Origin of the sequence: Paenibacillus sp. FSL R10-2782 (assembly GCF_038592985.1) — a bacterium.
GTDB lineage: Bacteria > Bacillota > Bacilli > Paenibacillales > Paenibacillaceae > Paenibacillus > Paenibacillus terrae_C.
On the sequence record NZ_CP151951.1, the window covers coordinates 1,613,966 to 1,671,636 of the forward strand.

57 protein-coding genes and 1 tRNA gene (2 of these 58 running past the window's edge) are annotated in these 57,671 nt (G+C 48.1%); 52 read left to right on the plus strand and 6 right to left on the minus strand.

Annotated elements, in window-relative coordinates; genetic code table 11:
• The 13 genes from NST83_RS07465 to NST83_RS07525 form a co-directional block, all read left to right on the plus strand.
• Positions 1-547: the 3' portion of a sigma-70 family RNA polymerase sigma factor gene (locus NST83_RS07465; RefSeq protein WP_342417156.1), read on the plus strand. It extends 527 nt beyond the left edge of the window; 547 of the gene's 1,074 nt are visible here — the last part of the coding sequence; the start codon falls outside the window, past its left edge; its stop codon occupies positions 545-547.
• Between the two features lie 115 nt (positions 548-662).
• Positions 663-1,187: a hypothetical protein gene (locus NST83_RS07470; protein ID WP_342417157.1), complete on the plus strand. Its 525-nt coding sequence runs from the start codon at positions 663-665 to the stop codon at positions 1,185-1,187.
• Complete coding sequence (locus NST83_RS07475) at positions 1,184-1,558, plus strand: hypothetical protein (RefSeq protein WP_342417158.1); 375 nt, start codon at positions 1,184-1,186, stop codon at positions 1,556-1,558. The genes NST83_RS07470 and NST83_RS07475 overlap by 4 nt, the downstream gene beginning before the upstream one ends.
• 92 nt (positions 1,559-1,650) lie before the next feature.
• Entirely contained in the window at positions 1,651-2,139 is a 489-nt protein-coding gene (locus NST83_RS07480) for a hypothetical protein (RefSeq protein ID WP_342417159.1), read from the plus strand.
• Positions 2,139-3,320, plus strand: coding sequence for a DUF2800 domain-containing protein (locus NST83_RS07485; protein ID WP_342417160.1), 1,182 nt, complete (start codon positions 2,139-2,141; stop codon positions 3,318-3,320). The genes NST83_RS07480 and NST83_RS07485 overlap by 1 nt, the downstream gene beginning before the upstream one ends.
• A 3-nt stretch (positions 3,321-3,323) precedes the next feature.
• Complete coding sequence (locus NST83_RS07490; RefSeq protein ID WP_342417161.1) at positions 3,324-4,214, plus strand: DUF2815 family protein; 891 nt, start codon at positions 3,324-3,326, stop codon at positions 4,212-4,214.
• 52 nt (positions 4,215-4,266) lie between these two features.
• Positions 4,267-6,228: a DNA polymerase gene (locus NST83_RS07495; RefSeq protein ID WP_342417162.1), complete on the plus strand. Its 1,962-nt coding sequence runs from the start codon at positions 4,267-4,269 to the stop codon at positions 6,226-6,228.
• Between the two features lie 11 nt (positions 6,229-6,239).
• The gene (locus NST83_RS07500; RefSeq protein WP_342417163.1) at positions 6,240-7,619 is read left to right on the plus strand and encodes an AAA family ATPase; all 1,380 of its coding nucleotides are present in this window, start codon (positions 6,240-6,242) and stop codon (positions 7,617-7,619) included.
• 17 nt (positions 7,620-7,636) lie between these two features.
• A complete protein-coding gene (locus NST83_RS07505) occupies positions 7,637-10,030 on the plus strand; it encodes a virulence-associated E family protein (RefSeq protein WP_342417164.1) in 2,394 nt (797 codons plus the stop codon).
• A gap of 289 nt (positions 10,031-10,319) precedes the next feature.
• Entirely contained in the window at positions 10,320-10,592 is a 273-nt protein-coding gene (locus tag NST83_RS07510) for a VRR-NUC domain-containing protein (protein WP_342417165.1), read from the plus strand.
• On the plus strand, positions 10,574-11,962 hold the full coding sequence (locus tag NST83_RS07515; RefSeq protein WP_342417166.1) for a DEAD/DEAH box helicase: 1,389 nt from the start codon (positions 10,574-10,576) through the stop codon (positions 11,960-11,962). Before NST83_RS07510 ends, NST83_RS07515 begins: the two co-directional genes overlap by 19 nt.
• Positions 11,959-12,471, plus strand: a complete 513-nt coding sequence (locus NST83_RS07520; protein ID WP_342417167.1) for a hypothetical protein — start codon at positions 11,959-11,961, stop codon at positions 12,469-12,471. Before NST83_RS07515 ends, NST83_RS07520 begins: the two co-directional genes overlap by 4 nt.
• A gap of 169 nt (positions 12,472-12,640) precedes the next feature.
• Complete coding sequence (locus NST83_RS07525; protein WP_342417168.1) at positions 12,641-12,796, plus strand: BC1881 family protein; 156 nt, start codon at positions 12,641-12,643, stop codon at positions 12,794-12,796.
• On the opposite strand, the gene NST83_RS07530 is transcribed toward NST83_RS07525, so the two are convergent.
• Entirely contained in the window at positions 12,793-13,005 is a 213-nt protein-coding gene (locus tag NST83_RS07530; protein ID WP_342417169.1) for a KTSC domain-containing protein, read from the minus strand. The two genes, NST83_RS07525 and NST83_RS07530, sit on opposite strands and share 4 nt — an antisense overlap.
• 269 nt (positions 13,006-13,274) lie before the next feature.
• Here NST83_RS07530 and NST83_RS07535 point away from each other — a divergent pair, with 269 nt between their 5' ends.
• From NST83_RS07535 to NST83_RS07550, 4 genes are all read left to right on the plus strand, one after another.
• A complete protein-coding gene (locus NST83_RS07535) occupies positions 13,275-13,451 on the plus strand; it encodes a sporulation protein Cse60 (protein WP_342417170.1) in 177 nt (58 codons plus the stop codon).
• Positions 13,452-13,495: 44 nt separating this feature from the next.
• Positions 13,496-13,571, plus strand: a tRNA-Pro gene (locus tag NST83_RS07540).
• A gap of 74 nt (positions 13,572-13,645) precedes the next feature.
• Positions 13,646-13,894 (plus strand): hypothetical protein, encoded by a 249-nt coding sequence (locus NST83_RS07545; RefSeq protein ID WP_342417171.1) that lies wholly within the window; start codon positions 13,646-13,648, stop codon positions 13,892-13,894.
• Positions 13,895-13,904: 10 nt separating this feature from the next.
• A complete protein-coding gene (locus NST83_RS07550; RefSeq protein WP_342417172.1) occupies positions 13,905-14,261 on the plus strand; it encodes a hypothetical protein in 357 nt (118 codons plus the stop codon).
• A 96-nt stretch (positions 14,262-14,357) separates the two neighbouring features.
• Here the strand turns inward: NST83_RS07550 and NST83_RS07555 are convergent, their stop codons facing one another.
• Positions 14,358-14,549: a hypothetical protein gene (locus NST83_RS07555; protein WP_342417173.1), complete on the minus strand. Its 192-nt coding sequence runs from the start codon at positions 14,547-14,549 to the stop codon at positions 14,358-14,360.
• 486 nt (positions 14,550-15,035) lie between these two features.
• Between NST83_RS07555 and NST83_RS07560 the strand changes: the two genes are divergently transcribed.
• The 22 genes from NST83_RS07560 (at position 15,036) to NST83_RS07665 (ending at position 36,238) form a co-directional block, all read left to right on the plus strand.
• Positions 15,036-15,521 carry a transposase gene (locus NST83_RS07560; protein ID WP_342417174.1) on the plus strand — a complete coding sequence of 162 codons (486 nt, stop codon included), beginning with the start codon at positions 15,036-15,038 and terminating at the stop codon, positions 15,519-15,521.
• Positions 15,484-17,028 carry a phage terminase large subunit gene (gene terL, locus NST83_RS07565; protein WP_342417175.1) on the plus strand — a complete coding sequence of 515 codons (1,545 nt, stop codon included), beginning with the start codon at positions 15,484-15,486 and terminating at the stop codon, positions 17,026-17,028. Before NST83_RS07560 ends, terL begins: the two co-directional genes overlap by 38 nt.
• A gap of 222 nt (positions 17,029-17,250) precedes the next feature.
• Entirely contained in the window at positions 17,251-17,472 is a 222-nt protein-coding gene (locus tag NST83_RS07570; RefSeq protein WP_342417176.1) for a hypothetical protein, read from the plus strand.
• The gene (locus NST83_RS07575; RefSeq protein ID WP_342417177.1) at positions 17,469-19,544 is read left to right on the plus strand and encodes a hypothetical protein; all 2,076 of its coding nucleotides are present in this window, start codon (positions 17,469-17,471) and stop codon (positions 19,542-19,544) included. Before NST83_RS07570 ends, NST83_RS07575 begins: the two co-directional genes overlap by 4 nt.
• A 58-nt stretch (positions 19,545-19,602) precedes the next feature.
• A complete protein-coding gene (locus NST83_RS07580; protein ID WP_342417178.1) occupies positions 19,603-20,556 on the plus strand; it encodes a hypothetical protein in 954 nt (317 codons plus the stop codon).
• Between the two features lie 13 nt (positions 20,557-20,569).
• Positions 20,570-20,989 (plus strand): hypothetical protein, encoded by a 420-nt coding sequence (locus NST83_RS07585; protein ID WP_342417179.1) that lies wholly within the window; start codon positions 20,570-20,572, stop codon positions 20,987-20,989.
• Positions 20,990-21,010: 21 nt separating this feature from the next.
• Positions 21,011-21,970, plus strand: coding sequence for a Mu-like prophage major head subunit gpT family protein (locus NST83_RS07590; protein ID WP_342417180.1), 960 nt, complete (start codon positions 21,011-21,013; stop codon positions 21,968-21,970).
• A 34-nt stretch (positions 21,971-22,004) separates the two neighbouring features.
• On the plus strand, positions 22,005-22,157 hold the full coding sequence (locus NST83_RS07595) for a hypothetical protein (RefSeq protein ID WP_342417181.1): 153 nt from the start codon (positions 22,005-22,007) through the stop codon (positions 22,155-22,157).
• On the plus strand, positions 22,144-22,725 hold the full coding sequence (locus NST83_RS07600; protein WP_342417182.1) for a hypothetical protein: 582 nt from the start codon (positions 22,144-22,146) through the stop codon (positions 22,723-22,725). Before NST83_RS07595 ends, NST83_RS07600 begins: the two co-directional genes overlap by 14 nt.
• Before the next feature lies 1 nt (position 22,726).
• Positions 22,727-24,388: a pyocin knob domain-containing protein gene (locus NST83_RS07605; RefSeq protein ID WP_342417183.1), complete on the plus strand. Its 1,662-nt coding sequence runs from the start codon at positions 22,727-22,729 to the stop codon at positions 24,386-24,388.
• The gene (locus NST83_RS07610; RefSeq protein ID WP_342417184.1) at positions 24,389-24,769 is read left to right on the plus strand and encodes a hypothetical protein; all 381 of its coding nucleotides are present in this window, start codon (positions 24,389-24,391) and stop codon (positions 24,767-24,769) included. It begins immediately after the preceding gene.
• Positions 24,766-24,906: an XkdX family protein gene (locus tag NST83_RS07615; RefSeq protein WP_342417185.1), complete on the plus strand. Its 141-nt coding sequence runs from the start codon at positions 24,766-24,768 to the stop codon at positions 24,904-24,906. The genes NST83_RS07610 and NST83_RS07615 overlap by 4 nt, the downstream gene beginning before the upstream one ends.
• Positions 24,903-25,460: a hypothetical protein gene (locus NST83_RS07620; protein ID WP_342417186.1), complete on the plus strand. Its 558-nt coding sequence runs from the start codon at positions 24,903-24,905 to the stop codon at positions 25,458-25,460. The genes NST83_RS07615 and NST83_RS07620 overlap by 4 nt, the downstream gene beginning before the upstream one ends.
• Entirely contained in the window at positions 25,457-26,857 is a 1,401-nt protein-coding gene (locus NST83_RS07625) for a hypothetical protein (RefSeq protein ID WP_342417187.1), read from the plus strand. Before NST83_RS07620 ends, NST83_RS07625 begins: the two co-directional genes overlap by 4 nt.
• Positions 26,858-26,867: 10 nt before the next feature.
• Positions 26,868-27,743, plus strand: a complete 876-nt coding sequence (locus NST83_RS07630; RefSeq protein WP_342417188.1) for a hypothetical protein — start codon at positions 26,868-26,870, stop codon at positions 27,741-27,743.
• A gap of 45 nt (positions 27,744-27,788) precedes the next feature.
• Positions 27,789-28,334 carry a hypothetical protein gene (locus NST83_RS07635; RefSeq protein WP_342417189.1) on the plus strand — a complete coding sequence of 182 codons (546 nt, stop codon included), beginning with the start codon at positions 27,789-27,791 and terminating at the stop codon, positions 28,332-28,334.
• 61 nt (positions 28,335-28,395) lie between these two features.
• A complete protein-coding gene (locus NST83_RS07640; protein WP_342417190.1) occupies positions 28,396-29,985 on the plus strand; it encodes a hypothetical protein in 1,590 nt (529 codons plus the stop codon).
• A 95-nt stretch (positions 29,986-30,080) separates the two neighbouring features.
• Positions 30,081-30,365 (plus strand): transglycosylase SLT domain-containing protein, encoded by a 285-nt coding sequence (locus tag NST83_RS07645; protein ID WP_342417900.1) that lies wholly within the window; start codon positions 30,081-30,083, stop codon positions 30,363-30,365.
• Positions 30,366-30,374: 9 nt separating this feature from the next.
• Positions 30,375-34,955, plus strand: a complete 4,581-nt coding sequence (locus NST83_RS07650) for an LPD38 domain-containing protein (protein ID WP_342417191.1) — start codon at positions 30,375-30,377, stop codon at positions 34,953-34,955.
• Between the two features lie 86 nt (positions 34,956-35,041).
• On the plus strand, positions 35,042-35,344 hold the full coding sequence (locus NST83_RS07655) for a hemolysin XhlA family protein (RefSeq protein WP_258012323.1): 303 nt from the start codon (positions 35,042-35,044) through the stop codon (positions 35,342-35,344).
• A gap of 1 nt (position 35,345) precedes the next feature.
• Positions 35,346-35,621, plus strand: a complete 276-nt coding sequence (locus NST83_RS07660) for a phage holin family protein (RefSeq protein WP_342417192.1) — start codon at positions 35,346-35,348, stop codon at positions 35,619-35,621.
• Positions 35,621-36,238, plus strand: a complete 618-nt coding sequence (locus tag NST83_RS07665) for a glycoside hydrolase family protein (RefSeq protein WP_342417193.1) — start codon at positions 35,621-35,623, stop codon at positions 36,236-36,238. Before NST83_RS07660 ends, NST83_RS07665 begins: the two co-directional genes overlap by 1 nt.
• A 42-nt stretch (positions 36,239-36,280) precedes the next feature.
• Here NST83_RS07665 and NST83_RS07670 read toward each other — a convergent pair whose 3' ends face one another.
• Positions 36,281-37,318 carry an acyltransferase family protein gene (locus NST83_RS07670; protein ID WP_342416280.1) on the minus strand — a complete coding sequence of 346 codons (1,038 nt, stop codon included), beginning with the start codon at positions 37,316-37,318 and terminating at the stop codon, positions 36,281-36,283.
• A 220-nt stretch (positions 37,319-37,538) separates the two neighbouring features.
• The gene (locus NST83_RS07675) at positions 37,539-38,156 is read right to left on the minus strand and encodes a hypothetical protein (protein WP_342417194.1); all 618 of its coding nucleotides are present in this window, start codon (positions 38,154-38,156) and stop codon (positions 37,539-37,541) included.
• A gap of 981 nt (positions 38,157-39,137) precedes the next feature.
• Between NST83_RS07675 and NST83_RS07680 the strand changes: the two genes are divergently transcribed.
• The 5 genes from NST83_RS07680 to NST83_RS07700 all read left to right on the plus strand — a co-directional run bounded on the left by NST83_RS07680 (position 39,138) and on the right by NST83_RS07700 (position 48,593).
• Positions 39,138-40,178 carry a pectate lyase gene (locus tag NST83_RS07680; RefSeq protein WP_342417195.1) on the plus strand — a complete coding sequence of 347 codons (1,041 nt, stop codon included), beginning with the start codon at positions 39,138-39,140 and terminating at the stop codon, positions 40,176-40,178.
• Between the two features lie 375 nt (positions 40,179-40,553).
• Positions 40,554-42,392, plus strand: a complete 1,839-nt coding sequence (abc-f, locus tag NST83_RS07685; protein WP_342417196.1) for an ABC-F type ribosomal protection protein — start codon at positions 40,554-40,556, stop codon at positions 42,390-42,392.
• Positions 42,393-42,852: 460 nt separating this feature from the next.
• Positions 42,853-43,884 (plus strand): phenylalanine--tRNA ligase subunit alpha, encoded by a 1,032-nt coding sequence (gene pheS / locus NST83_RS07690; RefSeq protein WP_342417197.1) that lies wholly within the window; start codon positions 42,853-42,855, stop codon positions 43,882-43,884.
• Positions 43,885-43,912: 28 nt separating this feature from the next.
• Complete coding sequence (pheT, locus tag NST83_RS07695) at positions 43,913-46,360, plus strand: phenylalanine--tRNA ligase subunit beta (RefSeq protein ID WP_342417198.1); 2,448 nt, start codon at positions 43,913-43,915, stop codon at positions 46,358-46,360.
• 208 nt (positions 46,361-46,568) lie between these two features.
• On the plus strand, positions 46,569-48,593 hold the full coding sequence (locus NST83_RS07700; RefSeq protein WP_342417199.1) for a DNA repair protein: 2,025 nt from the start codon (positions 46,569-46,571) through the stop codon (positions 48,591-48,593).
• A gap of 150 nt (positions 48,594-48,743) precedes the next feature.
• Here NST83_RS07700 and NST83_RS07705 read toward each other — a convergent pair whose 3' ends face one another.
• The gene (locus tag NST83_RS07705; protein ID WP_137062194.1) at positions 48,744-49,103 is read right to left on the minus strand and encodes a phage holin family protein; all 360 of its coding nucleotides are present in this window, start codon (positions 49,101-49,103) and stop codon (positions 48,744-48,746) included.
• Between the two features lie 152 nt (positions 49,104-49,255).
• On the opposite strand from NST83_RS07705, the gene NST83_RS07710 reads away from it, so the two are divergent.
• From NST83_RS07710 to NST83_RS07725, 4 genes are all read left to right on the plus strand, one after another.
• Positions 49,256-51,625 (plus strand): endonuclease MutS2, encoded by a 2,370-nt coding sequence (locus tag NST83_RS07710; RefSeq protein ID WP_342417200.1) that lies wholly within the window; start codon positions 49,256-49,258, stop codon positions 51,623-51,625.
• Between the two features lie 59 nt (positions 51,626-51,684).
• Positions 51,685-52,098: a DUF350 domain-containing protein gene (locus NST83_RS07715; RefSeq protein ID WP_342417901.1), complete on the plus strand. Its 414-nt coding sequence runs from the start codon at positions 51,685-51,687 to the stop codon at positions 52,096-52,098.
• Between the two features lie 54 nt (positions 52,099-52,152).
• Positions 52,153-52,902: a hypothetical protein gene (locus tag NST83_RS07720; RefSeq protein ID WP_342417201.1), complete on the plus strand. Its 750-nt coding sequence runs from the start codon at positions 52,153-52,155 to the stop codon at positions 52,900-52,902.
• A gap of 115 nt (positions 52,903-53,017) precedes the next feature.
• Positions 53,018-54,271: an MFS transporter gene (locus NST83_RS07725; RefSeq protein WP_342417202.1), complete on the plus strand. Its 1,254-nt coding sequence runs from the start codon at positions 53,018-53,020 to the stop codon at positions 54,269-54,271.
• Positions 54,272-54,347: 76 nt separating this feature from the next.
• Here the strand turns inward: NST83_RS07725 and NST83_RS07730 are convergent, their stop codons facing one another.
• The gene (locus NST83_RS07730) at positions 54,348-55,586 is read right to left on the minus strand and encodes an FAD-dependent oxidoreductase (RefSeq protein ID WP_342417203.1); all 1,239 of its coding nucleotides are present in this window, start codon (positions 55,584-55,586) and stop codon (positions 54,348-54,350) included.
• 205 nt (positions 55,587-55,791) lie between these two features.
• Between NST83_RS07730 and NST83_RS07735 the strand changes: the two genes are divergently transcribed.
• The 4 genes from NST83_RS07735 to NST83_RS07750 all read left to right on the plus strand — a co-directional run.
• Positions 55,792-56,028, plus strand: a complete 237-nt coding sequence (locus NST83_RS07735; RefSeq protein WP_137062199.1) for a hypothetical protein — start codon at positions 55,792-55,794, stop codon at positions 56,026-56,028.
• 34 nt (positions 56,029-56,062) lie between these two features.
• Positions 56,063-56,449: a spore coat protein gene (locus NST83_RS07740; RefSeq protein WP_014280585.1), complete on the plus strand. Its 387-nt coding sequence runs from the start codon at positions 56,063-56,065 to the stop codon at positions 56,447-56,449.
• A gap of 145 nt (positions 56,450-56,594) precedes the next feature.
• Positions 56,595-57,095, plus strand: a complete 501-nt coding sequence (locus tag NST83_RS07745; protein WP_014280586.1) for an Lrp/AsnC family transcriptional regulator — start codon at positions 56,595-56,597, stop codon at positions 57,093-57,095.
• A gap of 12 nt (positions 57,096-57,107) precedes the next feature.
• Positions 57,108-57,671, plus strand: partial view of an aminotransferase class I/II-fold pyridoxal phosphate-dependent enzyme gene (locus NST83_RS07750; RefSeq protein ID WP_137062281.1) — the start only. It continues 648 nt past the right edge of the window; 564 of the gene's 1,212 nt are visible here — the first part of the coding sequence; the start codon lies at positions 57,108-57,110; its stop codon lies off the right edge, out of view.

Here is a 57,671-nt window from a genome sequence, read left to right on the forward strand (position 1 = left end):
TAATTCATTTGATAGTCGTGAACAGCTTTTAATTCGTCGGCGCATGGATGGCGCGACACTTCAAACCATCGCTACTGAAATTGGTATATCGAAACCCTATGCTTCTCAGCTCATGACTCGGATCGGTGAGCGTTTAAAAAAATACATGGAAAAGGGTGAGGGTGTGGCTGTATCAAGAAATGATGTTCGTCTGTCCATATTGGATGGTGTTGAGTGGTTCAGCAATATAGCTACCAGTAGTCCTTCTATTGGGATTAATAGTGCTGGTTTTTCAATAAATGGTCCCGCAGCAAAGGTGATGGGACTTTCTGCCGGAGATTATGTGCAGGTCGGTTTCAATGATAAAAAGGCTCTTCTCATTTTTAAGAAAGCAAAGTCGGGTATTCTGCTCTCCAAGACCGTTGGGAAAAGCGGCAGCATTAGTGTAAATCGTAAGCGCTTGGGATTTTGGTTAGAAAGTAAAGACATTGTTCACAAGCGATACGAGCCGCAAGTAGTTGAAGGTGAAGGGATCTATTACATCCAACTGGAACGGACCAAAAAATGAGGGACCCCTATTTTGACGATATTCCTTGGGAGTTTGTCACTGACGATTCCGGTACCGTAGTCGGTACTGTATATACGTTACTTTCAAGTCCTGATCCAAGGAGGGTTAAGCCGACATGGAACACTGGTTCTACATTACACCAGACGAATATGAAGAAGCTGCAAAAATCGGAATAAAGCCTGCCATGCTGGACCGTCGTGTACGGGAACAGGGTTGGCCGAAGGATCGGGCCATGACCACACCACCAAGAAAGCTTACGGATCGGAAGAGCTGGAAAGCTGAAGCTGAACGAAATGGGATTAGCTACGACACTTTCATGTCCCGTGTGAACCGGGGCTGGTCAATGGAGAAAGCAGCCACTAAGCCATTACCAACAGCGGAAGAAAGACGGCAACAGGCGTTACATGCGTCTGAACAAATTCGAGTATATCCCAAAACATATGTCCAACTTGCAGAGAAAAATGACATTCCTTATCCTACTTTCTTTCATCGGGTTAAATACTGCGGTTGGGATATGGAGCGGGCCGCAACGGAGCCATTATGGACAAGAGAGCAGATAGGCCGACTTGGGGCTCAGAGACTGCGTGAGCGTGAGGGCGATTGGGCAGCGCAAATTTTCGGGAAGCAGGGGAGCAGATGAGTAGAAAATTGATTGTCTCTAAATCACAGGCCGAAGCACTTGCTGCAATCATTTCTAACCAAGAGCAATTTGAAGCTATACAAGCTCATATGAGGACAGACGGATTAGGCTGGTCTCGGCTTGATCGGGCCGCTCTTAACGGTATGAATATTGAAAACCTTATTGGTGCCTTAGTGTTCGGTTACGAAGTTGAAAAGACACCTGAAGAAAAACTGCTTTACATGTATGAAAATCCTCTGATCAGGTACGCTGCTACAAATTCACTTACAACTGCGGCATACAAGCAGGGGATTGCGGACGCACTTAATGCAGTCGGCAAAGTAATTGAAGGAATTAATGCCATAACAGCAATCCCAGCCAAATGGAATTGATGTTATGGCATAGCTGAAAAAAATCAGTATAAAGCCATTCCTTACCTTTACAACAAAATAAACCATTTATACACATTAGGAGGACTTATATTATGCAAAATCTTATTCCGATTCAAATTACACTTCAAGCTGCTAATGCTTCCGACATCAAACATCTGGTGCATGATCTAGCTGGCACCATGTCTGGCCTGCCGAATACGGCTGTCCCTGCTGAGACAACGGTATCTACGGTTCAGCCTGCAACGCCATTCCAGCAATCGGCTCCAACTGCTGTACCAACAGCACCACCTACTCAGCAACAGCCCTACGACCAGCAACCGCATTATGGCCATCAGCCACAATACGGACAAGTACCAACACAACAACCGCCAACCGTGCCTATGGGTACCGTTCCTACATCAACGCCAGCTTATACTTTGGATCAACTAGGCGTAGCTGCACAGCCCGTCATGGACGCTGGAAAAGGTCCTGAGCTGGTCGGATGGCTTCAGCAACACGGGGCAGGAGGCCTTACTCAGCTTAACCCTAGCCTTTACGGGGAGTTTGCCACATTCCTGCGTAGCCTTGGGGGCCGTGTCTAATGACAGAGATTGCACATGCACAGAGGGCTCATGCCCTGCTGTCTGCCAGCGGGGCCCACCGTTGGTTGCACTGCACACCAAGCGCCAAGCTTGAGGCTACACTGCCCGATACCACAAGTGCAGCCGCTAGAATTGGCACGCTTGCTCATGAGATTGCGGAGCTGAAGCTACAAAAGGTGTTCAGTGGGTTACCAACACGGAAATACAACGCCGAACTGAAGAAGATGCAGAAGCATGAGCTGTATGAGTCGATTATGGATGAGCACACGAATGCCTATGTGGAGTACATCCAGTCAATTGTGCATGCATTCCCTTCCCCGCCCTTCGTGGCCATCGAGCGGAAGGTGGATCTGACGGACTTTGTCCCTGAAAGCTTTGGAACTTCGGACTGTATCATTATCGGCAGCGGAAAGCTGCATGTCATCGACTACAAGAACGGCCAGGGCGTGCCCGTTCCGGCTTTTGATAATCCACAAATGAAACTGTACGCGCTGGGTGCGCTCAAAGCATTTAGCTTGCTGTTCCCGATCCAAGAGGTACACGTTGCTATTGTGCAGCCGAAAGTGTGGGATCAGCCTTCGGAGTGGTCACTGCCTGTAGCGGATCTGCTGGCCTGGGGAGAGTCTATCAAGCCTATAGCGCAGGCAGCTTTTAGCGGTGAGGGTGAATATGCTCCAGGTGATCACTGCGGATTCTGCCGGGCAAAAGGAACTTGCAGAGCGCGCGTTGAGAAGTTGCTCGAAGCTGGGAGTAAAGCTCCGATGAAACCGCCATTGATTAGTTGGGAGGAAGCAGGGGAGGTACTCAGGAAAGCCGAGGGAATTGTGAGCTGGTATTCCGAACTCAAGAAACTGGCTCTGGCTGAAGCTCTAAAAGGCGGAAGTGTACCTGGCTGGAAGGCCGTAGAGGGCAGAGGCCGCCGTGACTATACGGATCTTGATGCGGCATTTGCCTATCTGAAGGAGAAGGGCATTGATGAAGCTATCCTGTACGAGCGACGACCACTGACGCCACCTCAATTGGAGAATGCTTTGACGAAAAAGGTTTACAAGGAACTGCTTGCCGAGTCAGGACACGTCATTACACGATCAGGCGCACCGACACTGGCTACCGAATCAGACAAGCGCCCAGCGGTCACGAATCAAGTGAAACCCGAAGACGTGTTCGGCAAGGAGGATTGATCCGTGAGTGATTTATTAGCGGATATGCTTGACGATCTGCTCTCAAAATGGGAGCCCGAGGATTATTCTGAACAATTTAATCAAAGGGGATATGACTATATGACAACCGAAACAGCAGTAACTACAGGTGAAGTAAGACTGAGCTTTGTGAATTTGTTTACGCCGCGTGCGAACCAGCCGGGGCAGGAGCCTAAATACAGCACGACTATTCTTATTCCAAAATCAGATGTAGCCACAATGCAACGAATCAATGCAGCAATTGAAGCGGCTACACAGAAGGGTGTGGCCGGGGTATGGGCCGGTGCTCGACCAGCGCAGCCGCGAACACCCATTCATGATGGTGATGGAGCGCGTCCTAACGGCGAGGCCTTTGGCCCGGAATGCCGTGGTCATTGGGTACTTACGGCCAGTAGTAAGCAACAACAGGCTGTGGTGGCTGCGGACATGAGCCCGATCATTGACCAAACTCGTGTATATTCTGGTGTCTATGGCCGCGTGAACATCAACTTCTTCGCCTACAGCAATAGCGGTAATAAGGGAATTGGTGCAGGTCTTGGGCCTGTTCAGATTTTGCGTGACGGTGATCCACTGGGCGGCAGAATCTCCGCAGAACAAGCCTTTGGTGGCAATGGAGGGGGCGTAGGATTTGCCCCTGCTCCTGCACCTCAAGGCTGGGAACAGGCTGCCCCACCACAACAAGGTTATGGCCAGCAACCCCAAGCTCCGCAGCAAGGTTATGGACAAGCACAGCAACCGTATGGACAAGCACCCCAGCAGCCTCAGTATGGGCAGCAGCCGCAACAAGGCTATCAACAACCTCCAGCGCAACCGCCGCAGCAAAATATTGACCCGATCACAGGCAAGCCTCTTGGTGGCAGTGTGTGGGGGATTTGATCCAGCATAGGGGCTCTTCGGAGCCCCTTATCTTTACCCGAAAGGAGAAGCTATGCGGCATCTATCTATAGATATCGAGACCTACAGCAGCGTGAACATTAAGAAAGCAGGGCTGTACAAGTATGTTCAATCCCCGGATTTTCAAATTCTTCTGTTCGCCTACTCATGGGACGGTGTGCCCGTCCAAATTGTTGATCTGGCCCAAGGAGAATCGTTGCCAATGGAAGTTATTCACGGCTTGTATGATCCTCAGGTCATCAAGCACGCATACAACGCCGCTTTCGAATGGTACTGCATCAATAGCGTAATGCAATCACCAATCGAGCAATGGCGCTGTACTCAGATCCATGGCCTGTATTGTGGCTTCCCTGCTGGGCTTGGCAAAGTGGGCGAGGCGTTAGGGCTGCCCCAAGATAAGAAGAAAATGGGTGTAGGTGGTGCTTTGATTCGAACGTTCTGTGTCCCAACGAAGCCGTCTAAATCAAATGGAGGACGTACCCGGACGCTGCCGCACCATGAGCCGGAGAAGTGGCAACTGTTCAAAGATTACTGCGTGGGTGATGTTGTAGCAGAAATGGAAATCCTTCGTAGACTATCCGTATTCCCTGTGCCGGATCAAGAGTGGCAGCTTTGGCAGCTTGACCAGCGCATCAACGTTCGCGGTATCGCTTGTGATCGTGAGCTTGTTGAGGGGGCCCTGGCTGTAGATAGCCAGATTACTGCGGCGTTGATGCAAGAAGCCATACAGCTCAGTGGGCTAGACAATCCGAAGTCTGTACAGCAACTCAAAAAATGGCTGTCGGAAGAGATCGGGGAGGAAATCGAGGACCTGCGCAAAGACACCGTTTCGGGCTTGATAAAGGAAGTAGAGGAAGGCAGGGCCAAGCGTGTGCTTCAGATTCGCCGGGAACTCAGTAAGACAAGCGTTAAGAAGTACCAGGCTATGCAGACAGTAGCCTGTGAGGATAACCGAGTGCGTGGGCTGCTTCAGTTCTACGGAGCGAATCGGACAGGGCGCTGGGCAGGCCGACTGGTCCAGGTGCATAACCTGACCAAGAACAAAATGGCTCTGGAGCTACTGAAGTTTGCAAGGCAGCTTGTCCGCGAGAAGCGGGTGGACATGCTCAAGTTTATGTACGGTAATGTGCCGGATACTCTCTCGCAGCTTATCCGAACCGCTTTTATCGCTCCAAGCGGGAAAATGCTTCATGTAGCGGACTTTAGCGCAATTGAGGCCCGAGTTATTGCCTGGCTGGCAGGCGAGCAGTGGAGGCAAGACGTGTTTGCCACGCATGGCAAGATATATGAAGCTTCAGCATCGGCTATGTTCGGTGTGCCGCTGGAAGACGTGAGCGGTGATCTGAGGCAAAAGGGCAAGGTGTCCGAGTTGGCGCTAGGGTATCAAGGCGCAGCTGGTGCCTTAATCAGCATGGGGGCTTTGGATATGGGCCTGAAAGAGTCAGAACTTCCGGAGATCGTGACTCGCTGGCGTAATGCAAATCGCCGGATTGTGGACCTTTGGTACAGTTTCGAACGGGCGGCAATTGAGGTCATGGAGACCGGACAGCCTGTGGGTGTTCGCGGCGTCATCTTCGCACGTGAGAGCCATCACGCTAACGGCTTGGACTTTTTCACGATCCAGCTACCGAGTGGTCGTAAGCTCTACTACGTAGCGCCGCGCTTGGCTCAAAACGACTTCGGCAAGCAGGCCCTGCATTACATGGGGCCGGACCAGAAAACAGGTAAATGGACGCTAATCAGTACCTATGGCGGGAAACTGGTGGAGAACGTTGTCCAGGCCATAGCGCGGGACTGCCTGGCGGTGGCTTTGGTGAAAGTTGAGTATGCCGGGTATGAAACTGTGCTGCATGTGCATGACGAAATCGGGATCGAGTCGGACCGGACGGAGGATCTGGAGAACGTACTGGCTTTGATGGCTGAGCCTGTGTCGTGGGCTCCGGGCCTTTCTTTGAAAGCAGCTGGGTTCACCACAGAATTCTATATGAAGGATTAGAGGTGGGCGTTGTGAAAGAGACTCAGCTCGTTGCTGCGACCTTAATAACGCTGTTGAAGAAAGAGGGCTTCACGATACAGCGCTATGACAGTGTGACGACCAGCAGCATTTATCTGAAGCTAGATTACGGTGTCTGCCATAGCATCCGAATCGGAGACCACAAAGGTAAACGGCAGTACAAATACCGCTATAACGTGGATATTGGCCGGAAGCAGATTAACCGACACAAGACTGCCGAGGGGTGGCCGCGCTGGTACTATCCAGAAACTGAACTGCGTGCGCTAGTTCGGGACATAGGCCGTGAGCGTCAACAGCATCAGAAATATGGCACTGAAAACTATTGGGCCTTGCTGGCGCAGCGTAAATTTGAAAACAGTGGCGCAAAGGGCTTCTGGAGAAACGCCTATCTTGTGAATGAGGCTAATATGGAGGGAATAGACGTGGACTATGAAATAAACCAAAAAGCGCGAGACGCGCTGAACCGACTTACTAGCTTGCCGGGTATGCAGGCTATCAAGGAGCAAGTAGATGAAATGGTCCACTTCTCGCGGATAGCCGCGCTACGGAAAAAGCACAGGTTGAAAACTCAAATTCAATCTAATCATATGATTTTCACAGGGAATCCGGGAACGGGTAAGACGACAGCTGCTCGTTTGATCGGCGAAGCCTTTGCAGAAATCGGTTTGCTTAAGCGCCAATCTGATGAAATTCCTTTCGTGGAGATTAATCAGTCTACTATTGTGGACTCGCTGGTTGGTGCTTCTGAAAAGAAGGTAGCTTCAAAATTCAAGGCGGCTCAAGGTGGCGTGCTGTTTATCGACGAAGCGTACGCCTTCATCGGAAAGTCAGAACACCGATCCGATGAAAAGGTTATAGCTACAATGGTGCAACACATTGAGGATATGCGTGATGAGGTGGTTGTTATTGCAGCTGGTTATCCAAAGAACATGCAGGAGTTTCTGTCTTTCAACCCTGGTTTGGCCTCTCGCTTTCCTACAACGATTCATTTTCCTGATTATGCTGTTCCTGAACTTGTCCGGATAGCGCAGCAGATGTTACTGGATCAGCAATATCAAGCCGGGGCTGATTACTTGGATGCTTTGGCAAGCGCGATGTGGGTCGAGAAGAGTAAGCCGAATTTTGGGAATGCTCGTACAGTACGGAACCACGTAGAGCGATCTATCCGCAAGCAAGCTATGCGAGTTTCGCAGCTTCCTAACCCTTCACGGAAGGATCTGGCTACGCTGACCGCGAGAGACCTGATTCACTCCGCGGACGGGCTCCGGGACGCCGAACAAGAGGCACTACAACGAATAATTAAAGATGCTCAATGGAGATTATTTGAATTGGATTTAAAGACGATTACCCATACCAACAAAGTGGGAGAGTAGATCAGGAGGCAAGCGTCATGCAATTTGACAGACAACTAACGATATCAAGCGCCGGCAATCGAGACAGCACGAACTGGCAGCCGCAGGTGATTTACTGGTCTGAACTGGTAGAGCGCTTACGGACGGCGGTTCGAGGGACGGAGACGCTGGCAGAGTACCTTCAGATGCCGAAGTCTAAACAGGATCAATTGAAAGATGTTGGGGGCTTTGTCGGGGGTCATCTGTCAGGCGGTCGCCGGAAGGCAAATGCTGTAACGGGCCGTGATGTGCTGACGCTTGATCTCGATAATATCCCTGCCGGTGGTACATCGGACATTTTGCGCCGTGTGGAAGCGCTAGGCTGTGCCTATGCAGTCTACTCCACACGGAAGCATGAAGAGGCCAAGCCACGGCTACGGGTCGTGGTTCCGCTGGACCGGACGGCCACGGCTGATGAATACGAGCCTCTTGCCCGGAAGTTGGCTGAGATTATCGGCATTTCATTCTGTGACCCTACCACGTTTCAAGCGAACCGGCTTATGTACTGGCCAAGCTGTAGTTCTGACAGCCAGTACGTGAACACCTACGGGGACAAACCCTTTCTGTCAGCGGATGGCACGCTGGGTATGTATGCAGACTGGCGAAATGTATCTTCCTGGCCGCAGGTGCCTGGCACGAATCAAACCCATGTCCGCCTGGCTGCCAAGCAGGGGGACCCTACCGATAAGCCTGGCATCGTGGGTGCATTTTGCCGGATCTACGATGTGCCGGCAGCCATTGAAGCCTTCTTACCGGGGATTTATATTCCGGTGGATGACGGCAGCGGACGACTAACCTATATAGGTGGCTCCACGACAGGAGGTGCCATCGTTTATGATGACGGTCAATTCTTGTATAGCCATCATGCTACAGACCCTACAGGTGGACGGCTGGTGAATGCCTTCGACCTGGTCCGGCTGCACAAGTTTGGCGATCAGGACGACGAAGCGAAGCCTGGAACGCCGACGAATAAGCTTCCAAGCTATACGGCCATGACGGATTTTGCTATGCGTCAGGATGCTGTGGGCTCATTGCTCATGCAGGAGCGGCACCAGAAAGCGGCTGCTGCTTTCACTGAAACGCCTTTAGCGCCTGATGGTGATGTGGATTGGATGAAGCGCTTGGAGTTCAACAGTAACGGCGTGTACCTGAAGACCGTCGATAACGTACTGATCGTACTGGAACATGACCCAGCACTGAAGGATAAGATTGCTTTTGATGAATTTGCTAATAGGGGGTTGGTGCTTGGGGCACTCCCTTGGGATTCGAGACAAGAGCGGCGCCCGTGGGCCAGTTCCGATGATGCGGGGATTTATCACTACGTTGAAAAGGTGTATGGCATTGCGGTAGACGCCAAAATTAATAACGCCCTGACCTTGATCAGCCATAAGCGCAGATTCAACGATGTAAGGCGATACTTGGAAGGCTTGTCTTGGGACGGTGTATCCCGGCTGGATACGCTTTTTACGGACTATCTGGGCGCAGAAGACAGCGTCTATACACGGGCAGTCTCGCGAAAATCCTTCACGGCTGCCGTAGCTAGAGCTATGGTGCCAGGCATCAAATGGGACTATATGCCAATTTTGGCCGGGCCGCAGGGTCTTGGAAAATCCACTTTTTTACGTCTAATGGGCAAGGACTGGTATTCCGACAGCTTGACCACCTTCGAGGGCAAGGACGCCATGGAGCTAATCCAGGGCATTTGGCTCAATGAAGTTGGGGAGCTGACGGGTATGAGTAAGTCGGAGAGCAACGCCGTGAAGCAGTTTCTTAGCCGAACGGAGGACATCTACCGGGAAGCCTACGGTAAACGTACAATGCCTTATCCGCGTCGATGCGTATTCTTCGGGACCACCAATGATAGCGAGTTCCTTAGGGATCGGACAGGAAATCGGCGCTTCTGGCCTATTGATGTAGGCGTGCTGAAACCTGTGAAGAGCGTGTTTCATGATCTGGAGGGTGAAGTAGATCAGATATACGCTGAAGCCTTCGTGCGCTGGCAACTGGGAGAGCCGCTATATTTATCGGGCGATGTTGAGGATATGGCAAAGCTGCACCAGGAGGCGCACAGAGAGAGCAACGCTAAAGAAGGATTCATCCAGGCTTTTGTAGATCGGCCTGTGCCCGAGGATTGGCTGAAGCGTGATATACCAACGAGACTTATTTACTGGTCCGGCGAGTTCGGGAAGCCCCATGAAGGCGAGGGAGGCCCCCGAGACCGCATATGTGCCGCAGAGGTTTGGTGTGAGTGCTTCCGATCGGACATTAAGTTTATGAAGCAAGCCGACACAAGAGAAATTAACGGGATACTATCAGGCATGGCTGGTTGGGAAGAGTATCGAGGGCGGTTCGGCCCATACGAGACCCAGCGAGGATTCCGCCGAAAAGTGTGATGACATGTTGACACTTAAATTGTTGACACCTAACCAACTGTCAACAACGCATGCGTGACAGATTTTCAAGTGTCAACATGACTGTCAACATGACTGTCAACAACCAAAACCTTTGCTATATATACATTTATTATACTTTGTTGACACTGTTGACAGTTATCTAGTTAAAGATAAAAAACAAATAGATTATAGAGATTATAGAAAATATATAACGCCTGGCGCACCTGATTTATAAAAAGTTACGCACGTACAGGTGCGCGCATATATCACACACAAGGAGTGCTGTCAAGTGCTTGAGAGTAAAATTGAAGCTTATCTACGCCAGAGGGTTAAAGACCTCGGAGGCATTGCCTATAAATTCACGTCACCGGGTAATTCAGGGGTGCCTGACAGATTGGTGCTACTACCTGGAAATCGAACAGTGTTTGTGGAGCTGAAGGCTCCAGGGAAAAAAACCACGAAGTTACAACTGGCTCAACACCGACGGATACAAGCGCTTGGGCATGACGTCCGAGTGATCGACAGCAGAGAGCAGGTGGATGCATGGCTACAGGAACTTTGATAGAGCGTAAGCGCTTTGTGCCCCATGATTATCAGAGGTACTGCATAAACAGAGTTCTGACGGATGACGCCCTTGGTCTTCTGCTGGATCTAGGGCTAGGGAAGACAGTAATAACCCTGACAGCCGTTAATGACCTAAAGTACAACCGGTTCACTGTCAGTAGGACGTTAGTCATCGCCCCGAAGAAAGTAGCTGAAGCTACATGGGGCAACGAGGCAGCCAAGTGGGAGCACTTAAAGCATCTGCGGATTATCACAGTGCTTGGGACAGCGCAGCAGCGAATTAGGGCGCTGAACACGCCCGGGGATATATGGGTCATCAACCGGGACAATGCAGCTTGGCTGGTGGATTATTACCGGAATGCCTGGCCGTTTGACATGGTGGTGCTGGATGAACTGTCGAGCTTCAAGAATCATCAAGCCAAGCGGTTCAAAGTGCTATCTTGGGTGAGACCCCATATCAAACGGATCGTCGGACTGACAGGAACACCGGCACCGAATGGACTGCTTGATCTTTGGGCTCAGATGTTTCTGCTGGATCGGGGGCAGCGGCTGGAAAAAAACATTACCGGATACCGTACGAAGTATTTCGAGAGGAACTATAACGGCCATGGATACACAGCCAAGCCTGGAGCCGATGACGTGATTCAGCGTAAGATTGCCGATCTATGCATCAGCATGAAGGCTGAGGATTATCTGGAATTACCTGATTGCGTGACCAACGTCATTCCCGTAGTGCTGGATGCCAAAGCGACCAAGCAATACAAGCAGATGGAAAAGGAGCTGCTGCTGGAGATCGAAGGGGCAGAGATTACAGCAACCAGTGCAGCCGTGCTATCAGGTAAGCTGCTACAGCTTTGCAATGGAGCCCTGTACGACGAAGCCCGTCAGGTACATGAGATTCATGACAACAAGATCGAAGCGTTCATGGAGTTGGTCGAACAGCTTAACGGAAAAGCAGCTTTGGTATTCTATAACTTCCAGCATGACCGTAATCGGATTCTGAAGGCATTGAGCAAGACCAGCCTGCGAGTCCGGGAGCTGAAGACGCCACAGGATCAACTGGACTGGAATGCAGGTAAGGTAGATATTTTGTTAGCGCACCCAGCCAGCGCAGCTTATGGGCTTAACCTGCAGGATGGGGGGAATCATGTTGTGTGGTTTGGATTGAACTGGAGTCTGGAGCTGTATCAGCAAGCGAATGGTCGTCTGCATCGCCAGGGCCAGAAACAGAAAGTCATCCTGCATCATTTGGTCGTGCAGGGGGGAGCTGACGAGGACGTCATGGCTGCGCTTGAGGGTAAAGCGGCTACACAGGACAAGTTACTGGAGGCGCTAAAAGCCAGAATTGAGAGGGTGAAAGGTTCATGAATAAACAGGAGATTGCACGTATTGCTGCTGAGACTGCACTAGAATTTTATAAAAAGGAGCAGGAACGGCAAAATAAACTTAAAAGAGATCGACGGCTGAGAAACACGAAGATGCTACTTCGCAATTATCGCAAATTTAAAATCCATTGTGGTTCTAATGTGCAAGAGCTTGAAGAGTTAAAGGACCCTGACTCTTTCGAGTATCTGGACACCGATGATCTGGCAATCGAAGCGATTATAAAAAATAAAGAGCGTACAGCAGCTATGGTGAGGTACATTGACCGGATGCTTGAAATCTATCAGATCCTGTCTGAAAAATCGAAGCCGGAAGATCTGAGACGATTCAAAATCATTTATGATTTATACATTGCAGACGATGAAAAAAACGTTGAAGAGCTTAGTGAATGTCACAAAATCAATAAAAGATCAATCTATCGGGACATTAACAAAGCCTGCGAAGCCTTATCCAGCTTGCTTTTTGGGGTGGATGGGATGAGATTGATCAGTTAAATAGTGTGTCACTAATTGACCATTTACGGAGTCATTTTGAAAATGCTAATATGGTAGTGTGCAAAAATTATAAATCGAGCTAATTATAAGGAGTCCTTCATTGTGAAGGGCTCTTTTTACGTTTCAATTTCGCTGAAAACGGGAAGACAAGAATCAAGGAGGGATAATCATGAGCCAAAGCACAAAGAACCTGAGCAAAGAGCTGTCCAAGCGTGAGGGTGTAGAGACGATTACCGTGGAGCCGTACCAGGAGATCAGAATCACAGTAGGCCAGCAAGAGAAGCTGTTCACTGGCCCAGCCGTGATCTTAGTCAATCAAGACTAGAGCTTGCGGTAGCTGTAGCCGCCCTTTTTGATATGAGCGTCGAAATACTTCCCATGCGAGCCTGCGGATAGGAGTCCAGTGTATTCGCTTTGTGGTACATTGGCATAAGCATATTCGCCGCCGTGGTTGAATCTGACGTAGAGCGTAGATGTGTTTTCATCATAGGCTACAGCGTCAAGATTCGAAGATGTTACAGGTACCCAGTTCACATAAACACATCCTTTCAGGGAGTGAGAGTTGATTGCGTTTTTAAGGGCGATACTCGGTCTCGTGACATTTTGGACACGGTGGAAGCGTGTCTGTGTGGTCATCGAGAGTTACACTAGTTCTGCAATTGGTACAGGTGTAAGTACCCTTGCCTGGTTTTTCTCCTGTTGTAGACATACTAAACACCTCCTTTCATCCTAGTTCTTTCGACACTGAAAGAGGAAATTCCTTCCTATGTGTCGAATTATTGTGTCGAAAGGAGGTGTTTGCTATGGTGAAGACGAAAGCTTTCTCACAGTACACGGAAAAAAAACTAGAAGAACAACTTAATGCATTTATCCGTAACATTCCTAGAAAAGCATTAATTGATGTTAAGTTTAGCACATCTGGTACCAACGATTCCGATTCTGGAGAGCTGTTTAATGCGTTAGTGATTTACGAAGATTAGACTAAAATTACCATCAGCATCCTTTGGGGTGCTTTTTCTATTGCACAGGTGTAGGGAAGCTTGGTCGTTCCCGCTGCCCTTGGAAGGCAGAGACCGCAGGTTCGAATCCTGCCACCTGTATTACATTGCAGAGAGCGGTGCCTAGGTGCTGCTCTTTTTGCTATGTACAAAAATAATGAAAAGGACGTGACGTATTGAGTTATGCATATTTGGACAAAGAGGGCATCTTGCATTTGCATCCAGAAAAACGTATTGCTGCACAAAACGGCAAGTACGTGGAAACTAATCTGGAGTATGACGAAAGCGGCTTTCCGATCGTCGAGGAACAAGGAGTAATCTATTACGCCAATGAGGGTACAGCTTACGTCAAGGGTAACAAAGCCAAGGGACAGAGCATTGCGGTACCAAACGTACTTAAGCAGCTTGCTGACCAACTCAAATAGGGGGATGGGCATGGAATTAGTAAAGCTAAAAAATGGACTACTTACCGAAAAGTATACTACCGTACATCATGAAAAGGATTATCGATACAACGCGCCACACTATTTTGAAGTGCAAGATTTGAATGGAGAGGTAGTTGGTAGCGTTCATTTCCAAGAGGGGCCGATCAAAGAGGTTGGAGTAAACGGAGTAGCCAATGAAGATTTAATTGGCATGGTTCTTGCCCGTCTTGAAGGATTCCAAAACAGTGAGTATCGTAGTCGGGATAACGCAGTTGCAATCACAAAGTTGGAAGAAGCGCTTCTATGGCTTCGGAAACGGACATTGGAACGTGAAGCCCGAGGCGTGGAAGGAACACATACCGTTTAAATGTAAAAGGTCGGGTGCATAACGCACCTTGCCTTATTTGACACATATAGGATTATGGCGGTTCGATTCCGCTGTGTGTTGAAAAAAAATAACCCATCACTTGGACGGGTTATTCAGTGTATTTATAATTTGATCGACTTTTTCCTTAATGTCGGGGTGATTAGCTGCATATTCCGTGAAGGCTTCTTGCAATAGTGTGCGTTGATCCTTTTCAGTAACAAATGACCAGGTACGCAACAAGGTAGTGAACTCTTCCGGGAATCGGAAAGACAAAGCGGCATTTGCCAAATTGATTACCTCCTATTCTTGATAGCTTGCGTTAAAGCAACCAACGATAAAACCAAGCCGGCCAACGAGATGACAAGTGTGAGAGTTTCCATGCTGGTGCCTCCTTTGTTAAAAAATAATTTACAACAGAGTTTGAAGAGGGTAAGATAAGCATAAGATTAATAGGGAGCAGAGAAGGGGATTACTCCCCAACCCTGCTGTTGACTTGAGCCTTCTTACGGTGCAACGTAAGGGGCTTTTTACTTTACCCGGCGGTTATTCTTCTTAGCAGTTTGAAAATTAAGCCAAGCTGCTGCGAGGTTAACCAAGCCAGTCAGTAGAAGTACAATTGCTGTCCCCATAATCTTAGGTTCTCCTTTCCGGAGTGCTTACCGCACCCTCTGAATATATAATAACACGACTATGTATTGCTGTCAATACGTTATTGAGGTCACAGGAAAATTCTTCTGCGGCTTTTTAATTTGCATTGAAAGGAGCTGAATTGTGATGGCAGGAGGACGGAAAAGTAAATATCAAACCCACGTTGAACCCAAGCTCCTGCTTATTGAAGCATGGGCGCGTGACGGGATGATTCAGGAGGATATTGCCAAGAAACTTGGGGTGGCGATGTCCTCTTTTTCTGAGTATAAGAACAAGTACCCGGAATTAACGGAAGCCCTAAAAAGAGGGCAGGAAGTCGTTGACGTACAAGTGGAGAATTCGCTGCTTAAGAGGGCTATGGGTTATCGGTATGATGAGATAACAACGGAAGGCGGCGTTGAGACTAAGCGAGTCACGAAAGAGGTACAACCGGATGTGACTGCACAAATATTCTGGCTCAAGAATCGTAAACCCAAAGTGTGGCGCGATAAGCAAGATGTTGAACTGTCCGGCGAGGTGAAGCACGAATACAACCACAATTTACGCAATCTTGATCCAAAGGAGCTGGCAGACCTTGAGCGAATTATCGCAAAAACTACCGACTCTGGATGAGGTGAGAGCTGCCCGTGCATACACCGACTTTTCATACTTTATGGATTATGACAGCAATGGAATGGACAAGCCTGGTGCTCATTTGGATTTACTTGATGCCACTTTACAACGAGTTAGTACGGGTGAGTTGAAACGGGTCATTGTCACTATGCCGCCCCGGCATGGTAAATCGGAACGGGTGAGCAAGAAGTTCCCGGCATGGCATGTAGGGCGTAACCCAGATGATGAAATTATTGTTGCTTCATACAGTATTGATCTCTCCAGAGGGTTCAGCCGTATTGCCCGTGACACTCTAACAGCTAATCAAGGCGTTTTTGACCAGTGCCTTGATAAGAACAACCAGTCCAGTGAATCGTGGTCATTACAAGATCACAGGGGCGGTGTAACGGCTGCTGGTGTTGGTGGATCTATCACGGGTAAAGGTGCGAAGATAGCGATCATCGATGACCCGGTGAAAAATAGCGAAGAAGCCAATTCGGAAGTTATGCGTGAGAAGGTATGGGAGTGGTACCGATCTACACTGTACACCCGTCTTACTCCTGACGGTCGGATTATAGTGGTGATGACGCGCTGGCATGAGGATGATCTTGTAGGGCGGTTATTGAAAGAGGAACAAGACGCTATTAAGAACGGAACGCATAAAGGTGATCGCTGGACGGTTATCAACTTCCCAGCTGTTGCAGAGGAAGAGGATGTACTAGGTCGCAAGCCAGGTGAACCTTTATGGGCTGAATTTGGATTTGATTCTCATAGACTTGAGCAAATCAAGCATGATGTTGGTTCCTACGTGTTCAGTGCCTTGTATCAGCAGCGACCATCTGCTGCGGGAGGGACGATTTTTCAACGTAAACATTTCCGATATTTCCGATTTGAGCGGATTCACAATATAGAATACGTTGTTCTCTCGGATGGACGCCGTTTCGTAGGCAATGCTTGTTGGATGTTCCAGACCGTGGATACCGCGAACAGCGAAAAGACGATCAATGACTATTTTGCTGTTACCACCATCATGGTTACACCTGATCGGGATATATTAGTACGGGATGTGTATCGCACTCATATAGAGGGTCCGGAACAAAAAGGCTTGATGAAACAAATGGAGATGAGGTACAAACCCAAATTTCAGGCTATTGAGGACAAGACGTTTGGTACTAACCTGATTCAAGAATGCAAGCGTGATGGTATGACCATACTGCCTGTAAAAGTGGACAAGGATAAGGTTACTCGTTCCCTGCCTATCGCTGCTAGGTATGAGTTAGGGAAGGTATTCCACCGGGAGGATGGAGCGTGGCTCGATGATTTTGAAGCGGAGTTGCTTAGCTTCCCTAAGGGAAAACATGATGATCAGGTGGATACGATGTCAATGACCGGGGAACTGGTACACACTATAAGTAATCATCAGGAGTCGGCGTGGAGTGCTAATCCTGAATCAATCCCAGAGCGGGCTTCAAACTTTGATTCAGACGACGACGATGATGACGATCCAATAGCACAACACTTTTGGTAATTGCTTATACAGCGATTATGCAATACATGTGTACAAAAGACAAAGTTTTGTGAACAAGTCTGCAAGCTGAAACCCTTGGTGCATAAGGGTTTATTTGTTTTTGTGCCAAAACGATTTATGCATAGAGTATGCAATAAGCTAAAAACCCGCATAACTACAGGGTTTTGCTTTCAGGATGAGATGCCCAAATATACAGTCTTTATACATTGAGGGGTGAACAAATTGGAAATTGTATTCGGTGCGATGGGGATAGCGACCATCGTTTTTTTGTATCTGCGTATACGTGACCAAGACCGTACGATTAAGGATTTGGTTGATCGCCTATCTGCCCGTAATTATAGCGAATACGTGGCGACTAAAGGTTATGAAAAACGTCCACCAGACGATAAGCAGGCAAAGCGTCTTAGCTGGTACGATGACCCGATGGAGGATGACGAAGGATGAAGCTACTCGATAAGGTGAAAGGCATATTCAGCGGCGAGGATGTTGCAGACTCAACCAACCCGAATACGCCTGAACAGCAGCGGATCTGGGATACCGTCCATGAGGATTACCAGATATTCAAAGCTGCACGCCAGCCCGTGGAGTCGCATTGGCGCGAGGAACAGCGGTTTTACACGGGTGACCACTGGCACGGCCTGCGGACGGAGGCAACGTCCAAGCGTAGACCGAATGCGGTAGATAATATCGTGTTCTCGCAGATTGAGTCCATTGTAGGTAAGCTGGCAGGTTGGATGCCTTACCCTGATTTTTCTGCCCCTGAGCCGAGCGACGAGACCAAAGCGCGGGATCTAAACGACTTTATGCCCTATGAGCTGCGTAAAATCCAGTTCAAGCAGAAGCATATGCGTGCGGTGAGGCGTATGGTCATCCACGGGCCGCTGATTTATAAAACCATCTTTGACCCGACTGTCGAGGGTGGACGTGGCATGAATCGTTATACTGGCCGCAATGACATTCTGCCTGTTGACTTGGCTACGTTTTTTCCAGACCCACGTATCAATGATTTCATCTATCTGCAACAGATGTCGGCTGTCATAATTCATACTCGCCAGCCATTGGAATACTTCCGGAAGCGCTGGCCGGGGCAAGGGGCTAAGGTACAGCCGGATAACGGATCGTCTGACGTAGACATTTTTGTGGAGACACCGGAGAACAGCATCCACACCACGGATAAGACATCTGGCTTGATCGAGTATTGGTATCGCGGTCTGCCGAAGCTGGTCACGGATGAGGATAAGGAACTATTTTCGGAGCTTGCCGAAGAGATGCTTGCCCGTGATGCTGATCCGTCCGAGATGGTAGCCAAGGCAGCAGGCCAGATGGAGGGTGTGCACTGTATCTACATTTCCACGTCAGGTGTGATGCTGGAGCATAAGTCGTATGTGTACGATCATGGGCAATACCCGTTCACCGCCAGAACCCTGTACCCCGAAGAGGGCAGTGTCTGGGGTAAGGGGTTTGCTCGTGACATGATTAAGCCGCAGATCATCAAGAACAAGTATGCGGAAATCGCTGTCGAGACATCGGCCAAGATGGGTGGCTCAGCCATCGCGTATGAGGAAGGGGCAATTTCCAAGCCGCGAACATGGCAGGAGCAGCGCGGGCTTCCTGGCGCGATGCTGCCTGTTGCCCCCGGACGCCTGAATGATGTGAAGGAGTTGCAAGGTGTCAATGCTCCAGCAACTGTATTCAACGCCTTGAACTATTATGATGAGATGCTGCAAAAGATTCCGGGCCAGTTTGACAGCGCTAATGGGCAGGCCAGTAGCAATGTAACCAGCGGTGAACAAGCTAAAGCGCTCATGGCTGCTGCTGGCACACGCCTGAACACAGCATCCGACATGATCCAGGAGGCGCTGGAAGAGGTGTTTGCCCAATACGTGGAGCTGATTGTCCAGTTTTACACCACGGAGCGTATTGCCCGTGTGACTGGTCGTAAAGTTTCTATCAGCCGTGAGGCAATCGTTTCGCGTGTGCCGTCTGAGTTCCAGACGGGTAACATGGTTCCCGACCCAGTGACAGGAGAAGAATCGCCCGAAAAGTTGTCAGTCGAAGAAGAATTTACGCCTGAGTTTGATATTTTGGTTAACATCAGTGTGGACAAGCCTCAGGACCGTGAATATTGGTTGCAGCTTGTATTCAATCTGATGAACATGCGCGACCCGATCACGCAGTTGCCTATGGTGGATGCAGAGGCTGTGCGATTCGTCATCCAGACAGGTCGTATGGAGTCAATGGATGTCATTAAACGCCGGATCGAAGAATCAGCAGGGACGCAACAGCAGTTTGCCCATGCTCAGCAGCAAGCACAGGAAGCGCAAGCCCAAGTGCAGCAGTTGAGCCAGCAGAATCAGGCTATGGGGCAACAGCTTCAGCAGTTTGGTGGAGAGCAAGCGCAGCGCGAGCAGCGTGACAGGGAGTTTGAGCAGGGGATGAAACAACAGAAGATGAATCTGGATGCTGCCAAGGTTGCCCATCAACTGATGCAGCCACAACGATCAGGCCAAGGGTGAGAATCCTTTGGCCTATTTATATTTCCGCCAGCCATAGCGGACAAGGAGGAATAACGACATGACTAACCCTAACGCCAGCCAAAGCGAAGAGGTTCAGCAACAGGAACAGATGAGCAATGATGATGAGGTTCGTGAGTATTACAAAGCCTTCGGCATTGATTTTCCTGAGAGCGGAGATCCCGAAGGAGACCCGGAATTGAGCTTAGAAGAACAGGATGATCCCGCCATAGATGATCCAGAAACCGAACCAGAGCATAAAGGTATTCCGGTCAAGTACAACGGGCAGGAAACAGTAGTACCGGATGATCAGGTCAGAGGCTATGTCGAAAAGGGCATGAACTATGACAAGATCAAAGACCGTAGCCAGCAGTATGAAGTGGCTCTAAATCGTCTTGCACGCCAGCAAGGATTCAAGGATCACGCAGAGCTGCTGGATAACTTGGATCGTATTGAGCAGGAGGCGGCACAGCAGAAGCTTAATGACTTCGAGCAGCAAAAGGCTGCGCTCCGTGAGGATGCCGAAAACGCTGGCATTGACCCGGATCTATTGGACAGATACCTAGACAATCATCCGTTACTACAACAGGCACAGGAAGCCGTACAACGCAGCCAGCAGGAGCAGGAGTACCGGAAGCAGGAAGAGCTTAATCAGCGTCAGCTTGCAGGTTGGCAGATGCTGTTTGACAAGTATCCCACGTTAGCTGACCAGGTAGACGCGGACACAGGTACCGCAGCTTGGATGACCCCTGACATGCACGTACGCCTGGAGCGAGGGTATGACCCTGTAGATGCCTATGAGCTTGTACACCGTGACGTGCTAGCTGCCCAGACACGGAAGCAGGCTGAGCAGACTGTCATTAAGGCGCAGCGGCTTAATAAGAGAGCTCAAGTGGAGACGAATCCAACTGGCAGCCTGGAGCCACAAGCACCAGAAGAATTGACGGCTGCATTTTCCCTATTCGGGATCGACCCGAAAAACGCGCAGAAATACGCGAAAAACTTCAACAAATAGGAGGATGTGCGATATGGCACGAGGATTTAAGTATGTATACAACGATTACGGCAAGGACCCGACTCGTATCACCAGCTTGCTCATGACTGATAACGAGGCTGGTCTGGAAGACGAGGCGATTAAGATTGCAGCAGGTAGAGTCACTAAGGCGGGCCCTACGGATGCCATTGCAGGCTTCCTGACTGCTAACGTAGCAGCAGGTGTCAATCAGCCGGTGGAATTTGTCTTGGCCCGTGAGGGTGACTGGTATGACGGCCCGTACACGGGGACAGCGGTGGCTGGATTTGTTGCGGGGGCTAATGAGGTAGCTCTGGCTGCTAGTGGACTTGCTGCGGATGCGGCAACCGTAGCTGGTGGAGCGCTAGCTGTTTTTGATATCAATGTGAACAAAAAGACGGCGCGGTTCAAGGTTAAGAACCGTCAACTGTCCTAATAGCGAAGGGGGATTTTACTTATGCAGACAGCATTGAGATGGGACCCGCGTGTCCTAGAACCGATCTTCAAAGAGTTGTACAAAATGGAGACGGCAAACAAGAAAGACTTTATTCCACTGCTTTACAACGTGACCAACTCCACGAAGGCTATGGAGTCTTACAACGGAGTTGGCGGTGAGGGTCTTATGGAAGAATGGGGCCACTCGAATAACCAGGTCTACTATGAGGACGTAGCCCAGCTCTGGCAGAAGATCATCAAAAACCGTAAGTTTTCGGATGGCCGTATTATTGATCGGGATTTCATCGACGATTTGCAGCTTACAGAGATCAAACGCCGGATTACATCCCTGGCTGATGCAGTATATAAGACCCGTCAGCTCCAAGCTGTAGAGTTCCTGAATAACGGCTTCGACGCCACGGGAGCGAACTGGCGCGGTCGCACAGAAAGCTATCTTGGCCCTGATGGTAAGCCGTTGTTTGCTGCGGACCATCCGTACAGTCCAACGAATAGCACGGACGTGCAAGGGAACTTGGGTAATAGCCCTCTGACTATTGATGCATGGGATGATACAGCCGTAGCCATGCAAGAGTGGAGAGACGATAAAGGCAATCCGATGGCGGTGATCCCTGATACGTTGATCGTAGCACCGTATAATGCGCGTGCAGCCTTCAAGATTGCTGGATTGCCGGATGCGGATTTGCCGAAGTATGAGCCAGGCAGCAATAACTTTGATGCCAACATGTATATGGGTAACATCAAAGTTATCGTCAATCCGTTTATTCATCCGTCCAAGCGAAAGAACTGGTATGCTGCCGACTCTGCTCGCCTGCGCCAGTTCAATATGTGGCAAGAACGTCGGAAGGTTGAAAATGGCACAATGACGGACTTCGACACAGAAGCTGCAAAGTACAAAGCTATTGGCCGTTGGGCTTACGGCTTCGTGAACTATTCCTTCATTTATGGTCATAAGGTGGACTAGGGGCTTCGGCCCCTTTTTGCTTGGGAGGTGCAATATGTATCGAGACGAGTTGGATGCGCTGAATGCCATCCATCAGGAGCAACAACGTACCAATGAGTTACTGGAGCGGCTGCTGGAGCAGAGACAACCTGTCCAAAAGCAGATAAGCCGCAAGCCAGAGAAGGTGAGTCGCGATGAAGGTAAGTGATGTCGTGGAGGAAATTATCGAGAAGTCACCGCATACGCTGTCTCCTGCGTCCATCTTGCGGAAGATCACACAGGTGCGAGATCGTCTGCTGCGGAATCTTGGTTCCGCGCAACAGCAGTCAGAGACGGTTTGTACGGCTATCGACTTGGTTAAGGGTCAGGTATCCTATACGCTGCCTTGTCCGCAGAGTGCTGTTACTGAGGTAACAATGCTGTGTGGTGACCAATATATCAGGCTGCCGTTAAGACAGTTTCATAATGCCTCTATAAAGCCGTACCACTATTTCCAAGCCGGGCAAATTGGCATCGTACCAACGCCAGATGCTGAAGTGTCGTATGGCATTAAGGTGTTTCATGCTCCTGTGTTGTACCCGTTACGGCTGGAGGACATGGGCAAGGATACAGGATTTGATCCAGATTACGACATGTTGCTTGTGTATGGGGTGCTTAAAGAGATCACAAACGGCAACGAGTCGCAGGAATATAACAGTAAATACGATCAACTTTATACGGAGTATCAGTCGGCCTCTAACGGGTATGAGCGGTATTCTGTCGATGAGAGGTGGTAACATGAGCAGATACCCCTGGAGGGATACAAGTAGTGATATAGCTGGCGGACAGCCGCCGCAATGGGAAACGCCGGGAGGCGCACAGGCGAAGGCTGACAAGGCGGAGGAAGAGTCCAAGAAGTATACGGATGAGAAGAACGCCGACTTCACTGCACACGTTCAGAATGTGGTTATCCATGTGACTCAATCCGATAAGGATAACTGGAATAGTAAGGCTTCTGGTGTTCACACCCATGCCAACGCAACGCCAACGACTCCAGGATTCGAGTCCGCAGCTGATAAGGCCAAACTGGATGGGATCGAAGCAGGGGCAAACAACTATGTGCATCCAGTTACGCATCCACCGTCTATTATTGTTCAAGATACATCTAATCGCTTCGTGACAGATGCAGAGAAAGCTGCGTGGGATGCCAAGGCGGAAACGACAACAGCATCACCAGCAGCTAGAGGGCTTATGTCTTCTGCGGACAAGAGTAAACTGGACGGTATTGAGTCAGGCGCGGAAGTCAATCAGAATGCTTTCGCTACGATTAAAGCACCAGGGCAGGGAGATGTAATTGCTGGCTCCAAGCAGGAGACAATTAACTTTGCAGGTGGTACCGGAATCACGGTCACAACTGATCCGGCAAGCAAGAAGGTTATGATCACGGCAACCGGGGAAGCTACACCTGGGCCGCACGCATCGTCTCATATCACAGGAGGCACAGACATTATCCCTGATGCTGTAACAGGTGCCGCGTCTGGCCTTATGAGTGGTGCGGATGCCAATTTTGTGCGCAATACTGGTGAAACCAAGACAGGAGCGCAATCTAAGGCTGACGCAGCCAAAGATAACGCTATTGCATCGTCGAAGGTTTATACTGATGCGGAAGTGCAAGCGTTAAGCACTACGATAGCCGAGAAGACACAGGATGCTTCTTTAACTAAAAAGGGTGTTGTCCAACTCTCCAAGGCTGTTAACGGGACACGGGATGATATAGCGGCTACAGAGAGTGCGGTAAGTTCTGCGTATGGCCTGGCAAATAGCGCATATCGCTATCGAGGCAATGCACCAGCAAATTGGAATGATGCCACGCTATCTGGTGGTTATAATGTGGCTCTTTCCGCATGGACAGGTTATTCGAACTATCCGTCCGGGGCTTACACGTATGGAAAGCTTATTGTGAACAGTGATTATGGTGCTCGTGTGCAAATGTATGTCTCTCACGACAGCCCGGGCCGCGTATACTTCCGTATTTCGTTCAATGATACCGACTGGAGAGAGTGGACGGAAATTTTCATGACTCGTGGTGGAGATATTACTGGTGCGTTTAACATCATATCCAATGGCGGTGGAAACTTAGCTTTAGTTGGTACAGATCATGTATATATGCGGTTCTATAGGTCTGGGTTGGCGAATGGTCGTAGCGGATATTTCGGTTACCAAGATAGTAGAGCAACTGCAATAACACTGCATAATGAGGTAGGAGATATTAAATTTACCACTTCTAGCGGCTCTACAGTAGTTAGCGATCTGGTAGAAATGTATAGAGGAGTAGGAAGCCCCGAGGGAGTGATCACTGCCCCTGTGGGTGCGCTTTATCGTAATAGAGTCGGAGGAGCTGGATCAACGCTCTACATTAAAGAGTCTGGATCAGGCAATACAGGATGGAGGGCTGTATAAATGATTAAAGATGTAGTGGTACTAGATGGCCAAGTAATTAATATTGGTCCATGGGATTACAAGCTTCTGTCTGTTATGGTATCGCCAGCCGAGCATGATGATGAGGGTAACGTAACAAAAGAGGCTGTTTACGAGGATCGGGTCACCAACCCATTACCAGAAGGAGCTGTTATTGAGCAGCAGGAAATTGAAGTTGCACCGGATGGCGGTCTGATTGTAAAGGGTTCTGCACAACCGACTGGTGATGAACTTCTTGGGCAGCAGCTTACGGAGTTGAAAATTCAGGCCATGCAGCAAACCCAACTTTTAGCGAGCATGGGCGCGGAGTTGGCAGCAACCAAACTGGAACTTATAAACCTGAAAGGAGCTGGAGGAAAATGACATTTTGGAGCCTTGCTTTTAAATGGAATTGGGTAACGGCAGAGAAATTAAAGGGTGCTGTAATTACAGAGACAAACCGTTTCGGGGAAATCACACCGGACGAATATAAGACCATCACAGGAATTGAATTCACATGAATCTAACGCAGATTATCGCCGAAGCGGATCTTCTTGTTCCTAATGAAGTTCCACAGGCTGATAAGGTTGTTTGGCTGAATGCGGTTAATCAGGACTTTTTCAATGTGGTTAAAATACCTAAGGTTGCACGGTTCGTATGTGTAGCCGCCCAGACTGATTATGTGCTACCGTCCGATGTGCGACAGAAGAATATTGACTCTGTTCTGGTCGGTATGTTCCAGTACCGAAGCTTTGACCGTGAGGACGTGACTCCAGCACAGAATGCATATTACTTTACGGATGCTACTCATACGTTGTCTCTCTACCCTGCCCCTTATACGGACTTGCAGGGCTTTTTGCGTTACCGACGAATTGCGACCAGCACCTTTACAACAGACAACTTGGGGATTCAGCCGGACGCACCGGAAGAATACCATTGGACATACATTCCGGCGCTGGCTGCGTATATCGCCAACAGCCAGGACGACAGCGTTAAAGCGGCTAACTATGAGGGGCAGTATAAAGCGGCGTGGAATGTAGCTGCTCAGAACCATCAGGCAGGTGTTGTAAAGTGAAACCTATTCAATATGACAGTCCGAATTATCAGCCTTTGCCGGGTATCCTTTCGCCCGTGTCTATCCGCGAGTTTCGCGGCTTGAACACTTATGATCCGTTGTCGATAGACGATCGGTTTTTAACAGACGTGCAGAACATGAGTACGGCAGACTATCCAGCCCTTACGACAAGACCAGGATATGCCGTCATTGGTCAAGCTGGCAATCGCGTGCTGGGGATGGGCGTATGGGAAGGGCGGGAGCTGCATGTCGTATGGAATGACGGTACGTGGAGACGCTGGAATGGGTCTGATTGGGCCACGCTTGCAAGCGGCCTGAACACATCTGCCGAATGGACGTTTACAAACTTTCAGGGCAATTTGTCGCGCGTGAACCTGATTGGATGCAATGGGGTGGATGCCATGCGGCGATATGACGGCGGCAGCGTGCAGAGCCTTGGTGGATCGTCACCTGCCAGTGGCAAGTACATTACCACCTATCAAAACCGTTTATGGTGTGCAGTAGGCAAGGAGCTGTGGGCTTCAAAGCTGGACAATCCAACTGTGTGGGATAGTTTCCTGACCGAAGAGGGTAGCTACCGTAGGCAAATGGAGTCTTCACGAGGCGAACAAATCAGTATGCTCACGGGTAGCCTGACCAAACTCACTATAGGAATGCCAAACAGCTTGCACGAGTTGTATGGTGGCTTGCCTTCCGACTTCAACACAAAGCTAATTACGGAGGACATGGGACCAGTTGCCAATAAAGCTACAGTGACTCAAGAGGGCTTCTTACGCTTCATGCATAAGACAGGCATATACGACTATGGCGGCGGAACGCTTCCAAGCAAAAGCTTCTCAGATATCATCGGTACTTACTTGGACGGTGTAACCGATCAAAGCGCGGCAGGGACAGATGGCACACGGATGCTTTTCAATATCCCAGGAGATAAGCTGCTGGTGTATGATCCACGTCCGGGCATTCAAGCCTGGAGTTTATGGCGTGGTATTCAAGCTGTCTATTTCATCCAGATGCAGAACAAGCTTTACGTGGGCGATGCGCAGGGCCGCGTACTACGGCTGGAGGGGCAAACGGATGCCGGGAATGCTATTGCATGGAGCGCCACAACAAAGCCATTTAACGGCGGTACAATTGCTCAGAAACAACGCTGGTACAAGCTTTGGGTGGTAGTAGAACTATCAGGAAATATGGATATATACGTTTCATCCTCCATATCCGGGAATGATTGGACATTGGTCAACTCTATTTCTGGTAGCGGTGCCCCTCAAGTTCGAAGAGTTATTATTCCTGTAGCAAAGTTCACGCGAGAGAACTGGATTCGTGTTAGGTTCTCTGGTTCTGGATGGGCACGAATCCATGAGTTCACAAGACAAGTACGGCAGTTGCCGCTTTATTAGGAGGTTTAGCATGGCGATATGGAGTGACAGTCCACGATTAAGTGGACCATCGGATACACAAGATTTAGGGCAGTTGTTGCTATACGTTAAAGACCTTGCCAACACTGTAGCGAAAATGGCAAAGGATTTGGAATTCATCATTAATGGTAACTTGGATGCCAATAACATTCGGGCAAATAGTATACAGGCCAAGAACTTACAAGCCGGATCAGTATCCGCAGATAAGATTCAAGCCGGAGCAATTAGCTCTGACAAGATTCAAGCAGGCGCAATCACCTCAGAAAAGATTCAAGCCAACTCGGTGACAGCTGATAAGATCCAAGTGAGTCAGCTTTCCGCTATTTCAGCCAACTTGGGACATATCACGGCTGGTTTAGTAGAGGCTGTGGAGATATATGGCTCTTATATTGCTACAAGGTATAATGACTATCCACGTGCTGAGATGAGCTGGAACAATGATTTATTTGGCGCTTATTTCGACAGCAGAAATTTTATAAGAATCATTGCGAATTACGGCGGGGCTCCTGCACTTGAGTTTTTCACAAACGGGGCGGTTAAAGCTCGGTTGCAAACGTTATTTGGGTATATGTCGTTGGAGTCCTACGGACCGTTAGCTATAGAAGCTACAAATGGCGGAAATATATCGCTTAACACATCAGGAGATGTTACGGTAAGAGATTTTAGTAATTTTAGAGATAACAACTCAGGTCGCAGTCTTAATCAGGAACTGGCTGGTAAAGCTGATGCAAACATTTCAACTGGCGGATCTGGGAGCCATAACCACGGCATACCTGATGGGGCGAAGTTTGAAGCGGTGGACGGGACAATTTATACTTGGCGGACTGCTGGCAACCATACTCATGCACAAATAAGTCAAGGGAACTAGATTTATATGGTATAATGGTGCCAAAAATAACATTGAGGTGCCATTATGAAGAACATTAAAACTATTTCTACTCTTTTGGTTGGTATTGTTATTGGCTTAGGTATTTCGTTTTCCCCTCAAATTCAAGCGGCTGCCGATAAACTGGTTGGTCAAAAAGTGACCAAAACGATGGACGTTAAACTGAACGATAAGTCTATTGGTCAAGCGGCTGTAATAGAAGGGACTAGCTACTTGCCTGTGCGCGCGCTGTCCGAAAATTTAGGTGTTACCGTAGGCGTAAATAACACAGAAATCAAACTACGACAAGAGGGGAGTGGTTCTGTGAGTGAGGTTAAAGCACAAGATTCTGTTGTCTCACAAGAGGATGAGGATTACGCTAAATCCAAGAAAATAGAAACTCTAAAAAACACTATTGATAATACTGAAAAGAGATCAAAGGAACTTCAGGTAAGAGTGGATCATTTTGAAAAGAATTTAACGGAAGAGCAGAAAGAAAGTGATCCTTTTTTTAAATCATATAAGCAAGAAATAGAAAACAATTCCAAATTAATAAAAGAGGCACAACAAGAACTAGAAAAACTACAAAAATAAATAATCTTCAAGGATTCTCAATCGAGGGTCCTTTTTTCATGCTCAGAAACGGAGGTGTGCAATGGCAACCACCAATAATTACGGTGTCCGGCAGGCGCTTAATGGCAAAGGCGTGAATAACAGCCGGATTGGATATAGCAATGGATATGTAACGGTAGATGGCAAGAATTTTCTTAAAGCTGGTTCTGTCAACAATGGATCTGCCATGACAACGCAGCAAGGCTTTAATAATGCGTGGAGTAGCTTAAAGCCTACCAGTGCTCCTGTGAGTGTTCCTAACCAGCCCAAGTCTTCTCCAAGCCCGATGGTGCAGGCTGCTACCAGTTTTCAAAGCTCGCCACAGGCTACGTATACGCCTGTACAGCGGCAGACGGAACAGACCTTACAACGTATGAACGATATGATAAACAATCAGCCAGCGTTCCAATACAAAGCTCCTGATCCGTGGAGTTACAATCCGCAGGATGATCCCTCGTATACATCAAGTTTGGCGGAGGCTAAGCGGAACATCGAAACGGAGCAGGCTGATACGAATGCGCGGTTACGTGCCAACGGGCAGGGTAAATCGTCATACAGCGAATTGGTATCTAATCAAGTGGCTGACAACACCATGTCGAGTCTTGCTAATACGCTTGTACCGCAACTCATGCAACAGTCATATTCACGATACTCGGATGCTGCAAACCGGGACATGCAGCTTCAACAGCTTAACTATGGTGTGCAGCGGGATAAGATGGGCGACCTTACTAATTTGTATGGTCTGCAAAATCAGGAGTATTTCCAGAATCCGATTACGGAGGGACAACTCACGGGAAATTACCTGCCGGCAGAAGGACGACAAGCGATTGATCAATTGTTATCACTCAAGCAACAGGCAGAAGTTAAAGGCGTTACAGCGGAGCAACGTGCCAGCCTGACGAAACAAGCAGACGGTATCCGGGCGCAGTTGTCAGCATTGGGTATCGATCCAAGCAAGTACGGAGCTAATGTGAACTACAATACGGCTCGTACAGCAAGTCCAGGCATTCGTACCCTTCAGGGGCAACAGATGGATCTGCAAACACGTCAGGCCAACCAGCAAGCGGCTAATGCTGTCAGCGAGTTGAGTGGAAAGTTGGTTACACCGCAGAGCGACTGGCAGGGACTCTACCGACAGGCTGCTAATCCGAATGCACCACAGACGTTCCAGGCACAGCAGTTTGCGTATCAGAAGGCCCGTGACGCGATTACGGATCAGCAATGGCGTTTGAAGTTTGATCAAGACGTTCAACAGTTCGGCATGAGTTATGCTCTTCAAAGTTTGCAAGAGCAAAATAACACAGCCTTCCGCCAGGCCACACTCGCACTTGACCAAGACCAAAACGCTCGTTCATGGCTTGAGTACGGGGACGGCGTTAATGGTGTCGGATCTAATTCTAAGTACACAGGGTTCACTACGAACCAAGCGTCCGATATGGCGTTTAATAGATTTGCTGATCCGAAGACCAAGAAACTGCCTACTGATTCCACGTCCAAAGACGCGATGTATCAGTACGTCATGGGCTTACAGCTTAACGATGGTGATGATGCCCGTGTACTTGGATCGCTTGGTCTGACTTCTAAAGAAATAGCGAATTTGGATAAAAGGTATGGGGTTACGTCGGGAAACTGACTAGCCCCGGTGGATCCGGGGCCTATAAAAATTATTACAAGGCAGCTAAGGATGCAAAAGCGAATCCGCGTAATTATTCTACGGCAAATGTCGCTATATCTTCAGCACTTCAACAGAAAGGGTTACCGCAAAGTTGGCTCCAGCCTACGCTTGAATTGGTTGCTAGAGAGTCTAGCTTTAATCCAAATGCCAAAAATCCAAAGTCCACGGCCCGTGGGCTTTTTCAGTTTTTGGACGGTACCCGCAAATCTTATGGCGGCAATAGTGTGAACTGGAACGATCCAACTCAACAAGCATTAGCAGGTGTTCAATACATTAAAGACAGATACGGAACGCCTGAAAAAGCACTCGCATTTTGGGATAAAAATAAATGGTACTGAGGTGATTAGATGGCATCCCGACACGAACAATTTGTACAGAACCAGCGTAAACGTGCATCAGAAATTAGAGAGAGTGCTTTAAACGGCACTCTTAGTTCTCAAAAAAATACGCAGTCGCGTACCAGTCGATCAGACCAATTTCGAAATAATCAAGCGAATAAAGTCGAGTTGTCGGATGTGTTCACGCCAGAATTGGGCCTCGATTTTTTAAATAAAGCCGCGCAGGAAATGCATCGTCAAACTCAGGCCCGATCTGTGGAAAGGGCGAAGCTTCCTGATCCGTTACGTATCGGACCTGGTTTTATTGAAAATTCTACTTTTGCTCAGGCAACGAAGGGTAATCCAAAAGCTATACAAACCTTCAAGCAGGCTACTGGACAAACGATCAAACCTTTAACCGAATATGAACAGCGTATGGAAGAGATCCAAAACACAGTTAACAAAAACCCGTATCTCAAGCCGATCCAGCCTCTTGCCGAGTGGGGTACGGGTCTAATGTCAAACACAGATACAGGTAACTTTATTAACCGGGCCGTGGGCACAGGCGGTAGTATGATTGTTGGAGAACAACCCTATTACAACACCACAACAGGAAACGCTACAGCGGATAATGTAGCGGATATAGCAGGTACAGTAGGAGGTTTTGCTGGATTGGCTTTTAACCCAGCAGCACCGGGCGTTAAGGGGCAAAACCTACTTACTGGGCCAATGGCTGCGGCAGAGGGGGCGCTTGCTACGCGGGCGGGTAATGCTGCTGTGAATGCGATTAGCCGACAGGCATCTAAATTACCAGGCGTAACGTCTGCCGCTGCTGATCGTGTTACTCGCGGCATTGCTACGGGAGCAGCGACGGGGGCCATTGGGAATACTGCTTATGGCCTTAATTTGGATCAGTCTACAGGCGAGGAAATGCTTCATAATGCTACTATGGGTGCAGCGTTTGGAGCTGGCGGGGAAGTAGTGGTCAGAGGTGTCGGAGCTGGCTGGCGTGCGCTGTTCAAAAAGAACGGCATCCCTGACAGCGAAGTGTCTGAAATTCTCAGCCTGCCCGCGGGTAGAAAGGATGCTCGTATTAATTCGGCAACAGCCCGATCTGTCCAGCAGGCAGGCGACGAGGCAATTGCTAATCCGTTTACTTTCGATTTGCCTGAGGGGTCGCCACAGACTCGTCGTGCTACTGCCAATGCTGCTGAAGGTCGTGGAGAGATTCAACAGATTAATGCCAGATTGCAAGAGCTGGAAAGCCAATACGGTCAGCGTGTCATTGACGAGTATAAATACCTCAAGCAGTCCCGCGACAGTCGAGGTGGCGTAACTCAGGGGCAACTGCAACGCACTCCTGAAGGTGAGGTCATTGGCCGTACAGGACGCACATCTCAGAACCCACTTTGGTATCAAGAATTTCACCGGGCTAATGGGAAAGCGCCGAGCAACAAAGATTTATATAAACTGGCACAGGAACGTGTTGATAACGGCTTTATGGATGAGTCAGGACGTGTGCCGTCATGGAGAGAAACAAGCGGGTTTGACGAACAAGTAGCAGCATATACAGCGGCTCGGGATAATTTACGAGCTGGCGTGCAAGAGCTTGACCCTGCTTTGCGCGTTACTGATCAACCGCTTGTATCGAGCCAGTTAAAACAAGAGGGATCAGGCCCACGTGTAAATGAATCATCTATTAATAATCAGAAGACATTTGATATTAATGATTCTGCTGTCCCCGAGTTTTTACGTCGCCGTCAGGCAAAAGCGGATCAAGCCGAAGCTGCCCGGGTGTCGGCGGAAACTTCTAACGTGGGTGAGCCAACGCCAGTTACAGAAACAGAAACTATTCCTTCTCAGATCGAAGAGCTAACCCCTATGCGGCAAAACTGGTTCACTAATTTGTTCGGTAATCAGGGCGTGGGTATTTCTATGTTTGGCAGCAATAAACGTATTAGCCGCAATCCTCTTACAACGGCAGATCAAATCGTGGGAAACCCATTACGGCGAGATGTTCAAGGGACCAAGGCCGAAGCAGAGGCAGTGGTACGCGCTTTGCATCAAAACATGGTAGATTCCCGGTCGCCACTCAAAAAGCTCAGTCCTAAAGCGTATGATCAGTCGATTGATGCTAACAGGGCCAATAATATTGCCAACACTATTGTCAATGATAAATTTGTCAATCCACAAGGTGAGATTATTGGCTCAAGCTTGAAAGATATTTTCAGCAAAGTGGCCCGGGGTCAAACAAGTAAATTCACAGATTACATTGTTCTACGTCATGCGGTTACACGTATGAAACGTGGTGAACGTGTATATGCCAAAAACCTGAAAATGACACCTGAAAAAGTGGAAAAACAGATTCGTGATTATGATCAAAGGTTTCCTGAATTTAAGCAGTTAGCGGCTGAGTGGGATAAATTCAACGAAAATATGTTGCGTACTTATGGCGTGGAAGAGGGGCTAATGTCAGAAAGTGCGTTTAAAGCTCTTAGAGAGCGCAACCCTAATTACGCTCCAATGCGCCGACAGTTCACGACATCAGAGAAGTTTGCCAGTCCGTTCGCGATGAAACAGACCAATGCCTTTTCAGGGCAGAAAGCTCCTATCAAGGAGGTCAGTCCTACAGGTTCTGTTCGCAACATAGTAGATCCACGCCGATCAGCTATCGAAGCTACAGGGGCATGGGTAAACGCTGCAATGCGTAACCGTGTTATGCAGACGCTGGTGGATGCTGTCCGTAAAGACCCGGATTTGTACATGGGTACGATGGAGATTGTACAGAAACCAGCCGGGCAAAGGTCACTCAAACAGCTTCTTTCTGAAGGTGATGAAGTGGATTATGTTCAGATGCTGAATGAAGACTTTGACAAACTGTTTAACCGTCAACGTCTGGACGAAGACAACGTTGTGCGTGCCATGTTTAAGGGTGAGCCCGTTTACCTTAAAATCAAAGACCCGGAAGCTGTTAAGGCGCTGGCTGGTATGGGGGCCGAACAGTCTAATCTTGTGTTGGACGTTTTCGGTAAGCTAAGTGATGCCACCAAGTATGGCGCTACCGGGGCACTGGCTCCTGTGTTCTCTATTAAAGGTTTCACGATGGACGTTACACAGGCCATGATCCAATCTAAAAATCCGATCAGCCATCTTACAGACCTTGGGCACGCGGTTATCAGTTCTGTGGCAGACACGCTTCCCAAGGGCACACCGGGGTTGGAGGCTATCAGGGCTTTGTCGCAAGAGTTTCGTCGTGCAGGCGGGGAGTATTCGGCAGCATTGCGGGGAGAAAAGCCTTTACGTAAGGGCGTTCGCGCTCTTGATCGTGATCCGTTTCTTTCTCCTAAAGGTATCGTTAAAGGGGCAGGCAAGGTCGCAGCGTCTCCATTCCGCGCCTTGCATAAAGTTGCTGATATCACAGAGAACCTTAACCGGATGGCGGCGTATAAAGGTGAGCTTCGGCGTTTAGGTGGTGAGCGAACTCCGGATAATATCCGTAATGCTATGCGGGAAGCCAGAGAAATCACAACCAATTTCAGCCGACGCGGCGCACAATCTCAAAATCTTGAGAAGCTGATTCCTTATCAAAATGCAGCCGTTCAGGGCGCACGTAAATTCTTTTCCCAGGTTAAAGATCACCCGATCAAAACTATCGGGATGGTGACATTAACGGTGCTGGTTCCAAAGCTGATCGAGTATTCAAAATTCCACGATGACCCGGACTATCAGATCATCCCTGCACGTGACAAGTATAGAAGCTTGTACGTAGGTAAGAACGATGACGGTACGTTCACTAAGATTCCATTGCCGCAGGAGTATGGGGCTATTGGCGGCCTGTTCGTGGACACTTTGGAGAAGGTGAATAACGATAATCCCCGGGCATTTAAGGGGGCGGCAGACGCAGTAGTGAACGCCTATGTACCGCCATTAGTATCCGGTGCGCTCCAGCCTATTACTCAAGGGGGCGGGTTTGAACAAGGATTGTCCGGTACTCTTAATTCAACGGTGCTGGCTCCAGCTGTAGCGGTTATGTCCAATCGCGACTATGCTGGCCGTCCCATTGAGTCGAAGTCGTTTGAAGCCAACTCTCCTGTCAACCGATACGATGAGAGGACTTCAAGTGTGGCTATCAAATTGGGAGAGGTTTTAAATATGTCTCCTAAGAAGGTGGACTATTTGATCCGGGCATACGGTGGAGATCCAGCGCGGCTATTGTTACCATTGACCAGTCAGCAAGGTTCAGGTAATGTCAGAAATACTTTGCTTAAAAACTACATTCTGGACCCGCAGTTCACGAATACACTTTCCACAGATTTCTATGACGGTAAAACCAAATTGCAACAGGCCGCTGCGGATGTTGCAGATGGTAAGAGTCAAATTCCAACGTGGTACAGTGAAGACCTTCGTAAAATGGTTACTTCCAGGGCGAAAGGATCTATTTCAATTCGCCTGTCCGAGCTTACTAATCAGAAAAGAGCACTAGGTAATGATGTATCTCTTTCCTTGACTGAACGAGCTGCACGCCAGAGAGAGATCCAAAAACAGATTAATGAAATTTACATCGACATTAACCAACGTATGGAAGAGGCGGGGGTACCGCTTAAAAGATGATGATCTACTTGCACAAATAGGTGATGCAGGGCGCATTATATGATGCGCTCTTTTTGTTATGGAGAGATTAGAAACGGGGGAAGAACGTGGGAGATACAGAACTTAGCGAGGTGAACGCTGTTGTGGAAGAGACAACGAAGGCCCTAATGGGCATACAAATTCAGCTTGCCCGGATGGAGAAGACTTTGGAGAGCGTACCAGCTATGGCGGCCACTTTGGAAGCTACGCGAGATTTGGCACGGGAAGCAATGCAATCTTCCAAATCGGCACACCATAGGCTGGACAAGATTGAGGATGGCCAAAAGTGGTTATGGCGCACAATCAGTGGGTCAGCTATTGCTGTAGTGATCGGCGCAATCGTCGCCGTACTTAAAATGGGAGGCGTATAAAATGGATTGGAATACTGTATGGTCGCTTATCGATCCGAAATTGTTAATCGTTGTGGCATTGTGTTGGGTGTTGGGCATCATTATTAAAAATACTCCACGCGTGCCAGACTGGAGCATTGTGTATATCGTAACCGCTGTTGCAGTGATCCTGACTATCTGGATGATTGGTTGGGGGCCAAAGGCAGTTATCCAGGGCGTGTTGGCCGGGGCATTTGCTGTCTACGGCAACCAGTTTATCAAGCAGTCCAAACAGATCGGTAATCGAGGTGACGAGTAATGGCACGTAAAATCTCAGAAGCAGGACTCCACCTAATCAAGAATTCCGAAGGGTGCCGTCTGAAAGCATACAAGCCTGTAACTACTGAAACGTATTGGACTATCGGGTGGGGTCACTACGGGCCAGACGTTAAGCAGGGCATGACCATAACACAAGCTGAGGCTGACGCTATGTTGGTGGATGATTTAGCCAAATACGAGGCGTATGTAAACAACCCGTCGTATGTGCCAGTGACGGACAAACTCACACAAAACCAATTTGATGCCTTGGTCAGCTTCTGCTACAACTGTGGAGCTGGTAATTTGCGCAGCCTTTGTAAAGGCCGCACAGTGACGCAGATTGCCGCCAACATCACCAAATACAACAAGGCGGGGGGGGGTAATGTGCTGGCTGGTCTGACACGGCGCAGAGAAGCAGAGCTGTCCTTGTATAACAAACCGGATGCGAAGGACGATGAAAAGATGGAAAAGGCAAATGTAATCGTAAATGGTAAGACTATCGCTGATGTTAAGATGATTAACGGTACGACGTATGTACCATTGCGGGCTGTTGGCGAGGCGTGGGGCGCTACAGTGGAGTGGGATAGTAAGACTAATACGGCTACAGTAAGCAAGTAAAACAAAAGGCCCTGAGCGATTATGCCGGGGCCTTTTTCCATGCTATTTACCTATTAGATATGAAACTGATTTATTAAAAAAATTGAAGGCCAAAATTTTAACTAAGAAAATAAGCAGCGAACAATATATGACTATTTGCAAAGCGTTATCTAAATGTATGGATATGTTGAACATCCCCATAACATTCAGTGAAATGTTTTTAATAATCATTTCTAGCCCCATTAGTACTAAAGTGTTTTTACCTATCTCTGAAAGTATTTTAAAGTCCGAAATTAAATGGCTTACATATAATACTGCTGAAATAATAATTAAGGTTAACGCCAATCTGTAAGCATTATAAATAACATGTCCATCAATATTAATACCATAAGATTTATACCAGTCTGGAGTGAAAGTGAAAATTCCATAAGCGCAAAAAAATAAAAAAGAACCTATAACATGTATGAAATATTTTATTTTTTTCCGTTGTGCCTTAAAATCGAAATTTCGAAGATGACTGAATATATAATCTCCTAGTGCAAAGAATAGTAGATAATTAGGTGTATCGTAGACGTTTAAAAATGATAAATGCTTAAGTAAAACAGTAATTACAGGCACCTTGGCGAATAGGAATATAATCAATGATAGCACTAATATTGCATGTCTGTTTTTTATAATTTTATTTATGAGATAGTAAAATATTGAGACACAAAACAAACTAGCCATGAACCACAACTCTGGAGCGGGATGATCTTTAAACCCTGTGAATATTGATGCGAATTGAGACCACATGACAGGGGAGGTTTCGTCTTTGTAGAAATCAAAAAACAGAATATTCAATACCCCAAAAAACACTAAAGGAACTATTAGCCTTTTTATTTGTTCTTTTAAAAATACCGAAAAGGGTAAGTCCTTATTCTTGCTAAAAAAGAAGCCGGAAATCAAAAAGAAAAGTTGAAGATGGAACAAATAACAGAAAACTTCTAGCCTACGGTCAGGAGTTAAAAAATGACCGCAGAAAACAGCTATTATAGCTATCCCTCTGGCTGTATCAACCCAGTCTAACCTTTTACGTTCTACACGTTCTACACATTCTGACATTACTTAAGTTAGCCCCCGTTGATGTTTGGTATGTTGAAACATATGTATTCTATCAGATCTAGGAATATTTATCCACATAAAAAAGCAAGAGGATTATTCCCCTTGCTCTGTTTGTAGGAGTCCATTGAAGAGTACAATTAAAGGCTTCTTGATGAAGTTACAACTTATATGTAACGTACAGGGTTTTTATTAGTGTAAGTTCGCCTCCATTTGTAAAAAGTTAGCTTGAATATTGAATAACAATTATTTCATCTTCTAAATCCCCTAAGGTTTGGCCACGATAACCCAAATTTGTATAAGCTAAAATTTCTCTCTTATTAACTGGTAGTCGCAACTTAACATTCCTTCCTGGAAAATTAATTCTATTTGTAGAAAAGAAAGATGAAATGAAATTATACGTAACTTTTTGGTGATTTAGATATTGTACTTCTTGTCTACTGTTTAGTACTCGATATGAGTAAATGAATTCATCATCAGGAAATAAACAGTCAAGATAATCTTGTGTTTCTCGATATATTCTTTTTATTTCATCGATTACTGAGCTTTTAACGATATCATAATCAGACCGTTCTTTAATAATGCTTAATTTCTCGTTGTTATAAGGATAGTTATGTGTAAATTTATAGTTAAGGGCCTCGGCAATCCATTCTCCTAATAATACATGTGTTTCAAAGCTATCATACTCACTTACTGAATACGATTTAATGAGGATACCATCAAAATCCTCTTCCTTGGTATACTTACCTTCTATATCAAAATAAAACTCCGCACTCTTTTTACCTCCGCCTAACCCAATCAAATAAGCGAAGTATTCATTTTTTACCTCTATTATACTCATTCCGTTCACTCCTTGTTCATTGTACAATTTATATAAAGTCCTGTGGATAAACTTACCAATTCCTATTTTACAGTAAAAATGCGATATTGGTTATTACTATTATTATTTATATTAATGATTCTGCCTCTTTCATGTGTGTAAGGGAAAAGTCAACTTTAGTGGGATACGCTGTCTAGTCTCCGTCTGTAGCTAGTCGAGGAAGCAATCAGGCTGCCTTTGACGAATCCGGTTACGGGGCGTCGGCTTAGGTGATATCAATACCATGATTACACCCGTAGAAGCTTATGTGTCGTTATCTTCGAAAAGGGGTTCGACTTTTCTCAGGAACCTTACATACGCTACACTTCGATTAGCGGAACGAGGTATTATAGTGGAGCTTCAGGTGGCTATCGAAAAAGCTTTATCTGGAGTATAAGACCATAGTAAGCAAGTAAAACAAAAGGACCCTTGCGATTATGCCAGGGCCTTTTGTTTCCTTCATTAATGTATGGGGCAGTCATGGGGCAGTCAATTGTATATTCAACAAATGTACATGCTGTTCCTGACTACACTATAAGCATTAAAACGCGAGTCTATCTATCTTTTGACTGTGATTGACTTCCTATGAATAGGGTAAGTATCAGCCTTCCAAGCTGATAGCGTGGGTTCGATTCCCATCACCCGCTTTGCTTGTAAAAACCTTTGAAACCCTTGTGGTGCAAGGTTTTTTTTTACCCCTAGCTCGACGGACCACAGACTCTTTTTTAAAATGGGACGGATCAAGGGCATTGGATTATATATATGTTAGCCGGGATGCCAATCAGGTCTCCCGGCTTGTTTGCGTTCTTACGAACCATTTTTCACTATTACACAAAATTATAACCATTTGTTTCGCTTTCATGCTATAAATAAACAGATAAAAAGAACTATTTACCATTTTATAGATGAATAGTATAGTATAATTATTGTAATTAAATATAATAAAAGGATGGTGTAGTTTCAATGAGGAAAATTTCTTTATTAATTCTTGCCTTAACCTTTGTGCTTTTCGCTTTTCCAGCAACCTCTACGTTCGCTGCGGCTGATTTCCCGAATACGTCGACGAATGGACTTACAGGTTTTGCTGGACAGGCCAAAAATGAAAATGGAGCTTCCAAGCCCATCACAACTGGGGGCAAAAACGGACAGGTTATCTATATCAACAATCTCAACGATTTGAAAAACCAGTTAGGGGATTCAACTCCCAAAATCCTGGTAATTGAAAAAAATATTTCTGCCTCCTCTAAAACTGTTGTCAATATTGGTTCCAACAAATCGCTTATCGGTTCATATGCCCAAAACAAGCTGGTTAATATTCATTTGAAAACAACGGCTAATTCCGGGAATGTAATTTTTCAAAATCTGACTTTTGAACATAGCGCCAGCATTAACGATAATGATGATATTCAGCTTTATCTGACTGCGGGTACAAACTATTGGATTGATCATGTCACTTTTGCAGGTCACAATTATGATTCCAATGGTTCAGATCTGGACAAGCTTTTGTACGTAGGACAATCGGCTGATTATGTAACCATCAGTAATTCCAAATTTGCTAATCATAAGTACGGCCTCATTCTGGGTTATCCTGATGATAGCAATAAAAGCTACGACGGCTTACCTCATATCACTATCGCCAATAATTATTTTGAAAACTTGCTAGTTCGTGGTCCTGGGCTTATGAGATATGGATATTTCCATGTTAAAAATAATTACATCAATAATTTTCAGTTGGCCTACACGATAGCTACGAATGCAAGAATCTATTCGGAGTACAACTATTTTGGAAAAGGTAGCGAAAAGGGCGGCATTCTGGACGATAAAGCAAATGGAGAATTTAAAGACGTAGGCAGCTTTCCAGCCATTACCAACCAAAAGTCGCGGGTGACCAACTGGAATCCGAGCAAGAACTACAGTTATCAAGTCCAAACTCCTGAATACACCAGGGAGTTTGTAACTAAATATGCAGGATCGTCCAATACAACCCTTGTATTCGGAAAATAATTTTGTCGTGCATTAGATTTGCAAATATGTTCTGATCTGCTATACTGACTGCAAGCAAGTATTCCGTGAAAAGGAAGGTAACGATACGTCCGATGAAGTAAGACACTGATTTTCCCCATAAACTGCACAGTTACTGGCAGGCGGCTGTATGCTGCAACGGGAGAAGTGTGTCTGAAAATGAGGTTTGGGACGTATACGTTTGCTCCGGAACGGGATTATGCTTTTTTCCGTTTACGGTTCTCTTTCTTATAAACGTATGTTCTGAAACGATTCATAGCAGTCATTCTATATTCCTTGTATGCAAGCCGCAGCCTTCTGCGGCTTTTTTGATTGCTTCCGGTGATGAAAACCGGACAGGGAAAGGATGATTACCATATGAGAACCATTTTACGTATTCGAAATGTTATAAAGGATTGGAACGGGACGTCTTTATTTGAGGATGTGTCCATGGATGTAACGGAGGGGGAGCGGCTCGCCCTGTTCGGAAGAAATGGAGCAGGCAAAACGACGCTATTGCGGATACTGTTGGGCGACGAGGCGCCAACTTCAGGTAAGGTAGAGCATGAATTGCCGCCGGATGAGCGGGGCTGGCTGAAGCAGCAGGATACCATTCAATCCGCGCGAACTGCACTTGAGGCGGCACAGCAGGCCAGTCCTGAGCATTGGCGAGTGAGGATGGCGCTGAAGCAACTGGAGGCTGAAATTGCCTATAAGGGAGAGGAAGCAGAGTGTCGTCTGGAGCAATACGGCGAGCTAATGGATGAGTACGAGCGGCTGCAAGGCTTTGCGTGGGAGTCTGAAGTGGAAAAGGCACTGACCCGGATGGGAATGCCTGCTGAGACGTGGTCTATTGCTTATGGTGACCTGAGTGGAGGGCAGAAGACCAGAGTGCGGTTGGCCGGATTGATGGTCAGACAGCCGAAGCTGCTGGTGCTGGATGAACCGACCAACCATCTGGATGCCGAAAGTTTGCTCTGGCTGGAGCAGTGGCTGTCCACATATCATGGGACGTTGTTGTTTGTATCGCATGATAGAGCCTTTTTGGATCGGGTAGCAACAGGTATTTGCGAGCTGACGTCAACGGGCATTCGGCGATATAAGGGCGGCTATACGGAATATAAGGAGCATAAGGAAAGGGAGCTGCGGGAGCAGGAAGCCAACTACCGGAAGCAGGAGCTGGCACGGCAGGCGTTGGAGGAGACGATCCGAAGTTACCGGGAATGGTTCCATCAGGCGCACCGGGCAGCTTCCAATGTAGAAATGGCCGTTACGCAAAGCTTTTATAAGGCCAAGGCTAAAAAGAATATTTCCCGTTATCATGCGAAGGAGAAGGAACTGGAACGGCTGGAGGCCAACCGGGTTGAGCAGCCGCGTGAAGCCGCGTCTCTGCATATGAAATTAAGTGACAGCGGATTTCAAGCCAAATATCTGCTGCGTGCCGAGCATGTCTATTTTAGCTACGACAACCATACCATTGTGCAGGATCTCAGCCTGAACATTGCACGAGGCGATCGTCTGGCTGTTCGGGGTCCGAATGGAATTGGCAAAACAACGCTGTTGCGGCTGTTAACAGGTCAGTTGGAGTTGTACAAGGGAAAGATCACAGCGAACCCACAGCTAAAAATCGGATATTTTTCACAGGAGCTGGAGCAGCTTCCTGAGGATCAGACATTGCTGGACAGCTTGCTGGCGCTCCCCACCATGACGCAGACAGAGGCGAGAACGGTGCTGGGATGCTTTCTTTTTGCCAGAGAAGATGTGTTCAAGAGAATCGGGACGCTCAGTATGGGTGAGAAATGCAGGGTGGCCTTTCTACGCCTGTACTTTAGTGGAGCCAACTTGTTGGTGCTGGATGAGCCAACCAATTATTTTGACATTGAAACCCGTGAGATTGTAGAGGAGTCTTTGCGCAGTTATGATGGGGCATTGGTGCTTGTCTCGCATGACCGGGAACTGGTGCGCCGGACGGCAACCCGTTTGCTTGATATGCAGCCTGGAGGCACCTATGAAATCTACGAAGGAACCGCCGACGAAAAACAGGAAGAACAGCGGAACCGTCAACAGGAACTAGAGGATCAGGAGCAGCGTGAGGAGCGTCTTCGATTACAATTGCGTCTTACGGAGTTGATGGGTACGGCGGGGCCGAACGATGAAAATGAGGAACTGCTGTCAGAAATCAGGCGTATTCGTGCCAAACTGGCTCAGTGGGATTAAACTGCTGTGTGAAAATGGGTGAAACGTATGCCCGGCTTGCCAAAGCGCGAGGGTTTGCATATAATAATGAACAATAGTTCGAAATTTGAAAATGTCTTGATGGAGAAGAGTAGGCAGTGTCCAATTGGACAGGGAGGAAGCGCCATAGGATTGAGAGCGTTTCTGCAAAACTGGGCTGTTGAAGTTCGCTCCGGAGCAGTTCCTTGAACCTCATATGCCATCTGTAGATGGCAAGCGGGCAAGTAGGGGATACCGGTTCACGACCGTTACAACGTGCAGAGCGAGATGATCATGCATAGCATGGATAACACCTGTATTGTCGAAAGGCAAAGCGCGGGATGTGCTTAGAAGGATTGTCTAACGAGGGTGGTACCACGGTCTTTTCGTCCCTTTACCGGGAGAAAGGACCTTTTTTTGTTGTCTGAAAAGCTGGATATGAAGAAAGGGGACTGAACAGGCGATGAGCGAAACCATCCAAATGAAGGAACATTTGCTGGCCTTGAAGGAAGAAGCATTGGAAGTATTGGAGAAGGTGGCAACGCCCAAGGAGCTGGCCGATCTGCGGGTCAAATATTCGGGTAAAAAGGGTGCCTTGACTGAAATTTTGCGCGGTATGGGCAAGCTGAGCGCGGAAGAACGTCCAGTTATCGGGCAAGTAGCCAATGAAGTGCGCGAGGCGATTGAAGAAGTCGTCAATCGTAAACAGGACGAGTTCACCAAAGCAGAAACGAATGAGCGTCTGCAAGCGGAAAAGATCGACGTTACGCTGCCTGGACGCACATTGCCGCAAGGTGGATTGCATCCACTCAACAAAGTAATTGAGCAGATTGAGGACATTTTTACCGGTATGGGTTACCGAGTTGCGGAGGGTCCACAGGCTGAGACGGATTATTATAACTTTGAAGCGTTGAACCTGCCTAAAAATCACCCGGCGCGGGATATGCAGGATTCGTTTTATTTGACCGAGGATCTGTTAATGCGTACCCATACGTCACCTGTTCAAATTCGCGCAATGGAAGCGATGAAGGGTGAGACTCCTATTAAGGTCATTTGTCCGGGTACAGTTTTCCGACGTGATGATGACGATGCTACGCATTCTTTCCAATTCCAACAAATTGAAGGGCTTGTGGTTGGAAAAGACATTCGCATGAGTGATCTGAAAGGAACCTTGCTGCAATTTGCACGCGAAATGTTCGGGGAATCGACCGAAATTCGTCTGCGTCCAAGCTTCTTTCCGTTCACAGAGCCGAGTGCTGAGTTGGATGTAACTTTTGTGAAGAAAAATGGCGAGCGCGTATGGATCGAAATTTTGGGCTGTGGCATGGTTAATCCGAAGGTGCTGGAAATGGGCGGTTTTGATCCCGAGGTATATAGCGGCTTTGCATTCGGTATGGGTGTAGAACGGATTGCCATTTTGAAATACGGAATTGACGATATTCGTCATTTTTATAACAGCGACCTGTCATTCTTGAAGCAGTTTGCGCGTCAATAAACAACTATATCAAGGGAAGTGAACCCATATGAAAGTATCATTCGATTGGCTATCCGAGTATGTGTCGCTGGATCAGGTGAGCGCGGAGGATCTGGCAGAGAAAATCACCCGTTCGGGTATTGAAATTGATGAGGTCGAACATCGCAACAAAGGGATTACTGGCGTCGTGGTCGGTTATGTCAAAAGCAAGGAAAAACACCCTGATGCGGATAAGCTGAATGTGTGTATCGTCGATGCGGGCCAAGAGGAAGATCTGCAAATCGTGTGTGGCGCCAAAAATGTGGATGCAGGGCAAAAGGTTCCTGTTGCCATCGTGGGCGCGAAGCTGCCGGGAGATTTTCAGATTAAAAAGGCCAAGCTGCGTGGTGTTGTGTCCATGGGCATGATCTGCTCGGCGAAGGAACTGGGCATGAATGACAAGCTGCTGTCCAAAGAGTTGCAGGAAGGTATTCTCGTACTGCCTGAGGATGCTGAAATCGGTACGCCGATTACGAAGCTGCTGGCGCTGGATGATCAGGTGCTGGATTTTGATCTGACACCAAACCGTTCGGATTGCTTGAGTATGCATGGAGCGGCTTATGAAGTGAGCGCGATTTTGGGGCGTGATATTTCGCTGGCTGACCCGGCTAAGGATTTGGTGGAAATCAGCGATGCGGCGGCAGATCATCTGTCGGTAAAGGTGGATACACCTGAACTGTGTACGCACTATGCGGCTCGCTATATCACGGGTGTGAAAGTGGGGGCCTCTCCACTGTGGATTCAAAACCGCCTGATGGCGGCGGGAGTTCGTCCGATCAACAACATCGTGGATATTACGAACTATGTCATGCTGGAATACGGTCAGCCGTTACATGCTTTTGATGCGGATAAGCTGGAAAATGGCAACATTGAAGTGCGTCTCGCTCGTGCAGGCGAAACATTGGTTACACTGGACGATCAGGAGCGGAAGCTGGAGCCGCATATGCTGCTGATTACAGACGGCGTGAAGCCGATTGCGTTGGCAGGGGTGATGGGCGGAGCGAATTCCGAAGTTACGGATGCGACGGTCAGCATAGCGCTGGAATCTGCGAAGTTTGACGGCGGTACGGTACGCAAAACGTCCCGTCAGCTTGGACTTCGTTCCGAAGCAAGCCTGCGCTTTGAAAAAGAGGTCAATCCGGGTGCTGTTGTACCTGCGGTGAACCGTGCGGCTGCGCTGATTCAGCGTTATGCAGGAGGCACTGTGCATCAAGGAATCGTGGAATCTGCTTCTGCAAGGGCCGAAAACCGGATTATTAAGCTGTCGCTGGATAAAGTGAACCAATATTTGGGAACGGAGTTGTCGCTGCTTGAAGTAAAAACGATATTCGACAGGCTTCATTTCGGATGCGGTGATGCTGGGCAAGGAGTGCTGGAAGTCGAAGTACCTACGCGCCGTGGCGATATTTCCATGGATGTGGATTTGATTGAAGAGGTAGCTCGTCTCTATGGTTACGATAATATCCCTACAACACCGATTGAAGGACCGACGACACCGGGAGCTTTGACAGCTTCGCAATCGCTACGCCGTTCACTGCGCAAATTACTGGCTCATGGCGGCTGGCAAGAGACAATTAGTTACTCGTTTGTGCATCCGGAAAGTACAGGCTTGTTTAATGCACTGACAGAGGGCAGCCATCCGGTACGCTTGGCGATGCCAATGAGCGAAGACCGCAGTGTGCTGCGTACAAGCATCATTCCACAAATGCTGGATACAGCAGTGTACAACATGAACCGAAAGCAGGAAAATCTGGCGATTTTCGAAATAGGAACTGTATTTTATACCGCGGAACAAACGTTGACCCGCCAGCCGCAGGAAATTCAAGTGCTCAGTCTGCTACTGACTGGTGTACGCCGTGAAAAACAATGGAATATCGGTGCTGAGAAGGTCGATTTCTTTGATATTAAAGGCGCGCTGGAAACGGTATTTGGCTATTTCGGACTGGATGCAAGCATCCGTTATGTGGCTGACCAGCCGCAAAGCTATCATCCGGGCCGTTCCGCCTCGGTATGGCTGGATGTGAATGGGGCCTCCCAACGAATCGGCACCATCGGGCAGATCCATCCGGAGCTGCAACAGTCTTATGGGCTGAATGATACGTATGTAGCGGAAATTGAGTTGCAACAGGTGATCGAACACGCCAACAGTCATATTCAGTTCAGAGAGCTGGCCCGCTTCCCGTCTGTGGAGCGCGATATAGCCCTCGTGGTGAATAAGGACGTTGAGGCAGGCGAATTGCTGCGTGTGATTCATGCGGCAGGCGGAGAGCTATTGCAGGATGCACGGGTGTTTGATGTATTTACAGGCAGTAAGCTTGGCGAAGACAAGAAGAGCGTAGCTATCTCTCTGACCTACCGTCACTGGGAGCATACGTTGACGGATGAAGAGATTAATGCGGCGCATATTCCCGTCGTTACGTCTCTGGAACAAACTTTTGAAGCGGAATTGAGAAAGTAGCAGGAAATGCGGGGAGCCGTATCGAATCTTAGTGACAGAGGTTCGATACGGCTTTTTGGCCTATCATCATGGAAGCTCTCTACTCTGATATTCACCCGCTGCGGGGAAGCCGGACTAATGGGGTTGAACGCTTCACGAAGGGCGGGTTACCATAGTACCGGACACAACTTAGAATCAACATACAGTAGTATTGAAGGAGGGCTTAATTGTGACTACACCAGATCGTACTCGCGTCACTGTAGAGATCTACGGTACTTCTTATAAACTCGTCGGAAGTAATACCGATTATATGAAGCAGGTTGCCAATTACGTGGATGAACGCATGCATAGCATTTCTCAGGCTCATTCGCGTCTTGATATGCCCCGAATTGCTGTGCTGGCTGCGGTTCATATGGCAGAAGAAGCTGTACAAATTCAGGAAATTCAGAGTCATATGAACCGGTTGGCCGGGGAGCGGGCGGAGCTTCGGGGCGAACTGGCTCAACTTCAGACGGCTCTTGGAGAACAGCAGCAAAAGAATACGGATTTGCAGCAGTCTTTTGCCCAATTGAAGGCAGAGAAGGAAACACTTCTGAAAAAGTGGACGGAGAACGAATCCGCATCAGCCAGGGAAATTGCCGAATTAAAGGCGAAGCTGGAACAGCAGGAGAAAAAAGCGGTAGAACTCGAAAATGGACGAAAGCAGGCTGAACGTCAATTGGAGGAGTCCCGTCAGGAAGCTGCACTTAAGCTGAAAGAGCAGCAGGAGGCGGCAAATGCCCGTATCCGCCAGATGGAGGAGCAAACCAGGAAGGAGCTGGCCGAAGCGGTCAAGCAGGCGGAAGCCAAGCTGTCGGCTGCGGAAAAGGCTCATCAGGAGCGTCAGCGTACAGAGCTGGACAAGCTGCGTTCAGCTTTGCAGCAGGAGCATAGCCGGAAGGTCACCGAATGGCAGGACAAGTGGTCCGGGCTGAGTGAGCAGTTGGAGCAGGAGCGTAAACAGGCGGAACTGGTGCTGAATGAGGAAAAGCTCCAGCATCTGGAAGCGGAGAAACAGGCCGAGGAAGCTGCATTGGAGCAGGAAATTCGGATCGAGGAGCTTCAAGAGCAATTGGAGCAGGTACATGCAGGCAGTGCAGAGCTGTCTTCCCGTCTGGGAGAGGCACAAGAGCAGGTTGCAGCATTGAAGCAACAGCAGTCCGAGCTGGAGTCTATGCTGGAAACGCAGCGACAGGCTGCGACAGAACGCGAGCAGGCGGATACGCTTGCGCGTGAAGAGCTGCAAAGCCGTTACAATGAATTGGCGGCGGAAGCCAAGGCAACGCAGCAGCAGGCGGCCAAGCTGGAGGAAGAACAGCGCCGGATGCAGAAGTTGCTGGAACAGGCGCATGTGTCCTCCCGCAAACTGCAAAGTGAGTTGGCTACACTGGCCGAAAGTGAGAAGTCTTGGCAGAAGCTTGCAGAGGAACGCCAGCATGCAGTAGATGAGCTGGAGCTTTCGATACTGGAAGTACGTGAACAGAAGGAGACTGTACAGGAGCAATTACAGCATGCGGTGGCTGAGGTTGAAGCTGTAAATCATAAGTTTGCTGCACAGCAGCAACGTCTGTCGCAGTTGGAAGCGAGAATCAAGGAGCTTTCGCCTGAGCTGATTCGCGTTCAGGATGAGCTGGAGAAGGCAATCCTGCGTGAGCAAGAGGGAACAAAGGCTTACAAAACGCTTCAGGAACAGTATGGAAGCATGAAGAGCCGGGCAGAGCAACTGGGACAGAATATCAAGCAGCTCCAACGTGAGGATAGCGAACGGCGGAAGGAACTGGAACGTGCCGAAGAGGAATCACTGGAATGGCAGCTAAAATATGAGCAGTTGAAGGCCGAAGCGGAACGTTTGGAGGCCGAAGATGCTGCACGTAAGAAAGAATTTGCCTCGTGGGAACGGGAAATAGCCGTAACTGTTGAACAAAAGGAACAGCTTCAAGAGGAAATTCGTTTGGCCGTTGAAGCTGCCGAGGCGGCGAAGGCTGAACAGCGATCTGTAGATCAGGAACGGATAGCTTTACAGTCCGAACTGGAGGAAGTCGGTCAGAAGTATGAGCTGGCGGCTCATCAGCTTCGTCTTTTACAGGTTCAGCAGGATGTGGATCGGGAACATACGGAGAAGATATCGATGGAACTACGTCAATTGCAAGAAGAGTATACCAAGCTTCAATCCGAGTATAATGAGTGGATTGAATTAATCGAACAGGATCAGTAGATACGGATTATAAATGTAATGCAATCCCCGGCTGCTTATCGCCGGGGATTATTTGTATGCAGTATCCTATTCGGTTTTCGGATGACAAAAGGCTATCCAGCGGCAGAAGAAATCTGCTGTGGAACAGCCTTGTCGGAATGTGAACCCAAATTATTTCTCGCTCTTGCGGCCGGCTTCAAACGGTGTCGCTACCGGAATGAACAGGTCGATAATCCCGATAACCAATGCAGCGAGCAATGCGCCCAGAACGGAAACACTGACACTAGTTACGATATATTGAGCGATCCAGATAACCAGAGCGCTCACCAGAAAGCCTACGATTCCACGTCCGAATGGTGAAACGCGTCGGCCAAACATAGCCTCAATGATGTAACCGATCAAGGCAATGACAATGGCAAGGATCAGCGCGCTCCAAAAGCCGCCTACACTAAAGCCGGGAACGATCCAGCTTACGACCATCAGAACCAAAGCGGCAACGATGAAACGCACAATGTGACCGAGAATGCTCACGGAATAACCTCCTTTGTTTTTTGAATGTACAGGGTTATACAAAGGTTATTGTGTGGCATAAACGGCTTTCTTATGTGTAAAACAGAGTTGGCAAATAGCGTAAGTGCGCGGCTTTCGTTATAATATAGATATAAGTGAAAGGAGTAGTGAAGTTGGACTCTAAAATTTTCAAAACCCTAGAATATCAAAAAATTTTAAATAAACTAAGTCATTATGCTCAGACCGCGATTGGTCAGCAGACAGCCCAGCGGCTACAGCCCAGCGATGATTTGGAACATATCAAGAAATTGCTGAAAGGCACGGATGAGGCCTATGCTGCCGATCGACTTAAAGGAGTACCCTCGTTTAACGGAGTCGTGGATATTACTCCGGCGGTCAAACGCGCCCGTATCGGCGGAACACTGAGTCCGCAGGAGCTGCTTGGCATTCGGACAACAGTTCAGGCTGCACGCCGTGTACAGGTGTACGTGGCAAGTTTGCATGAGGAAAATCCAGTCGAAACACTGCTGTATTGGAGTGAGCAGCTTTCAGAACAGAGAGGTCTGGAAAACTCGATTAAAGGCTGTATCGACGAAAATGCAGAGGTGCTGGATTCTGCCAGTACAGAGCTTTCACAAATCCGCAGAGAGCTGCGCTCGGGTGAAGTGCGTATTCGGGAAAAGCTCGATTCCATGATTCGTTCCTCCACCGTATCCAAAATGCTTCAGGATCAGTTGATTACGATCCGTGGAGACCGTTTTGTAATTCCGGTTAAAGCCGAGTATCGTTCTTATTTTGGCGGAATTGTGCATGATCAATCCGGGTCCGGTGCAACGCTGTTTATTGAGCCTGAATCCATCGTGGCCATGAACAACAAGCTGCGAGAAACACGGTTGAGAGAAGAACGCGAAATCGAAGTGATTTTACAAAAGCTGACCGCACTTGTTGCAGAACAAGCGGATATGTTGCTATATGATGTAGATGTTTTGGGGACGCTTGATTTTATTTTTGCCAAAGCGCGTCTTGCTCGTGAGATGAAGGCAACCTTGCCTTTGATGAATGATCGTGGTTACTTGAAGCTGAAAAAAGGCAGACACCCTCTTATTCCGTTGGAGCAGGTCGTTCCGATTGATGTGGAGCTGGGCAATTCGTACACCTCCATTATCGTAACCGGACCGAATACAGGGGGGAAAACCGTTACGCTAAAAACCATTGGCTTGCTTAGTCTGATGGCGATGTCGGGACTTTTTGTGCCTGTAGAAGACGAGAGTCAACTATGCGTATTTGATGCGATCTATGCAGATATTGGTGACGAGCAAAGCATTGAGCAAAACCTGAGTACCTTTTCCAGTCATATGACCAACATTATCAGCATCCTGAAAAATATGACGCCAAAAAGCCTTGTGCTGCTTGATGAGGTAGGTGCAGGAACCGATCCTGCGGAAGGCTCGGCTTTGGCTGTATCCATTCTGGAGCATATGCATGCTTTGGGTTGCCGTATGGTTGCGACAACTCACTACAGTGAATTAAAGGCCTATGCCTATGAGCGCAAAGGAATCATTAATGCGAGCATGGAGTTTGATGTTGCTACATTAAGCCCGACATACCGTCTTCTCGTGGGTGTGCCCGGTCGAAGTAACGCTTTTGCCATTGCTGAGCGCTTGGGATTGCCGGGCCGTATTCTTGATTATGCCCGTGGTGAGGTGACGGAAGAAGATCAGCGCGTAGAGCATATGATTGCGTCACTGGAACAGAACCGTTTGACAGCAGAGCAAGAGCGGGAAAAGGCGGAACAATTGCGCGGTGAAATGGAAGAACTGCGCACCCGTCACCAGAATGAGCTGGATAAGCTGGAAGCACAGCGGGACCGTATGCTGGAAAAAGCTGCGGACGAAGCGAGAGGTCTCGTGGACAAAGCTCGCAGCGAAGCGGAGAAAATCATTGCCGATCTGCGTAAATTGGCTCAGGAAGAAGGAGCCTCTGTTAAGGAGCATAGGCTGATTGCAGCTCGCAGAGAGCTGGATGAAGCGGAACCGAAACATCGTAAGAAAAGTGCAGTCAAACGCCCTGTCGCTGCACGTACTCGCTCTATCGTAGCTGGTGATGAGGTATCCGTTCACAGCCTGAATAAAAAAGGTCATGTGGTGGAACTGTCCGGCAGCAAGGAAGCGGTGGTGCAACTGGGAATCATGAAAATGAAGGTCAGTCTGGACGATCTGGAGCTGCTGCAACCCGCCCAAACAACTGCACTGAGAGCTCAGAAGCCGGTAACCGGCATTAAGCGGACACGGGATGATCATGTGCGAAACGAGCTTGATCTGCGCGGTGCGAACGTGGAGGAAGCGCTGATGGAGGTAGATCGCTTCATGGATGAAGCATTTCTGGCCAATCTGGGGCAGGTACACATTATTCATGGCAAGGGTACAGGGGTTCTTCGGACCGGTATTCAGGAGTATCTTCGCAAGCATAAGCATGTGAAAAGCTACCGTATCGGAAATTACAATGAAGGCGGCACAGGCGTGACTGTTGCTGAATTGGAATGAGCTACGGGTTACCGGCTCCGTCCAGGAAAGCTTTGTAGAACGGGAGGGACAAAGTGAAGATGGCGATTGATGAATTGCTGTCACATCCGTTAGGAATGATGCTGGGTTATTTCTCGGTGGCGGTGCTGGAGCTGATTGTATTTTTGTGTTGCTTTGAGCTGGTAACCCGGTATAAATGCTGGGAAGAGATCAAACGCGGCAATATTTCAGTTGCGATGGCTACGGGCGGGAAAATGTTCGGTATTTGCAACGTGCTCCGCTTTGCGATGGAAGCCAAATCCAGCGTGTACGATACGATGATTTGGTCGTTCGTCGGCTTTTTACTACTGCTTGTGGCGTACTTTCTGTTTGAGTTTCTGACACCGGTATTTTCAATCGATCAGGAAATTAAGGAGGACAACCGCGCTGTCGGCTTGTTCTCCATGATTATCTCGATATCGTTATCTTATGTGATCGGTGCCAGTGTAACTTGACACATCCTGTATACTAGAGCTTGGTATACGCATGGAACGGAAGGATGATGAAGCTTGGAAATGACTATTTGCCCATGGTGTAACATGGAAATTATTTGGGATGAAGAATTGGGACCTGAAGAAGAGTGCCCTTATTGCCATAACGACCTGAAAGGGTATTCGGATATTACCGATGATGAAGATGAAACGGAGTCTGATTCTGCATATGTTCATGGGCATACGGATGAGCACCGGCAAGTAGAAAGTGAACACATGCGTACCCATGCACATGACCACGAACACAGCCATGATGATGTGGCTTCTGCGGGTCAAGCCGCGTCTCTCTCTGGGAAGGAAGACCTAAAGGGCTATCGCACCTTGAGCATCCAGCTCGGGGACGAGGATGAGCAGGATATTTTATATGAAGCTGAGAATGAAATCATAGTAGAAAAGCCTGCCGATGCTCCGTTGTTGCAGGACAACGAGCTTCACAAGCTGCCTGTGCTGCATACCCTGCAAAAATTCGAAGAAAGCGGTGCGGATCTGATGGCTTATGAACAAGGCGCTGAACAAATTCTCGACAGACAAGATGAGGTTCTCGAATGTTCCCAGTGCGGTGAATATATGCTGCATGCAGGTTCGCAAACCGTGACAGGGGAAGGCTTTGTACCGTCGATTTCTCCTGCGCTCGGCAGACCTGTTCTGGATTTGCCGTTTGTCTTAAATGTATATGTATGTCCAAGCTGCTTCCATGTTCAGCAGACGTTGTCAGAGGATGACCGATTGCGTTTGTTAGAGAAGCTGAGTGGTATTTCCAACAATTAAATCATATTCCCCCGGATAAGCCCAAGTTGAACACGGGCATCTTAAACCGAAGAAGCTCTGAAGCAAGCTGAGTTAAAAGGAGCTGAATGGTGATTTTCGGTTAGGGGGAACTATATTGAAATCAAACCTGAACGGACAATCCATTCTGCTGCTAAGCCTGAATGGATTGTTTGTTTTTGCGGCAGCTTTGTCAGGTACTTTTCTTAACGTATATCTGTGGAAAAGCAGGCAGGATTACGCGATGATTGGCTGGTTTAATGTCAGCCAGCAAATTGCGCTGGGAATCATGGTTTGGGTGGCTGGAAAATGGGTCAAGGAGCATAACAAAATGAATGCTCTGCGCGTAGGGACCGCATTGTCCGGGTTATTTTATCTGGTGGTTTTATATACGGGATCGCAGGCTGTAAACTACATATGGCCGTTAGGGATGCTATTGGGTGCAGCGCTGGGTTTGTTCTGGCTGGCTTTTAATGTGATTTTTTTCGAAGTCACAGATCGGGTAAGCCGGGATCATTTTAATGGCTGGGTCGGTCTGCTGGGCTCATTTTCAGGTATTGTCGGTCCCTGGCTGTCCGGCTGGATTATCGCCCGTATGGAGGATGATGCGGGATACCGCGTGATATTTAGTATCTCTCTGGCACTTTATGTGGTAGGGGTGGTGCTGAGTTTCTTTCTTCGCAAGCGTAATACGACAGGAAGTTACAATTGGCTGGAGCCCAAGCAACGTTTGTCGCAAAAAGGAAGTATGTGGCGACCATTGTCTTTGTCGCTTGTTACCCAGGGCATTCGTGAAGGAGTTTTTGCCTTCCTGATTACGCTGCTTGTGTACGTGGTAACACAGCAGGAGTGGAAGCTGGCGCAGTTTTCGCTTATTACATCCGCAGTTTCATTTTTCAGCTTTTGGGCTGTTGGCAAATGGCTCAAGCCACAGTATCGTTCGATTGGCATGCTGTTGGGTGCCGTACTGCTGGTGATTGTGCTTTTTCCGTTACTGTGGCGGATGCAATATAGCACGTTGCTGATAATGGGCATCGGAACCGCCTTGTTTTTGCCGTTATATTTAATCCCGATGATTTCTGCGAGCTTTGACCTGATGGGCGTGAGTGAAGAGGATGTTAATCAGAGGGTGGAGCTGGTCGTACTGCGCGAGCTGTGTCTAATGGTAGGTCGATTGACCGGAATGCTTATCTTTCTGGGTGTGTTGAGTATGAGCAAGGCACCTATAGCGATGATCTGGTTATTAATTGGGCTTGCGTTAATGCCCGTGGCGGGATGGGCATTTATGCGCAATGTATTAAAGAAGGAACAAACAACGAAGCAGAGCAAGTCTCATTCCAAGGCACGACGCTGGCACAGGCAAACCGAATAGCTTGAAATATATATTCAAAAAGAGCCTCCTAACCCACGAAAATGGGAATGGGAGGCTCTTTCGTATTTTGTATTTACTAAGCCAGCGGCTCCGTGATTTCAGGTGAAGGCTTGGTGGTACGCGTTAGTGAAAAAAGCTCCATCTCAGGTCGATGTGTGCCCGTCAGTTCATCAGCCAACAACTGCGCAGCCATCATGCTGGTGACTGTACCGTTTCCTCCGTAGCCCTCCAAAAAGTAGCAGTTCGGAAAGCGCGGGTGCGGGCCAATATACGGTAAGCCATCATGGGAGGAGCCAAAGACGGCTGCCCATGCATAATCAATCTTGAATGGTATATCGGGAAAATGCTTCTGTAATGCTTGCAGCAGTTTTTTCTGTTGGTGCAGCAGTCTGACTTCACGCTGTTTCGGGTCGAGTACAGGCTCATCCAACCCCCCGATAATCACGCGTCCATCCGCAGTGGAGCGTATATACAAATAAGGACGGGCGGTTTCCCATATTAGACATTGTTCGTGCCACATGGCTGAATCTCCAATCGGCTTGGTGGCAATAGCATAAGAGCTTTCCAGTATGGCTCCGCGATCCTTTTTGATTTCCTGTGATTCATAGCCTGCTGCAAAAATAACCTTTTTCGCCCGGATGGTTCCACCGCTGGTATGACAAACTACCTCATTGTCGCCAAATTTAAAATGCTTCGCTTCGGTATGTTCATATAATTGTACACCAAGGCGGCTGGCGTATTGCAGGAGTCCCTGTACAAAACGAAACGGGTTCACCTCAGCATCTTCGTGTGTATACAGCGCAGCCGGTTTTCGAAAAGGGAAACGGGCCGCCACCTGTTGCTCATCCCAATATTCCACTGGGAATCCAAAGCGGTTTAACTGTTCGAATTCTTTTTGAAGCACCGACACATCCTCTGGCGTACTCGCATAATACAGGCTGCTGCGACGGATCAAGGACGGATCGATGTCCACTGTGCTGGCCAGCTTTTCCAACTGATCCAGAGCATCCTTACACATCCGATAAAACAGCACCCCATTAGCTTCGCCAAAAGTGTTGATAAAAGAGGTCAGCGTCTTATCATTGCTATATTGCAGCAATCCGGTATTGGCCGAAGAACTTCCGTGTGCCAGCTTACGCTTGTCAATGACCACCGTATCCACCTGTTGTTCTCCCAGCAGCCGGGCACAGAGAGAGCCACCCATCCCACCCCCGACGATAAGCACATCACAAGTCAAATCTTCTGTTAAAGCAGGAAAATCCAGTTTCTGCTCCAGGGTGCTAGGCCAATACGTATTCCCACTAATCAATTTCATAACAAAACACTCCCTATTAAGCAATGAAATATGCAGTATTCAATGTGTGTGGTTTTTACAGTAGTTCCGAGAAGCCATCAGGCAGCTCATATTCTAATACCCTTCACTTTCCACCTAAACTCCGCTCCTCTTCCTATATACATATAATTCCGCTAAAAGGACAAGCTAATCAGCGTGCAACAAAACATTTAAGGAGGCACAGACCATGCAATCTACGAACATGCAACCTTTGACCGGCAAAGAACTGGAGTACATCGTGGACTCCATTTCCAATGAAGAACTGCTGCTCAAGCAATGTGCGGCAACGGCAGCATCTATTCAGCATCCTGCCATTCAGCAAGCTTGTCTGCAATTCGCAAGAACTCATGAGCACCACCTGAACATGCTTTCAAATGCCCTTCAACAGCACCAGCAGCTTGCTCCTATGCAACCCCAGCAGTAATTATGGATTAACCAACAAAGGAGGTAATATCACGATGTTTTCACAGAACAATACGTCATTTATGCCCGAAGAAGATTTGCTCTATACCATTCTTGCCGATATGAAACGTACGGTGGGAGAATATACAACGGCAACAACTGAATCCAATTGTCCGTCTGTGCGCCAGCTTTTCACCGACCTTACGAGCGATACACTGCGTCTGCAAGGTGATTTGTACCGTTTGATGAGTCAGAACAACATGTACTCCACCACGACCAAAGCGTTGCGCACCGATTTGGACAAACAGATTCAGGAAGCCCGAAAAACCCAACAGGAATGCCAGCAGTTCATTCAGCAAAAATCGTCCTCCGCGGGAGTGTATAGCCAGCCTATGCATCAACAGGGCCAGCCTTCTCACCAAAACAACCCTTACTATATGTAAACGGGGCACTCCGCTTTTGAAGCTCTTTCTCATAACAAGCCGTCCGTCTGCCGGGTTCACCGGGGGTGGGCGGTTTTTCTTTGCAGGTTTAAAGCGCGTATTGTATGATGTATAGTAATCTCTTTTGATGGAGGCCTTATGTCGAATGACTGAACTGAATGACTTGAAATTAAAAGTGCTGGAATTGTTAAAAGAAGATGCAAGAAGGACACCGACTCTGCTTGCTACCTTGCTGGGAGTTGCCGAGCAGGATGTATGTACTGCGATTAAAGAGCTTGAAGACCAACATGTAATCGTCAAATATGCCGCTGTGGTCAATTGGGATAAAGTTGACGACGAAAAGGTTACTGCTCTAATTGAGGTGCAAATTACACCGGAACGGGGAAGAGGATTTGAAGGCATCGCTGAACGGATTTATTTGTATCCACAAGTTAAATCGGTATATCTCATGTCCGGTGCATACGACTTGTTAGTGGAAGTAGAAGGACGTAATCTTCGCGAGGTAGCGAACTTTGTGTCGGAAAAGCTGTCGCCTATTGATTCGGTCCTGTCCACCAAGACCAATTTTACGCTCAAAAAATACAAACAGGACGGAATTATCTTCGAAGATCATCAGGAAGATAATCGTCTGATGATTTCGCCGTAAAGGAAGATCATGATGAATATCAAACCTGAAGCATTGACTGACAGTAACAAAGCCATGAGTTCGTATTTGTCTCCGTTGGTGCGCGAGATTCCATCCTCGGGCATCCGTAAGTTTTTTGATCTGGTGGGCGGCAACAAGGATATTATTACTCTGGGGGTAGGCGAACCGGATTTTACAACGCCTTGGCATATGCGGGAAGCCTGCGTCTATTCATTGGAACGGGGGTTTACCAGCTATACTTCCAACGCGGGGACGCCTGAACTGCGTGAGGCGATTAGTGAATATTTGGATGAGCAGTTTGCAGTCCGCTATGATCCCAAAAGTGAAATTATCGTAACGGTGGGCGGCAGCGAAGCGATTGACCTCGCTTTGCGTGCGTTAATTGTACCCGGCGACGAAATTCTGGTTCCAGAGCCATGCTACATTTCGTATTCTCCAATCACTTCGATTGGCGGTGGTATTCCCGTAGGGATTGAAACCTTCGCCAAGGATGAATTCAAGCTGACAGCAGAGGCGCTGGAGGCTAAAATCACACCTAAATCCAAAGTGCTGATTTTATGCTATCCCAGCAATCCA

Coding starts and splice junctions, on each gene's coding strand:
- NST83_RS07735 (WP_137062199.1), top strand. CDS start 55,792: ATGCAATCTACGAACATGCAACCTTTGACCGGCAAAGAACTGGAGTAC.
- NST83_RS07745 (WP_014280586.1), top strand. CDS start 56,595: ATGACTGAACTGAATGACTTGAAATTAAAAGTGCTGGAATTGTTAAAA.
- NST83_RS07615 (WP_342417185.1), top strand. CDS start 24,766: ATGACATTTTGGAGCCTTGCTTTTAAATGGAATTGGGTAACGGCAGAG.
- NST83_RS07475 (WP_342417158.1), top strand. CDS start 1,184: ATGAGTAGAAAATTGATTGTCTCTAAATCACAGGCCGAAGCACTTGCT.
- NST83_RS07480 (WP_342417159.1), top strand. CDS start 1,651: ATGCAAAATCTTATTCCGATTCAAATTACACTTCAAGCTGCTAATGCT.
- NST83_RS07495 (WP_342417162.1), top strand. CDS start 4,267: ATGCGGCATCTATCTATAGATATCGAGACCTACAGCAGCGTGAACATT.
- NST83_RS07730 (WP_342417203.1), bottom strand. CDS start 55,586: ATGAAATTGATTAGTGGGAATACGTATTGGCCTAGCACCCTGGAGCAG.
- NST83_RS07635 (WP_342417189.1), top strand. CDS start 27,789: ATGAAGAACATTAAAACTATTTCTACTCTTTTGGTTGGTATTGTTATT.
- pheT (WP_342417198.1), top strand. CDS start 43,913: ATGAAAGTATCATTCGATTGGCTATCCGAGTATGTGTCGCTGGATCAG.
- NST83_RS07550 (WP_342417172.1), top strand. CDS start 13,905: ATGGAATTAGTAAAGCTAAAAAATGGACTACTTACCGAAAAGTATACT.
- NST83_RS07715 (WP_342417901.1), top strand. CDS start 51,685: ATGGCGATTGATGAATTGCTGTCACATCCGTTAGGAATGATGCTGGGT.
- NST83_RS07665 (WP_342417193.1), top strand. CDS start 35,621: ATGGCACGTAAAATCTCAGAAGCAGGACTCCACCTAATCAAGAATTCC.
- NST83_RS07575 (WP_342417177.1), top strand. CDS start 17,469: ATGAAGCTACTCGATAAGGTGAAAGGCATATTCAGCGGCGAGGATGTT.
- NST83_RS07675 (WP_342417194.1), bottom strand. CDS start 38,156: ATGAGTATAATAGAGGTAAAAAATGAATACTTCGCTTATTTGATTGGG.
- pheS (WP_342417197.1), top strand. CDS start 42,853: ATGAGCGAAACCATCCAAATGAAGGAACATTTGCTGGCCTTGAAGGAA.
- NST83_RS07610 (WP_342417184.1), top strand. CDS start 24,389: ATGATTAAAGATGTAGTGGTACTAGATGGCCAAGTAATTAATATTGGT.
- NST83_RS07560 (WP_342417174.1), top strand. CDS start 15,036: ATGGCAGGAGGACGGAAAAGTAAATATCAAACCCACGTTGAACCCAAG.
- NST83_RS07470 (WP_342417157.1), top strand. CDS start 663: ATGGAACACTGGTTCTACATTACACCAGACGAATATGAAGAAGCTGCA.
- NST83_RS07485 (WP_342417160.1), top strand. CDS start 2,139: ATGACAGAGATTGCACATGCACAGAGGGCTCATGCCCTGCTGTCTGCC.
- NST83_RS07620 (WP_342417186.1), top strand. CDS start 24,903: ATGAATCTAACGCAGATTATCGCCGAAGCGGATCTTCTTGTTCCTAAT.
- NST83_RS07650 (WP_342417191.1), top strand. CDS start 30,375: ATGGCATCCCGACACGAACAATTTGTACAGAACCAGCGTAAACGTGCA.
- NST83_RS07520 (WP_342417167.1), top strand. CDS start 11,959: ATGAATAAACAGGAGATTGCACGTATTGCTGCTGAGACTGCACTAGAA.
- NST83_RS07505 (WP_342417164.1), top strand. CDS start 7,637: ATGCAATTTGACAGACAACTAACGATATCAAGCGCCGGCAATCGAGAC.
- NST83_RS07630 (WP_342417188.1), top strand. CDS start 26,868: ATGGCGATATGGAGTGACAGTCCACGATTAAGTGGACCATCGGATACA.
- NST83_RS07740 (WP_014280585.1), top strand. CDS start 56,063: ATGTTTTCACAGAACAATACGTCATTTATGCCCGAAGAAGATTTGCTC.
- NST83_RS07580 (WP_342417178.1), top strand. CDS start 19,603: ATGACTAACCCTAACGCCAGCCAAAGCGAAGAGGTTCAGCAACAGGAA.
- NST83_RS07585 (WP_342417179.1), top strand. CDS start 20,570: ATGGCACGAGGATTTAAGTATGTATACAACGATTACGGCAAGGACCCG.
- NST83_RS07670 (WP_342416280.1), bottom strand. CDS start 37,318: ATGTCAGAATGTGTAGAACGTGTAGAACGTAAAAGGTTAGACTGGGTT.
- NST83_RS07535 (WP_342417170.1), top strand. CDS start 13,275: ATGGTGAAGACGAAAGCTTTCTCACAGTACACGGAAAAAAAACTAGAA.
- abc-f (WP_342417196.1), top strand. CDS start 40,554: ATGAGAACCATTTTACGTATTCGAAATGTTATAAAGGATTGGAACGGG.
- NST83_RS07640 (WP_342417190.1), top strand. CDS start 28,396: ATGGCAACCACCAATAATTACGGTGTCCGGCAGGCGCTTAATGGCAAA.
- NST83_RS07600 (WP_342417182.1), top strand. CDS start 22,144: ATGAAGGTAAGTGATGTCGTGGAGGAAATTATCGAGAAGTCACCGCAT.
- NST83_RS07515 (WP_342417166.1), top strand. CDS start 10,574: ATGGCTACAGGAACTTTGATAGAGCGTAAGCGCTTTGTGCCCCATGAT.
- NST83_RS07680 (WP_342417195.1), top strand. CDS start 39,138: ATGAGGAAAATTTCTTTATTAATTCTTGCCTTAACCTTTGTGCTTTTC.
- NST83_RS07660 (WP_342417192.1), top strand. CDS start 35,346: ATGGATTGGAATACTGTATGGTCGCTTATCGATCCGAAATTGTTAATC.
- NST83_RS07595 (WP_342417181.1), top strand. CDS start 22,005: ATGTATCGAGACGAGTTGGATGCGCTGAATGCCATCCATCAGGAGCAA.
- NST83_RS07525 (WP_342417168.1), top strand. CDS start 12,641: ATGAGCCAAAGCACAAAGAACCTGAGCAAAGAGCTGTCCAAGCGTGAG.
- NST83_RS07590 (WP_342417180.1), top strand. CDS start 21,011: ATGCAGACAGCATTGAGATGGGACCCGCGTGTCCTAGAACCGATCTTC.
- NST83_RS07605 (WP_342417183.1), top strand. CDS start 22,727: ATGAGCAGATACCCCTGGAGGGATACAAGTAGTGATATAGCTGGCGGA.